We start from the raw sequence: 56,230 nt of genomic DNA on the forward strand, positions 1-56,230 counted from the left end.
GCATCCCGCAGGACAAATAGCTTCCCTGAATAAGCTTTGCACGAAGGAAATGCGATAGCATTTTCGAGGAGTCGGTGCCCTCCGTTCCAATCAACATAAAAGTTACGTATTTTAATCATAAACCAGCTCTTATAGTGAAGAACCTAGCCTGATAAAAATCCAAGATTTGGGTGATGGAGAATGGATGGAAATGAAAGGCAGCCCTTTCTTTCATATGAATTAAACGAGCTGCTGATGTCAGCAAACCGAACTTTCGAATGCGCCAAAGGCAATTTCCTATTCAGGGAAGGACAGGAAGCGAACGAAGTCTATATTATTCTTTCCGGTAATGTCCAAATAACGAAAATGAACCCTCAAGGACAGGAGCTCCTTTTAAGGCTGTGCGGGGCCAATGATATAGTCGGGGAACTGACTCTCTTCACAATCGACCCCAAATATATTTTCAGCGCCAAGGTTGTAGAGGACTCAAGGATTGCCGCCCTGAATATTGGCGATCTCGAACATGCTTTTTTTAAAAACAGCAAGCTTGCCTATGAGTTTTTAAAATGGATGAATGACCACATGCGAAAAACGATGACTAAATTCAAGGATCTCGTACTTTATGGAAAAAAAGGCGCCCTATATTCGACCTTAATCAGGCTGAGCAACAGCTACGGGGTAAAGGGAGAAGATGGCATTTATATTAACGTCTCCTTGACCACGCAGGATTTGGCTAATTTTTGCGGCACGGCACGCGAAATCGTCAGCAGGATGCTCTCAGACTTGAAACAACGGAACATAATCAGCGTTCGGTCGAGAAAGATTATTATTCATGACCTTGACTATTTAAAAAGGGAAAACAATTGCGATAACTGCCCGATTGAATATTGCAATGTTGAATAAGCAAGGCGGAGTGAAAAATTCGGTTTTTATTCTTGTTCACAAATTATCCATATGCATTTAGGGGAAACTTCATTATCTTTGGTAAAGGGAGGGAATTTCTCATGAAAAAAGTGATTATTATATGCGCGGTTGCTATTGCGATTGGAATTGCGGGGGGAATCAGCTTTTTTAAAGTCAGGGATGCCATGGCGCAGATTCCTGAAAAAGTCGAGCTGGTTAACCAGGAGAACAAACCTTATCGTTTTGGTGACGATAAAACCAAAGTAAAATTAATAGAATTTATATACACCCACTGCCCTGATGTTTGCCCAACCACTACGCAGAAAATGGCCGCCTTGAAAAAGGACCTGGAAAAAAAGGGGGTTTTCGGCGATGAAGTCGAATTTATTTCCATTACCATCGACCCTTTTAGAGATACGCCAGACGTTTTGCGCAATTACATGGAAATGTTTGATATTGAAAACGATGGCAAGTGGATTTTCCTTACGGGGGACCAGAACGACCTGGAAAAAAGCCATGAACAAATAAGGCAGGTCGCAGCGCCTTTCCAATTTCAATACAAGGATCCCGGCAACGGATTTTTTATCCATACAACCTTTACCTATTTGGTGGATGAAAATAATAAATATATTGATAAATTCCCTATGGGAAAAGAATTCAATAAAAACGAAGTCTTAAAAACAATCATGGATGAAATTGAATAACGGTTAATAAAAGAAAAGCGGATACCCCGGAAACAAGGGTATCCGCTTTTCATATCATCTTAAACAATTAACCGAAGAAGGAGTGCTGTTCAAACGCTGCAAATTTGATAGATAATCAGCTTTCGGTTTAGTAATGCTCGCTTTGATCCCCGATTTCCTCAACTTTTTGACCAGTTCGGTTATTTTTTGCTTAGCCATACGGTTCACCTTCTCTTCTCGGCATTTCCATAAGTCAATTTTACACCAAAATTATGAATAAAGTGTGAAAATCTCAAAAAAAATTATAGAAAAATTTCGAAAGCTACACATCCGCAATTTGATTATTCGATTCCTTTTACCCCCTAGGATCCCAACAAAAACACGGACTTCTCTATTCTCTTATTTTAATTTATTCGCTCCTTGTCAATAATCATGTTATAATTTCATGGATTATGTGTATTTGGAGGATGCTATGATAACAGTCAGTAATGTAAGCTTAAGGTACGGAGACCGCAAATTATTTGAAGATGTTAATATAAAATTCACCCCCGGGAACTGCTACGGATTGATTGGCGCCAATGGAGCCGGTAAATCAACATTCCTCAAGATTCTCTCTGGGGAAATTGAATCCCAAACAGGCACTGTCCATCTTGGCCCTGGCGAAAGGATGGCTGTCTTAAAACAGAACCACTTCGAATACGAGGAGCATGAAGTCCTGAAGACGGTCATTATGGGCCATACTCGCCTATATGAAGTCATGCAGGAGAAAGATGCCATTTATATGAAAGAAAATTTCAGCGATGAAGACGGCATGCGCGCAGCTGAACTCGAAGGCGAATTCGCGGAACTGAACGGCTGGGAGGCTGAATCTGAAGCGGCAATTCTCTTGAAAGGCCTTGGCATTGATGAAACTCTTCATGAGAAAAAAATGGCTGAGCTTTCCGGTTCGGAAAAAGTGAAGGTCCTGCTTGCCCAAGCTTTATTTGGCAAGCCCGAAGTCCTTCTTCTTGACGAGCCGACGAACCACCTCGACATTAAAGCAATTCAATGGCTCGAGGAGTTCCTGATCAATTTTGAGAACACAGTCATCGTCGTTTCCCACGACAGGTATTTCTTGAATAAGGTTTGTACCCATATCGCCGACCTCGATTTCGGTAAAATCCAAATCTATGTAGGAAACTATGATTTCTGGTACGAATCCAGCCAGCTAGCAAGCAGGATGGCGCACGATCAAAACAAGAAGAAGGAAGAAAAAATCAAGGAATTGCAAGCCTTCATTGCGCGCTTTAGCGCAAACGCCTCAAAATCAAAGCAGGCGACTTCAAGGAAAAAATTGCTTGATAAAATTTCTCTGGATGACATTAAGCCTTCTTCACGCAAATACCCATATGTTGGTTTTACTCCTGAAAGGGAAATCGGGAACGACCTCCTTATGGTTGAGGGGCTCACAAAAACGATAGATGGCGTGAAAGTCCTTGATAATATTAACTTTACGATGAACAAGGATGACAAAATCGCTTTGGTCGGTACAAATGAACTCGCTAAAACTACCCTTTTCAAAATATTGATGGGTGAAATGGAGCCGGATTCCGGAACCTTCAAATGGGGAATCACTACTTCACAGGCTTATTTCCCGAAGGATAACTCAATCTTTTTCGAGAACAGCGAACTAAATCTTGTCGATTGGCTCCGTCAATTCTCCCCTAAGGATGAAAGTGAAAGCTTCCTGCGAGGTTTCCTTGGAAGGATGCTCTTCTCCGGCGAAGAAGTATTGAAGAAGGCAAGCGTTCTATCCGGAGGCGAAAAGGTCCGCTGCATGCTCTCCAAAATGATGCTCTCAGGCGCGAACGTTCTGATTCTTGATGAACCGACAAACCACCTTGATTTGGAGTCGATTACCGCTCTAAACAATGGGCTGATCAACTTTAAGGGTTCGATGCTTTTCGCATCCCATGACCATCAGTTTATCCAGACAATCGCAAACCGGATTTTCGAATTGACACCGGCCGGCCTTGTCGATAAGCAAATGACATACGACGAATACCTGGAAAACAAAGAACTCCAGGAACAAGTTGCAAAAATGTATTAATTTAAAAAAACAGGGGCTAAATGCTCCTGTTTTTTTCCTATTTAAATTTCAGTGAGTATAACCTCCCTCTCGTGTTGCCTTCCTGGTGTAAATCCATTTCTGTAAGGAGTTTATTTGCCAATTTGGCTGAATCTATTCCAAGAATTCTGCGGCATTCCCTATTTGTAATTTCATTTCCCGTAACGAGTAAGTGATCGGTTATTACGGCTACATGCGCATCTCTTGTCTTTGAAAAACAGTTTTTACAGTACCAAAAGGCCCTTAATCTCCCCATCGGGCGGAAACCGCAATAAGGACAAGGGATTTTCGTAAGGAGTTCTTCATGTTTTAGTTTATAAAACCCCAATATATTAATAGGCTGCGGGGAATGTCCTTTTTTGAGTGTTTTCGCTGTCCTTTTTAGTTCTTTTTCGCTAAGCAGTTCAGCTTTGTATCGTTTGGATAGCTCCATGACTTTCAGCGGCAGGCTCTTCTCTGTGCCAACATGCCTTGCAATTTCCCGATTGCTGCACCTAATGACTGATTGCTGGTTGCTTATAATGGCCAAGTGTTCGATCGGCATCTGTTTCAGTTTATGGGCATCGAGCCACCCCTTTAGCTGAATGCAGTGATTTAACGCTTGGACAAGGGGATTATCCGCACCAGTAATGGTTTCATGTCGGGATACAGTGAGTTGACCAGTGTCCCCATTGAAGTAGAGTTCCCCACTCAAGCTTTTGATTTCAATTATGATAAAGAATTTGGTGGTGAGAATGAGAGTGTCGATTTGAAAGTGGAGTTTATTGTGGACAAGGGTTAAATCATGTAGGATTAGAAAGTTTTTTTGATCAAGAAGCTTTACGTAGTAATCGGAATTTTTTTCACCACTATAACCTTTTCGGCGGTTTTTCAGGTTTTGGCGAATTTCGGGGACTCGCCGGTGGTTTGGGGGCAGCAATCGGAGGAGTGCTTCGAGGCATTGAATCCAAATTGGAACCCCGCGAGCTTTTATTAGCAAAAAAACAGCTCCTTTCATATGTTTCTGCGTTATTTCTTCTCCAACCTAGTGTTGTTTTCCTTCAAATAAGGAAAATTGTTGAAAAACGGACATATAATTAACATTAAATGTAAAAAATGGACTGTTTTTAATAGGTGGATTCAGTATAATAGCGGAATTTATTTTATTCGCCCTGAAATTTTTACTTTTCACCCTGTATTTCCATTGATTCGCCCCATTATTTTACACATTCGCCCTTATCTCAATTTTCAGAAAAATACTCGGGCAACTTTCCAACCCAAACACCTTGTTTAAGGGCTTTTTTCCCCCCAAAAAAAACGGAACTCCCCGCCAGAGAGCTCCGCCTATCCATAAAGTTTACGACCGCTTTTGTTTATTTCTTGAAGAAGGGGCCTTTACATTCCCGGTTTCCTTGTTCGTTGTTCCCTGGCCTTCAACCTGGGACGAGTTCAACCCAATAGTGGATGGGTCCTGTTTCCGTTTTCCCATATCAACACACCTCCCATTCTTTAGGGTAATCCCTTCCAGCCCATTTATTCAAAAAAGGAATAAATTCCGGTCCCTAAGGCATTATATGGACGAAGGAGGTGTGCTTTATGGCAAAAGTAGGAGTGGAACAATCCCTGGCCAATGTACAGCAGGCTTTGAGGGAACGTGGACATGAAGTGGTTGAACTGAAACAGGAATCGGATGCAGCGGACTGCGCCTGCTGTGTAGTAACCGGCCTGGACTCGAATATTATGGGAATGCATGATACGGTAACGAAGGCTTCGGTAATTGAAGCAAATGGCCTTTCGGCAGATGAAGTATGCAATCTTGTTGAAAACAGGCTCGGTTGATAAAAAATGTCCAGATTACTCCTGGACATTTTTCTTTTTCTGGTGACAGGACCGGTTTTCTTTGTTAAATTAAGACTGTCTTTCCATACCTGTCCCAAGGATGGAAAGACAAGTCGCCCTTTGGCGGAATTACTTTGTGACTGGATGGGTTTTTGTGTTACAAGCAGATATTGCCACCCCTATTATTCTCTCAATTCAAACCGCTGCCATCGCTCTCTGCCTTGCTTTTCCGCTTGGCATTTTCTTCGCGAAGGCAATGGCTGGAAAAAAATTTCCTGGCCAAACTGTTGTGGAAACTTTCTTTATGCTTCCGGTTGTTCTCCCGCCAACAGTTGTCGGCTTTTTGCTGATTATTCTTTTTGGCAAGCATAGCCCGATAGGCTCGTTCGTCGAGAGTGTGTTTGGGGCTTCAATCATGTTTACCCCTTGGGCCGCGGCCCTCGCATCGACCGTTGTTGCTTTTCCTTTAATGTATCAATCTGCTAAGGCGGGCTTTGAATCGATTGATCCGGGAATTGAAGAAGCAGCCCATATGGACGGGGCGGGAACGTGGAAAACGTTTTTTTATATCACAATTCCACTTTCGGCAAAAGCCCTAATAACGGGTGCTATCTTGAGTTTTGCCAGAGCACTTGGAGAATTTGGCGCAACGCTAATGTTTGCCGGCAATATCCCAGGCAAAACACAGACGGCGCCGATCGCGATCTATATTTCCATGGAATCGGGCCGGATGGACAGGGCATGGATTCTCGTCGCTATTATCATATTGATATCTTTTGTTATGCTCTATATTTCTTCCTTGTTAAAAAGCAAATAGCATTCTGCATATTTCCTTCCACGGATGGAAAACTACACCCGCCATTATAAACAAGGGAAGTGCTTTTGTGGAAGAAGTATTTTCGTCCATTATAAGGACTGCTGTGTCATTTATTTTATTGCTGATAATTCTTGCACTGTTCGGCAGGCAGATCAATGCCCATAAGAATCATTTCAATATGGCGATGGCCATTACAATTGGGTCGCTGATTGCAAATATGGGATTCAATATCAACCTGGATTATTGGCCTATGGTTTGCTCCTTTTTAACACTAGTTGTACTTTATTATCTTGCTGTTATTAGCACGTATCGCCTGCCTTTTTTTCAAAAAATCCTATCCGGGCCCTCCTCCCTGTTAATTGAAGAAGGAAAAATCATTGAAAAAAACATGGCCGAAGCAAAATACACAAAAGAAGGATTGCACCAGCAATTAAGAGAAAAGGGTATATTTTCTTTATCTGAAGTGAGAAAGGCTATACTTGAGCCGAATGGGACTCTTTCGATTGAAGAAAAAGCTCCCCAAGAGAAGGGGAGCTTTGCCAGCCCGGTTCCGGATGCTATATATGCCAACTTACATTTGCCAGCAGAAATGATCCTGAATGGCGTCTGCCAGTATCATCACTTTCCTGAACAGTTCGTCTCCTGGTTCGAGGGCTATTTATACGGCAAAGAACTAAAAACTGAAAAAATCAAATACGCTGTCATTTCCTCCGACAGAGTCCTTTTCATCGTTCCTTTTCCGAAAAATTAACTATCACGAATCCTGAGCCCAGTTAAAAAAGTAAGGAAGGTATAAACACCCGTTTTTACGGTTGCCTGGGCAGGGGTATCCTTTGTAGGATCGAGGCAAACAATATCCATTGCCGCAACCTTCTGTGACAAGCCTGCTTCGTAAACAGCTTCAAATAATTCGTATGATGCCATCCCTCCTGGGGTCGAGGCAGGAACCCCCTGGGCAAAAGCGATGTCAAGGACATCCATGTCTACAGTTACGTAAATATAGTCCACCCTGGCTGAAAGTTCGGCAACTGCTTCCCTTACCGTTTCAGCTATCCCCTTTTTCCGCGCTTCCCTAAGTGTAATGCAGTTAACCCCATGTTCTTTCGCATAACTCAAAAGAGACTGGCCGTTAAAAAAGCCATGTAATCCGATATTAAAAACATTTTTCCCCTGAATGGCCCCATTTTCAATCAAAAACCGGATCGGTGTCCCGTTTGTTGGCCCGTGATCGGCAAGATCCCGCAAGTCAAGATGGGTATCAAACTGCAATATGCCGATTTCTTTTCCCGGATGGACGGCCTTCAAGCCGGACACAAGCCTGGCTGTGACGGAATGGTCCCCTCCTATCGATACCGGAAAGGCATTAGGAAACGCCTCCCTAACAGAGGCCATCGCCTGCGTGATGTTTTCGTGCGATTTTGGGATATCGGTGAAGTGCATTTTCACGTTTCCAAGATCAAGTACCTTCATACCGCCAAGTTCTGTTTGATAATCAAGGTTGTAGGTGGAATAACCACCCCATGCCCTCCTGAATGCATCAGGAAACTCCGATGCACCTGATACAGAAATCGATGAACGCGAAAGCGGGACCCCAAGGACAACCACATCCCAACTGTCCCCGCCAGCAGAACCAGGCGTTTCCTGGCAAATCCAATCCTTCACTTTTGGATCTTTCGCCTCGTTGTCCCTCCTCCAGGTAAACTGGGCGGGTTCAAAAAATTCACTTAACACAATACCCCATCCCTTACGACAATCTTCCCTTTTTTAATAACAGTATCTGTATGGTTCATCCCGTAGTTGTACTGGAGCCGTTTGTAATTAGGGACGTTTGCGATCAGAATATCCGCCTGTTTACCTGGTTCAATGCTCCCAATCTTTCCTGCCCTTCCAATTGCATGCGCGGCGTTAATGGTCGCTGCCGTAATCACTTCCTCCATTGACATGCCCATCTTCAGGCAGGCAAGGTTCATGATCAATGGCATGGATACGGTTGGCGAGGACCCCGGGTTGCAGTCTGTCGACAAAGCAACAGGTACACCTGAATCAATCATTTTCCTTCCATTTGCGCTTTCGGCCATTAGAAAAAATGCTGTTCCAGGGAGAAGAACCCCAATGACTCCCTTTTCAGCCATTTTATCGATTCCGCGCTGGGAAGCTTTCAATAGATGATCCGCCGAAATTGCGCCGACTTCCGCAGCAAGCTCCGCGCCTTCGTAAGGCTCAATTTCGTCGGCATGGATTTTCGGAATCAGCCCATACTGTTTTCCCGCTTCCAAAAGCCGTCTTGATTGTTCAGGAGTAAAAACGCCTCTCTCGCAAAAAACATCATTAAATTCAGCAAGGCCTTCTGCCGCGACCTTTGGCAGCATTTCATCGATAATAAGGTCGATAAACCGGTCCGGATCTGCCTTGTACTCCGCCGGAACCGCATGCGCGCCCATGAAGGTGCTGACAATGTCGATTTCATGGGTTTCGTTCAGCTTTTTTGCAACGAGAAGCTGCTTATACTCGGTTTCCCAGTCGAGGCCATAGCCGCTTTTTGCCTCAACAGTCGTTACGCCATGCAAAAGGAAAGCGTCAAGCCTCTTTGACCCCTCTCGGAAAAGCTCTTCCTCGGAAGCGGACCTTGTCCTTGAGGTTGTCGCATGAATTCCGCCGCCGTTTTCCATGATTTCCATATACGTTGCGCCTTTTAGCCTCATTCCAAATTCATCTTCACGGCTCCCGGCATGGACAAGATGCGTATGGGGGTCGACAAGGCCGGGAAGGATAATCTTCCCGGTCGCATCGATGATCTCCGCTCCCTTCAGCATGGCGCCAGCTTCCGCTTCTACTTCCGCATTTGTGCCAACCGATACAATTTTCCCATCGGAAAGGAGGACTGCACCATTCTCGATTACAGAAAGGATGCCCATTTCCTCCCCGGTGGCAGGGCTGTGCGAAAAACCTTTTACTGTCACTACCTGTGAGGCATTTTTTATTAAAATCGTTCCAGACATATTTCTTTCTCCCCTTTCTCCAAAGTTGCCGTCATTGATGTTAGGGGCTAGTCAAGCATTGGAATGTTAAGCCCGTTCTTCCTGGCTGCGTCGACTGCCAAATCATAGCCCGCATCGACATGGCGCACGATTCCCATTCCCGGGTCGGACGTCAGGACGCGCTCCAGCCTGCGCTCTGCTTCCTTGGTCCCGTCCGCTACGATGACCATGCCAGCATGGAGAGAGTACCCCATCCCCACTCCGCCGCCATGATGCACGGATACCCAGCTCGCGCCGCCAACCGCATTAATCATTGCGTTCAAAATTGGCCAGTCCGCGACAGCATCACTTCCATCTGCCATCGCTTCCGTTTCTCTGTTCGGTGAAGCGACTGACCCGGAGTCAAGGTGGTCTCGGCCGATTACAATTGGAGCCTTTAATTGACCGCTGGCAACCATATCGTTAATGATTTTGCCAAAACGTGCCCTTTCACCATAACCAAGCCAGCAAATCCTTGAAGGCAGGCCTTGGAACTGGATTTTTTCCCTGGCCATCCGGATCCAATTGCATAGATGCTCATTATCGGCAAATTCACGCAAAATGACCTCATCTGTTTTGTAAATATCCTCGGGATCCCCGGAAAGCGCGACCCAACGGAACGGACCCTTTCCTTCGCAGAACAGCGGGCGGATGTATGCAGGCACAAATCCCGGGAAATCAAATGCATTTTCAACTCCAGTGTCCTTTGCTACCTGCCTGATGTTGTTTCCGTAATCAAAGGTTATCGCGCCTTTTTTCTGCATATCAAGCATTGCCCTTACATGAACCGCCATGCTCTCACACGACTTTTTTACATAGCCATCCGGATCGTTTTTCCGGAAATCAGCCGCTTCTGCCAGCGAGTAGCCCTCTGGGATATAGCCATTGAGTGGATCGTGCGCTGATGTCTGGTCGGTGAGGACATCAGGAATAAAGCCCAACTCAAGCATTTTTGGTAAAATCTCTGCCGCATTTCCTTCCAGCCCGATTGAAAGCGCCTGCCCCTGATGTTTCGCTTCTTTCGCTTTTGAAAGCGCGTCTTCAAGCGATTCGGCGACAACGTCCAGGTACCTTGTTTCAATTCTGCGCTGAATATGATGGATATCGGTATCAATTGCCAAACAAACCCCGCCGTTTAATGTAACTGCCAATGGCTGGGCACCACCCATACCACCCAGTCCAGCGGTTAACGTAATTGTATGTTTCAGGCTGCCCGAAAAGTGTTGCCTGGCAAGCTCGGCAAATGTCTCATATGTTCCTTGGACAATTCCCTGGCTTCCTATGTATATCCAGCTGCCCGCTGTCATTTGACCGTACATCATGAGTCCCTTTTTATCGAGTTCATGGAAGGTATCCCAATTCGCCCAGGCCGGAACAAGATTTGAGTTGGCGATCAGAACCCTTGGTGCGTCCGCATGGGATTTGAAAACCGCAACCGGCTTTCCGGATTGGATAAGCAATGTTTCGTCATTCTCAAGCTTTTTCAAAGAAGAAACGATTGCTTTAAAGCTGTCCCAATTCCTGGCGGCTTTCCCAATCCCTCCGTATACCACCAATTCATCCGGATTTTCGGCAACTTCCTCGTCCAGATTATTCATTAACATCCTGAGGGCAGCTTCCTGAATCCAACCTTTCGTATTCAGTTTGTCACCCCTGTACTTAACGACCATACTTTTTGTTTCCGCTTTCATTTTTGCTTCCTCCTCCCGAATGGCTGAACATCATTCTTTGTCATGGGGGTTAAGCGTTAGATGCGTTTTCTTGAGGCCATTAACCACTCCCCTATTTATTATAAAGGAAGTTTCAGAAAAAATAGACAAGTTTACTCACCCTCCAAGCATAAATTAATAATAGGACATGTTTGGGAGGGATATTATGCAAATTTGGACAATTAGAAAAGGAACGGCCATCCTCATTCTTGCCGCAGTGTTTGCGCTTGTTGCCGGGGTAGGATGGTGGCTGTTAAAAGCGGGAGATGATGTTGTTTTTAACGAAACGGCTGGTAAGCCCATCAGGGAAATCCACATGGTGACCGGAGAGTTTGCGGCAACACTTCCCGATGGGAAAAAAATTGAGGCATACAGATGGGACCCAGGGACAATTTTTATGGAAAAAGGCGAGAAGGTACAGTTGATTATTTACGGTGTAAATGGGAAGGAACATCCTTTCCACATCGAAAATACCACTATTAAAGGTATTGTTAAAAAAGGGGAAGAAACCGTAGTGGACCTTTCTTTTAAAAAAGAAGGAATCTATAGGTTGATTTGCGAAGTTCACCCCGATAAGGAACGAAATGGTCCGATGATTGCCTATATTGTCGTTGATTGACAGGTTGGACTCCTCCATTAAATGCTGTGCGCTATACTAGCGTGCGGCTTTTTGTTTACCTTCAAGAGACTCGTTGTTTCCACTTATTCCAAGGTGGGAATGTTGGATTAACTAGAAACCTCTTATATAACAGTTTACCCATTTGAATAAAAACCACTAGTACAGACTCCCCTTTTCTGAAAAGTCAAATTTTTATTAAACAACAGATTATTACGAGAAACCAAGTTTCACAATATAGTAACAATTAGACCTGTTTAAGGGTGATTTTTCTCACTTCCTATCTGTTATACTCAAGATAAGATAATAGCAATGAAACTGTTATATAGTTTTGAAAATAGATGAAGAGGTGAACCACAATGGCACAAACCACTCAGGTTAAAACCATTAAGGAAAAATCACAGGTTGAACAATGGAATGGCTTTAAATTTGGGAAATGGGCTTCCGAAGTAGATGTCCGGGATTTCATCATGAACAACTTCACGTTATTTGAAGGCAATGATTCTTTTTTGGCTGGAGCTACACCCGCAACAGACGTCTTATGGAAACAAGTAATGGAGCTGACTTCCCAGGAGCGTGAAAAAGGCGGAGTCCTCGACATGGATACCGAAACGGTTTCCACAATTACATCCCATGGCCCAGGATACCTTAATGAAGAACTCGAAAAAGTAGTAGGTTTTCAGACCGACAAGCCTTTCAACCGATCCATGCAGCCATTCGGCGGAATCCGCATGGCCAAGGCCGCTTGTGAAGCATACGGCTATACGCTGAATGAGGAAGTTGAACGGATTTTCACCGACTTCCGCAAAACGCATAATCAAGGAGTTTTTGACGCTTACACAGATGAAATGATGCTAGCTCGTAAAGTCGGCATCATCACAGGGCTTCCTGATGCCTATGGACGCGGCCGCATCATCGGCGACTATCGCAGAGTTTCCCTCTACGGTGTGGACTTCCTTATCGAGGAAAAGAAAAAGGATTTAAAATCAACCAGCGGAGTAATGTCCGAAAATAACATCCGCCACCGTGAAGAGCTTGCGGAGCAAATCCGCGCGCTTGTCGAATTGAAGGAACTGGCTAAGAGCTATGGATATGATATCTCATCCCCTGCCTCAAATGCGGCGGATGCCTTCCAATGGCTATATTTTGGCTACCTCGCGGCAATCAAGGAACAAAACGGTGCGGCGATGAGCCTTGGCCGTGTATCGACCTTCCTGGATATTTACATTGAACGCGACCTAAAGAATGGCACGTTGACCGAAATAGAAGCGCAGGAGCTTGTCGACCACTTTGTCATGAAACTTCGCCTAGTAAAATTCGCTCGCACGCCTGACTATAATGAATTGTTCAGCGGCGACCCGACTTGGGTAACCGAATCAATCGGCGGAATGGCCTTGGACGGACGCCCTCTTGTTACAAAGAGCTCGTTCCGCTTCCTGCATACTCTTGATAATCTAGGCCCGGCACCCGAGCCAAACCTGACTGTCCTATGGTCCACAAAGCTGCCGTCGAATTTCAAGAAATATTGCGCGAAGATGTCCATCCAAACAAGCTCGATCCAATATGAAAATGATGATATTATGCTTCCGGAATGGGGCGATGATTATGGAATCGCCTGCTGTGTATCCGCCATGGCGATCGGAAAGCAGATGCAATTCTTCGGTGCGCGTGCCAACCTTGCAAAAGTACTGCTTTACGCAATAAACGGCGGCGTTGACGAAAAGCTGAAAATCCAGGCCGGGCCTGATTATGCGCCAATTACTTCCGATGTCCTCGACTACGAAGAAGTTATGCAGAAGTTTGACAATATGATGGAATGGCTGGCGGGGCTTTACATCAATACCCTGAATGTCATCCACTACATGCACGATAAGTACAGCTATGAGCGAATTGAAATGGCTCTCCATGATTCAGAAATTCTCCGGACAATGGCAACCGGGATTGCAGGCCTGAGTGTGGTCGCCGACTCGCTGAGCGCGATTAAATATGGTGAAGTGAAGGTCATCCGGGATGAAAACGGCCTGGCGGTTGATTTTGAAGTGAATGGCGACTATCCAAAATACGGAAACAACGATGACCGGGTGGACAGCATTGCCGTCGAAATTGTAAAAACCTTTATGAACAAGCTTCGGAAGCATGAAACATATAGGAATTCCATGACAACGATGTCGGTCCTGACGATTACTTCAAACGTTGTATATGGAAAGAAAACAGGAAATACACCGGACGGCCGCCGCACTGGAGAACCATTTGCACCTGGCGCGAATCCAATGCACGGACGGGATACAAAAGGAACACTTGCATCCCTCGCTTCTGTCGCGAAGCTTCCTTATGAATATTCTCTTGACGGAATTTCAAATACGTTCTCAATCGTCCCAAAAGCTTTGGGAAAAGAAGACGAGAGCCGTATCAATAACCTCGTTTCCATCCTGGATGGATATTCAATTAAGCAGGGGCACCATTTGAATGTAAACGTCTTTAACCGGGAAACGTTAATGGATGCAATGGAGCACCCTGAGCTCTATCCGCAACTGACAATCCGTGTATCCGGATATGCGGTAAACTTTATTAAGCTGACAAGGGAACAGCAAATGGATGTCATTAATCGTACATTCCATGAATCCCTTTAGGCTATAAGGGGCTGGCAGTACTGCTGCCCTCCCCTTTTTATTTGAAAGGAGATACAAGTATGAACGGAAACATTCATTCAATTGAAACATTTGGAACGGTAGATGGGCCTGGGATCCGCTATGTCCTTTTTACACAGGGATGCCTGCTCCGCTGCCAGTTTTGCCACAACCCCGATACATGGGAAATAGGGGCAGGCAGGCAGATGGCCATTTCAGAAATCATGGAGGATCTCCGTTCATATCTCCCTTTCATTGAATCTTCGGGTGGAGGGATTACGGTCAGCGGCGGAGAACCTCTTCTCCAGGTCCCTTTCCTGCTCGAATTGTTCAAGGAATGCAAAAAGGCGGGAATCCATACAACCATTGATTCATCGGGAGGCTGCTTTTCGAGCTCCAGGAATTTTCTCGACCAGCTTGATGAGCTGATGGACTATACCGACCTTGTTTTGCTTGACCTGAAACATATTGACCGAAAAAAACACATCAATCTTACAGGTATGGCGAATGATCATATTTTGGAATTCGCGAAATACCTGTCTGATAAAAATGTCCCAGTATGGGTCCGGCATGTCCTTGTTCCCGGCGTAACAGATGCTCCTGAAGATCTAGGTAGATTGGGAGAGTTCATTGGAACACTCAGCAACGTGCACAAAGTTGAAATATTGCCGTACCATAAGCTTGGCGTATATAAATGGGAGGCCTTAGGCCGTGAGTACCCGCTGCAGAATGTAGAACCCCCGGGCGAGGAAACGGTCAAGGAAGCCTATGAGCTTATAACAAAATGCTGGAACGCCCCTTTCCTTTTATAAAAAGAAAAATGCTGTCCAGCCTGGCAGCATTTTTTTTATTTTCTTACTAAACTATCCGTTTTTGTCACTAACCGTTTCGGCGGCCGGTATTTTCTGCATGGATTCTCCATATATTTCTGTTATTCTACTAAATGATTTTATGATAGTTAGGGGTAATGATTTATGTACCAGGTTCTATCCGACATTAGCAATTTCCTGAGCACTCCATTTCTCTCCATGCTGAATTCCTCAGGCCAGCTTCCTCTTCTGGCAGCGTTTTTACTAGGCATTGTGGGAGCTTTGGCGCCATGCCAGCTGACAGGCAATATAACCGCGATCACTTTTTACGGAAATAATAGTATCCAGGAAAAGGGACATGCGGCAAATGCGGCTTTTTTTATACTAGGGAAAATTTTTGTCTTCTCGCTGCTTGGATTTATTGTCTGGACGATTGGCCAGGAATTCCAGAATACGCTGACAGTCTTTTTTGCCGCTTCCAGGAAAGCCATTGGACCTCTCATTATTCTTTTGGGGCTTTTTTTGGCGGGAGTGGTCAAATTGGGCTTTCTGAACAAACTGTTGTCATTTGACCGTACCGGGCAGCCACGCGGAAAATTCGGTTCATTCCTAATGGGGGCAGCATTTTCGGTATCATTTTGCCCCACGATGTTCATCCTGTTTTTTATTACATTAATGCCGATTGTGTTGAGTTCATCGTATGGTTTTGTTTTACCATCTGTTTTCGCAATAGGAACATCTCTCCCACTAATCGTATTTTTAGGAATCGTTTGGTTTCTCGGCATTGATGGCGCGCTTCTTCGCAAAAGCCGAAAAATTGGCTACATTGTACAGAAAATAGCAGGAGTTTTCCTTATTCTGATTGGCTTGCTGGATACTCTAACCTATTGGTAATCGAATTATTTATTGACAAATCCTTTCTTCCCATACTAAAGTATTTAGTGTCAACCAATATATACATATGGTTAACATAACAAAGGGGAGAATAAAATGACGTACGAACAATTAAGATTAAGAAGGATGATCCTTGCGGCATTATTTGCAGCTATAACTGGTGTACTGGCGCAGATGACCATTCCTTTGCCGCTCGTCCCAATCACCGGCCAAACACTGGCAATCGGCCTAGCCGCGACGATTCTAGGCTCCAGATATGGAACCATGTCCATTCTCGTATATCTTGCTTTGGGCGCGGTGGGCGTACCTGTTTTTGCTGAAATGAAATCTGGCATATCTATTCTATTTGGACCTACCGGGGGCTACCTCGTCGGTTTCATCCCAAGCGCCTTTATAATCGGCTGGTATATGGAAAAGACCTCTTTCACTATGAAAAATGCGATGATTGCCAATACGATTGGGATGATTGTCACACTTGCGTTCGGAACTGTTTGGCTAAAAATGTCCGCGGGACTGCCATGGGCAGGAGCTCTTAAAGGAGGATTCTATCCCTTCATACCGGTAGGGATCATTAAGGCCTTTCTTGCCGCCTCTATAGGAACCGGAGTCAGGAAGCGGCTTGTTTCAGCCAACCTCCTAGCCACCCTGGATAAAAGCATGAAACATAGCGCATAAAAAAATGGGAAGCGGCTGCTTCCCATTTTGTTTTTTATCCCTAGATATAACTCGGTTCCACAACAAATATTTCCATTCATTCACATTGCCTGTTTTCCCGTTCTGCTATATACTTTTATTTATCTGCAAGAAGGAGGTGATTCCATGATAGACTTGCTTGCGGAGCTGTATGACATGAATGCCTGGACCGCGATTTATACCGGTATCTATCTTGGGATTGCTCTGAAACTCTTGATCGATTTGGGAACAGAAATATCCTTCGCGGAGTTTGAAAAACAGGAAACAGGCTTATCCGCTTTGCACCTTTCGACCATCCAGGATAAGAACTTAAGACAGAACGTTAATTCCATTCTCTTCTGGATTGGAAAATATATACGAATAAAATACGGTTCAAATGACGATTCGGAAGACCAGCATTTCCTCCCTGCTAGTTAATTCAAACTAACTATCACCAGGAGGAAATATGAAACGTAAAAATAGTCTTTTATTGTCATCTATTCTTTTTATTGCAGTTATGGCCATGACTGGCTGCTCATCAGCTTCAAATGGGGACTCGGGCTTTTTCACACGCTTTTTCGTCCATCCATTCGGTTCGGCCATTCATTTTCTTGGCGAACTGTTTGGCGGAAATTACGGCCTCGCGATTATCCTGATTACTTTTATCATTAGACTCGTGCTTATGCCACTTATGCTTGGCCAGTATAAAAAACAAATGATCATGAAGGGGAAAATGGATACCCTAAAGCCGGACCTAGACGAGCTGCAAAAGAAAATCAAAGCCGAAAAGGACCCCGGCAAGAAAAAAGAGTTGCAAAGCCAGACGTTTGCCCTCTACCAAAAGCATGGCGTAAACCCATTGAATATGGGGTGCCTACCTATCCTGATCCAGATGCCCATCCTTACGGGCTTTTACTACGCAATCCGGAATTCGGCGGAAATTGCTTCCCACACCTTCCTATGGTTCAACCTCGGAAGCCCGAATATCGGAATTACCTTGATTGCGGGACTTATCTATTATCTTCAATTCAAGGTGTCCCAATCAAGCATGCCCGCCCAGCAGCAGGAGCAAATGAAGTTCATGGGGCTGCTTTCGCCAATCATGATTGTGATGTTTTCCTTGAAGGCACCTGCCGCACTTCCACTTTACTGGACAGTCGGCGGAGCGTTCCTCATTTTGCAAACACTGATCAGCAGGCGCCTTTATCAAGCCCCAAAGGCAGAGGTAAAAGTTTCTCTTCAAAAATAAGAAAAGCGCAAGCGCCCGTTTTGCGCCGTATGGACTGGAGGGCCCCGATGGAGATAAAGGAAACACGATGAGCGCAAAGCGAATCGATGTTGACTTATCGTAGCGAGGGGACCGAAGTACACTAGGCGCTGGGCGCTCCTCGGAAAAGAAGAACACTTTTCCTTCGTGCGATGCTATGCTGCCGAAGCGTTACTTGTGGAGCTAGACAAAGAAAACCTTCCCGGCGATAAATTCCGGGAAGGTTTTTTGTTTATTTTTCCAAAAGAGCGATTGCCGATAGGACCATCAATTCAACGCCAATCTTCATTGCTTCCTCATCAACCATGAATTTCGGGTGGTGCCATATTTCTTTAATCCCTTTTTCTTCATTGCCGGATCCGAGCCAAACATAGCAGCCTGGAACTTCCTGCTGGTAAAAGGAAAAGTCCTCTCCGCCCATCGTTGGCTCGGCTACAACCGTCTTCTCCTTGCCGACAACCGTTTCGGAAACTTCGCGGACAATCCTAGTGACCTCTGCGTCATTGAATACGGCCGGCAAAAGGAATTGGTAATCAATTTCCGCTTCCCCGCCAAGTGCGGCGGCTGTATTGGACACAACCTGTTTGAAGGCTTCGGCTATCTTTCGCCTCACCAGTTCATTCGAGGTCCGAACCGTTCCCTTTAGCTTCGCCGTATCCGGAATGACATTATTTGTTGCGCCTGCCTGGAACGAACCAACAGTTACGACTGCGGATTCTTTTGCGGAAATTGTTCTGCTTGCAATTGTCTGGAGCTGCCCGACAATCGCGCTTCCTATTACAATCGGGTCAATTGTTTTTTCCGGAAGGGCCGCGTGCCCACCTTTGCCTTTAATCGTAATCCAAAAATCGTCGACACTAGCCATTAAAAATCCATCTTTAACCCCCACCGTACCAGTTGGCAATTCCGGGCTGTTATGAAGGCCGATAATCGACTTGACTCCATGAAGCAAACCTTCCTGGATCATGCCTTCCGCGCCTCCCTCCGCTTCCTCGGCAGGCTGGAATAGTATTCTGACATTTCCAGGAAGATCTCCGGCCAATCCCTGAAGGACAATGGCAGCACCCAGGGCAATGACAGTATGGACATCATGGCCGCACATATGGCTTATCCCGTCTATTTTCGAACGGAACGGAAGATCGGATTCTTCCTGGATTGGCAGAGCATCGATATCTGCCCGTATTGCAACCGTTGAACCTGCTTCCCTTCCCTTTATCTCAACTGCAGCGCCTGTTGGCAGGCTCAAAGGGATTGTCTTTATCCCGTTTTCCTCAAGCCACTTTATAATTTGGCTTGTCGTTTTGAATTCCTGGTTGCTCAGCTCCGGATACATATGAAGCTGCCTTCGCATCTCAACCAGCTTTGGATACAATTGTTCAACTTTTTCTTTAATTACAGAGGCCAATTCATTGTTTACCACTGCCATCTATTTTTCCTCCTAATAAAAAACGTGGAAACTCATCTTTCTCTGACAACAACGAGTTCTCCCGGAGGGCTTGCAAAACAAAAACCCATTATCATTTAAAATTACCCTATTCCCTGGCACTTTGGCAAATGGCATATCATGGGCCACCCTGCTATTGAGCAGGCCACGATAATTTTCGTACTGTTATTCGTACACGCTTACCCGTCGTTCAATTTTTCCAACCATGGCTGTCATGAGAGTTGTAAGCAATAAATAAATAGCCCCCACCATTATAAAAATCTCCATATACCGATACGTGCTACTTATGATTTGCTGCCCGGTACGGAGCAGATCATAGAGCGCAATCGTGGAAACCAATGATGACTCCTTGATTAGGGCGATGAACTCATTCCCTAACGGCGGGACCATACGACGGAAGGCTTGCGGGATAATGACATGCCGCATTGCCTGGTGGTTACTGAGCCCAAGAGACCTTGCAGCTTCCATCTGCCCTTTGTCAATTGACTGGATGGCTCCCCGTGCAATTTCGGCGATATAAGCGCCGGCGTTCAGCGACAGGGCAATGCAAGCAGAGACGAACGGCGGCATCGTCAGAGCGCTGAACATCGAAGGAATCGCGAAATGGATAACAAATAATTGCAGCAATAGCGGCGTTCCACGGACCGCCCATACGTAAAAGCCGCTAATTTTTGAAAAAAACCTAACCTTGGACACCCTCCCTAGTCCTAAAAACAGTCCGATTATACTGCCTGCGGCAATCCCAATGACCGCTATTTCAACCGTCACAAGGGCCCCTTTCAGCAAATAGGGAAGATACGTAAGCGCAAATGTGAAAAATTCCATTGTTTTCTCTCCTTACTCTTCATCACACCCACCCAATAATTCCTAGTTGGTTAATGCTTTGTTATTTTAGTGCTAATTACCTCGTAACAACTAACCCAGTTTTCTCTCTTTTATCCCAATCTTGCTTAAAGCGTCTACTGTTTGGTTACATCCTCCCCAAACCATTTATCGCTAATTTCCGTGAACGTGCCATTCTCTTTTAGTTTTTCGACAGCATCGTTTAATGCTTTTTCGAGTGAATCATCCTGTTTACGGACTGCGATTCCCACTGGCATCTTCAAAAATGGATCTCCCGCCACATCGAAAACTTCAGGTTTAAGTGTTTCATAGTATCTGCCGACAGCCTCTGCGACGATTACGCCTTCAACCCGGCCGAGCGCAAGGTCATTAAAGACATCCGTGTATCCGTTATATGCCTTCAATTCTTTTACTCCCTCAATTTCTCTCGCCGCACTTTCACTTGTCGAACCCATTTGGACCCCGACTATTTTCCCTGACAGATCCTCTTTTGTTTGAATATTGAGCGGGTTGCCGCTTTGTACGGCCAGAATTTGTCCCAATCTTAAATATTCGACAAAATCAACTTTTTGTTTCCGCTCTTCGGTAATGCCCATTGAGGACATAATGATGTCATACCGTTTTGCGTCAAGCCCAGGCAGGATTCCGTCCCATGCGGTAGGGATAAAATTAGCCTTTACGCCAAGCTCGTCAGAAACTGCTTTGGCCAGGTCAACATCAAAACCAACCAATTCATTTTTGTCGTTTCTGTAATTCATAGGCGGGAACGTATCATCAACAGCAATGGTAATCTCGCCTTTCTTCATTATTTCATCCAACGTGTTCCCATTTGAAGCTGAGGTTTCCGCAGCTTTCCCGGCTGCATTTGGAATGTCGGGCTTTCCCCCGCAGGCGGTCGCCATTAATGTCACTGCAAGAATAAGTACAAACCAGATAGCTTTTTTCATGATGCTTCCTCCTCTAATTCTTTAGTTCTCTAATTCTCTAATTCTTTAGCGAGATAAAGTTATGTTGTTTATTTTAGCGGGGAAGTTTTTATTTTGCAAGAATTTTTTTATGGTAGAGTCATTTTCACAACTTTTAGGAAAAGCGTTCAAGCAAAAAAAAAAATAAGCCCCCTTTCATATTAAAAGAGAAGCTTTCCCAGTCATATCAAGGAAATATGGAAGGGTTTTTAATTTATGGCCTTAAGCAGGTTTTAAATATTTAATAACAAATTAGGGGAGAATACGTGAAAATTATTATTCTAGGAGGGTTTTTGATTATTACTCAATCCTTAATACTTTCCGGACTTTTGTTATTTGCAGTACATTCTGAAGAAGCGTCTCAAAGGGCAAATGAAATTTTTTCAAAAGAAACGGTTACAGAACTTAAATTTACGGATGAAATTATCGAGAAGGGTACGGAAATAGAAGTAAAAGAACATGCCACAAAAATGTTTATTTATGCGTTGTTAAACCCTTGGTTAGTGCACGATGCTTCGGATGTTTACTTTAAACAATACAAAGCAAAAAAAAGTGTTGAATTGGATGGACCGAGACCAGAAAACATCCGCCTCTGGATTAAAGATATTAAAACAGGTGATAGGAAGTATACACATATCATTACAGTCCTTTTACCTTATGAAAGTGTTACGATCGACGGTACGAAAAAACTAAAGGCATCGGATAGAATTATTTATGCAGTCAATGCCAATCAACTTTCGTTTTGCCATGGTTCAGAGGGGAGGAGAAATTGCGTCAAGCTATTACACTCTTATCATAAAGCAATTAATGATTAGCTTATTTCCAGTTTCAGATCAAATCCAAAACAAATGCAAAAACGCTAAGGCATTTTCCAGGACCTAAGCGTGTTTTTTTTTATGAATTTTTTTGTTAAGCCCCTTTCCAATAAAGGATAAACCCAAGTACAAATAGGATTGGGAACATAATCATAAGGACTCCAACCATTGCAAATCCACTGCCTTCACTTATAGCATAAAGCCTACCAACCAGCCACGAAAAAAATGGCGCAATAATAAGCATTGTGGTTTTTCCCCAGACCCTTAACTTTTTGTCTTTGGATTTTTTGTTACTTTGAAGAACAGCAAATACGATCCCGGCCATCAGGATGGCTGTCGCGATTCCTTCATATACCAATTCCATCTTCCCCTCCGTCCAAGTCAACTGAAGATAAAGGCTGATACTCATTTAAAATGTATCATGCTTACTCCCTCAAACGATATGCCCATAAATGTTTAATCACTTATCAAGCTGTGGCTTCCTTCCAATGTTTTTGTGGCTTTAAAGTATTGGTCGTGTTTATCTCCATAATCTACTTCCCCTTCACCTGGCCCAGTATATGGAACATCAATTAAATGGTTGGATAAATCCTGTAAAATTCGTTTAGCATCGATAATTTTAAGGACGTTTCTCTCCTCCACGCCTTCTTTGCAAAGTTTCATAACAGTATTTAGATCATCCTGCAGCGGAGGATATAAAACGAGCTTTGCAACTTTGTTCAATTTTTCGGGAACCTGGTAGCATTCCGAACCCTCCAACACACTCCATTTCTTATCCTTTTGATCTATAAGATTTCTATATAAATCATCCGCGACAAGCCCTGTTAACAATTGTGAAGAAGTAACAATCTGTTCATTGACAGTCGCGATTTCATCCTGGGTAAGGTTTTTGTATATTTGCTGCCTTAGTTGGTATCTTTCTTCGGCAGTCATGGCCGGCTTTAGCGCATACGGATTAATCGATTCAACTATTTCAATGATTTGGCCGCGGCTTAATTTTTCCAGTTGCCGTACCCTGTTTTTATCTTCTTTTAAATAGCCCAGCACCCTGCCTTCGATGGCTGAAATGTCCAATGGGCCAAAGTCTTGGCTGCCAGTTCCTCGGAACCAGTCGTCGCTTAGAACAAAGATGGCCGAATCCGGGATTTTGATTGAAGGCATATCTTCCTTAAAGTCTTCTTCGTTAATATAAGAATGTGGAAGTTTCTTAGCAAGATAGGCTGCCATATCCAGCCCACCCCTTCTTTTCTTTGCGTAAAAGGCCTCTAGCTTCTTGCTGTCTATATATACCTGGCCGTCTATAATTTCGACTGTCTCCCCTGGAAGTCCCACGACCCTTCCCATGTAATAGTCAGGTGGGTTAACTAAAATATTGTCACCTGGATACTTATAATAAACAATTGTTCCCCTTTGAAATTGATTTGTTCGTTCTATAACTGTTTTCCGAAGTCCATCAATAGATTGAAAATCATGGTTTCCTCTGTCCATATTGTCGGAACCATACTCAATAATGAATGTATTGCTTCCTTCTTTAACCAAATCGATTTCCGGTTTTGTTATGTTATCTTGAATAGTCTCCTCCGCCCCATGATTTGGGCCGCCAAAAAAAGATTTATTGATATCCTGATAAAAAAGCAGTAAAAACAGGGAAGCAGCCAAAGCAGTGATCAAGTAAGGGTGAAGCGAAGGTTTAATGTTGGCATTTTTTACTTCTTGGCGAAGCGAGTTCCTGATTTTCTCTTTCTGGAGTTCTGAAAAATGTACCCCTTTGAGGGTGGAAGAGTTCATCGCTTTTCGCAGGTTTCTAAGGTCCTTTTCCATTTTACCTCCTCCTTTCCATCAATATTTTTAATTTAAGCCTTGCCCTTTTTAGCCTTGTTTTTATCGTGTTTCTATTTATTTTTAAAATTTCACTTATTTCTTCAATCGATAGCTCATCGTAATAATGGAGGGTTATAACTTCCCTGTATTTAATGGGCAGCACCAGAACACATTCAGACAATATTGCCTCTTCACAATTCTTCACGGTGACCATTTCAGGAGATAGTTCAGGAGATTTAGTAAGTGCAAGCAAACTTGAATTCATGAAAACCCGTTTGAAAAATGAACTTTTTAGCAAATCCTTGCATTTGTTAATTGTGATCCTGAATATCCAGGCTTGAAAGGAGACGATGCTATCTAAGGTTTCATATTCTTTGTAACAAGTAATGAAGACTTCTTGGACAATATCCTCGGCCAGATTCCAATCCTTTGTGTAGTTATAGGAAAGCTTGGTCAATCGGTCTCCATATTGATCCATAATCCCCTCGAACCACGCATCTTTATCATCAGGATTTTTATTTACCTCGCCATTCAATCTGTTCAACCCGCCATCACCCCATTTCCGCTTACTGCTAAGACGACTGAGCCAGGATTTGGTTTCATTATTTTTTACTAAAAAAAGAAGCGCCGACTCCAGCACTTCTTTTAAAACACCCCGCCAATAAGGAGGCCAATATAAACCAATAAAATACCGCCGGCCAAGCTTGCGGCCATGTATTTCAGGCGGGAATTTCTCCCGGGCGCCTTAACAAGTTCAATCATGAACGTGGAAAACGTCGTAAGGGCGCCGGTAAAGCCGATACCGAATAAGGCGTACACGTTTCCGCTTGCCGCCTTCCCCGCCAAAAACCCCAGCAGCAGACAGCCGATAAAATTCGCAAGCATGGTGCCGATCGGAATTCCTTCCCCTTTATTCATCCGGCGCGCAAGGAACATCCGGCAGGCCGCTCCAATGAACCCGCCGGCGGCAATCATTAGCAGCTTCATCACTCCACACCCCCTCTTTTCACGAAAGCCGTCCTGTATCCTAACCACGCAAGAACTATCCCGCCTGCGAAGCTGATTACTAAATAAGCTAATGTGTAAAAGTAGTGCCCTGTTTCGAGCAGCTTTACCAATTCAAGGCAAAAGGTTGAAAAAGTTGTGTATGAGCCGAGTAGCCCTGTTGAAAAAGCGGCTGATAGATGAGGGTGGAGCTTTTTGAAAGTGCCGAACCTTGCGGTGAACCAGCCAAGCAAGAAGGAACCTGACAGGTTTACCAACAAGGTCCCATAGGGCATCACCGATTCTGGAGCATGCAGGTACGAAAGGTAATAGCGGAGTATGCTGCCAATTGCACCGCCGAGGCCGACAAATAAGTATGTCAGTTTAACCACATTCTTTCTATGTAAAAATCAAGGCGAAAAGCCTAATAAGCATTATTCCCGTGAGAGCTTTTTAAGCAAATTCTCTTTTACCAAAGGCCACTCGCATGCGAGGATGCTATAAACGACTGTATCTCTCAAATACCCGTCCTGAAGCTTCCTCTCTTGCCGAAGGAGGCCTTCCTTCACCGCGCCAATCCGTTCAATTGCCTTTTGGGAAACCTGATTCCTGCCGTCCGTTTTAAGCTGTACCCTGTTGAACCCAAGTTCCTCGAACGCTGTTTTTAAAAGCAGATATTTGCACTCAGTATTTACGGCCGTTTTCCAAGCTGATGGATTCAGCCATGTCCAGCCGATTTCAAGGCTCATGTTTTGTGGGGAAATATCAAGATATCGTGTGCTCCCAATTATTTTCCCATCCGTTTTTCTTCGAATGATGAAAGGGAATTGGACCCCTTTTATTTTCTCCTCCAAAGCTGTTTTGACAGCATGCTCCATTTCGTCTCGGCTGTCTATTTTTGTTACCATAAACCGCCATATCTCCTTTGGCATGGCAGCCTCCCACAGCGCATCAACATGGCTTGTGTCCATTGGATCAATTATTACGCTAAGTCCTTCTATAGATCCTTGAATATGCATGTCCACTCTCATCCCCTAACAAATACAAAAAGCCGCCGGAAAAGCGGCAGCCCTTTTGTTAAATATCCTGGAAATACTCCTTGTAATACCCGCCAACTTTACCAGTTTTGTCGACGACAAAAATAAATTCATCCGTTTCATTTTTAACATCATAAACCTTACCTGGAGTTAGGACGTTATTTACGATATATTTTTTTGCGTCGGAGTGGACACATTTGACTTGCTTCAGTGTCTCTTTTTCATGCCAGTTCAAATGCAGCATTTTATAGCCCCCTTTAAAGTATCTGTTCTCAGTATAATGAATTGGAGGCTGTATCTGCAAGGGGTTCTGTGTGTGAAGTCCATGCCAATTCAATCTTCGGGGTTTCCTCAAGCAACTTAATCTTATCCATTTCAAATGTAAATACATCACCATTTAATGGATTTTTGAAAGTCATATAGGATGTATCGCAAATGGTATCTTTTCGGATAAATTGCATATTCGTATAATAGGAGTTTCCGTATTCGAGATAATATAACTCATTTTCTTTTTTCATTTCTCCATACCTCTTTTCTATATAGGGTGGCACTATTCTTTACCACGAGAAGAAATTGTCCTAAACATCTCTGAAAATTCGTTGAATGGAGAATAGCAACCAACCGATTAGTAGGAAAGTTGGAGTGCAAGTCCTTTTGAACTGTTTTTTAAATATTTTCGAAAAAAAGCTTCCCAAAAGCTAAGTTAAGCTTTACAATGTTAGAAACTGAATATTCAATCTACGTTTCAAAGGAGGGCATTACAAACCAATGAAAATTATGAGCAATGAGCAGCTTGTCGTTTCGTATCGTGATGCAATGAAGTCTGGAACGGAAAAAGAATGGATTAAGGTTCTGAAGGATGAAATTCAGCGCAGGGGGCTCAGGCCCTTCAAGAAGTAACGAACCATCGCCATGTGAACTCAGCCGCCGGCAAAATGCCGGCGGCTGTTTGAATTTTTTTAAGCAGGAGACGTATCTACTCTTGGATTGGCAAGCAAAAAAGCATCAAAAAGGATGCTTTTACAATTAGCCTTTAACAGAATTATGCGTAACAGGACCTAATGACATTTCCTTCAAATATTCTTCGATTTTTGCCGCGGCTTCTTCAAAGCTCTTCGCATAGATGTTTTTGAATTCACCAAAGTATTCAAGCTGTTTATGTTCATACATCGGGTCGTAATAGGATTCAAGCAGAACTTGAATCATGGCTGAATAATTTTTTTGGGTTAAATACTCCGCAAGCATCGCCTTTGCTTCCTGCGATTTAATGCGTTTCATAATCCGTTCCAGTGCCGATTGCACTTTTTCGTGATACCATGGCTCATCTTTGTAAGGGGTAATGTATTCCTGTTCAATATGGGTGATCCGTACCTCGATGGGCAAATGGATTTGAATATGGATGCCATTTGTCTTCACATCCATTAGTTCATCTGGCTGGACAATTCGGCCGATCCGCTTGCTTTCGGCTTCCATAATCGTATATGGAGCTTTGTCCAATTCGGAAAGCCGCTCATATAAAAGTGCGTCAAACATCTTTTGTGAGTGCCCTTCTCCAAGGCCGATTGCGCCGAATATTGATCCACGGTGCCCGGCCATCCCTTCAAGGTCCACAACAGGATAGCCCTTTTGCGAGAGCATATGTAGGACCACTGTCTTCCCTGTACCTGTCATCCCATGGATAACGACTGCTTTATCGGGCAGGAGTTCAGGAGTTCGCTTTAAAATATATTGCCTGTATGCCTTATAGCCGCCCTGCAGCCTGCGTGCAGTTATTCCTGAAAACTCAAGGAATGAAGTAACCGACTTGCTCCGATTTCCGCCGCGCCAGCATTGCACGACAGGCATTCCGGTTGGACCCGCATGATCACGGATTGTCTTCAGCATGTTTGGTATCTTTGGCGACACTATCTCCATCGCAAGCCATTTAGCTGCATCGGAGCCTTCTTTTTTGTATAGGGTCCCTATCTCGGCCCGCTCATCATCCGTAAAAAGAGGAACGTTCAAAGCGCCGGGAATGGCCCCTTCCTTAAATTCTATTGGTGAACGAACATCGATCACGACTGGGTTTTTTGCATTAAATAATTCTTCTATTGTAATTTCTCTCAAAATTTGATTGGCACCTCTGTGTTTTATACTTTATCTTTTTATTTTATAGGATTTGCGCTTATTTGCAAATGCCCCGACTTAATTCAGCTAATCGTTTATTGATTTGGCGCCACAAATCCTTTATTACCCATTGAAAAAAATGTCTGATTTTTGACAGTTCTGGATATATTGAAAAATTCCTGGATATATCTTAAAAAGTTACGGATATACTGAAAAATCCTTCGATATATTCAAAAAAGTTACCGATAAACTCATCTATTCATGTTCAAGACAAAAAATATCTCCCTTTAACAAAAAAAGGCTCATCCAAAAGGATAGCCTGTCAATTCTCTGATTCCTCTGCAAAGAATGTTCCATTTAGCGGGATATTTATTTGTACCGCTGCATGTGTAAATTCCCGTTACTGTTTTCATATTAACTGTCCAGTTGAATCCATCGAGAACAATTCCTTCCCCCGGAAGATAATGTTTATCCCAGTTCCAAATTGCCGACCGGTATACACGAGTTTTAAAAAACGCCATATCTCCCGGTGTTTTTGGCTCGGTATTGGAAGGAAATCTCGGATTATCTATATCACGCCATTCAATAGCCGTAAAATACCCTTTAATAAAATCTACCCTGAGCTGATAGGCTCCGATTCCGGGCATTTCGGCATAGACGGATAGGTATACCGGCTGTTTGCTCGGTTGAATAGAAATAAGCCCTTTATTTATCCAAAATAATTCTTGTTTTTTATTAACTGCCGAGTAAATATCAGACTGGTTTGGCTCAATTCCTGCATTAACGAAAAGCTTGCTTGCTTCATTGTATAGGGAGGAGATTGGAAGCGGCCCTTTCTCGTCCAGGATTCTAATGATTCCTTCATACAGCCACATATCCCCCCAACCTTCCTTCCTTAATTTTCTCAATTCAGACTCTTCTTCTAGTATAATAAATTCCCTTGAAATCCTCTGTAACAAATCGCACGTTTCAAGCCTAATTCGAATTTTTGAATGCCGTTAATTTGGGTAAACACCTTCCAAGGAGGGTGTTATGTTAAACAATTTTGCGAAACAATTCAGGGTGCCTAAAGGCCTTTTGGGAAAAATTGCAGGAAAAATTATGTTTTTAGAAAACAAGAAACTAAACGATTGGACGATACACCAGCTTTCCATTACAAACGGGCAAACGGTTCTAGAAATCGGATTTGGGCCAGGATACGCAATAGATAAAATTTCAGAAGGTTTTATAGATGTACGGATTGAAGGCATCGACCTTTCTGAAAAAATGAAAGAAGCAGCAACCAAAAAACACGAACACTTATTAGAAACCGGAAAACTGAAATTATGGTGTGGGGCAGTTTCCGATTTTAATGTGGAACCTGAGAAGTATGACCGGGTCTTCTCGGTCAACAATTACCCACTCTGGGACAATCCGCAGGGAACTTTGGAATTGATTGCACGTTCACTAAAAAAAGGCGGCAAAATGGCTATTACCGTCCAGCCAAGAGAGAAAGGTGACACCGATAACACAGCCAAGGAACTCGCGAAACAGCTCGAACATGATTTTTATAAAGCAGGGTTGATCAACATACACACTTCTCTTAAAAAAGTACGCCCCACCCTTGCAGTTTGCGTGACTGGGGAAAAACCACATTGATCGGATGTGGTTTTTCCTTTCTCACAAACAGGCCATTATTGTGCACGCAGGCCCTCTTTTTTAAAACAAGAGACCAGCTCCTCCAGTTCATCCATTTTCCCCTCATGGAGAAGTTGGACAACTTTGCTGCCGGCAATCACTCCATCACAGTGGGCAGCGAGTTCACGTGCCTGTTCCCCGCTTGAAACGCCAAATCCGGCGAAAACGGGAATCCTGCTGGCCCTTTTTACCTCGGCAAGAAAAGCGCCCAGCCCTTTCTGGAAATTGGTTCTCCCCCCGGTAACTCCTTTTACAGTAACCGCATATAAGAAACCATTCCCTTTTTCCGAAATTGCCTTTATCCTTTCAATTGGAGTTGTCAGCGTGACCAGCCGGATCAACTCCACTCCTGCCTGTGAGATAAAGGGGGCGAGCAGATCCTCCTCCTCTATGGGAAGGTCGGGTATAATCAATCCGGCAATCCCGGCTTCCTTGCTGTCACGGCAAAAATCAGCAATTCCATATGCGAGAATAGGATTTAAATAGGTCATGACGATAATCGGGATTGAAATTGAAGCCCGGACGCCTGCTATCTGTTCAATGGTTCCCTTTAAAGTCGTTCCGCTGGCAAGCGCCCTTAACCCGGCCTCCTGGATTACCGGACCATCCGCTACCGGATCGGAAAAGGGAATTCCGACTTCGATTGCGGATGCGCCCAGCCTTTCAAGCAGGACAAGCCTTTCTGCCAGGCATTCCAGCCCGCCATCACCCGCCATAATGTACGGCACAAAAGCTTTTTCATTGCGATTTTTTAATCGCTTAAGGTTTTCAGCCAATTTACTCATGCGCTTCCCCTCCTTCAATTTTCGACCTAACCGTTTCGACATCCTTGTCTCCTCTCCCGGACAAGCAGACAACGACCGATTCATCCGGTTCCATTTTTGCGGCAAGCTTTACCGCAAAGGCAACAGCATGCGCGCTTTCGAGGGCAGGGATGATTCCCTCCTTGACGGCCAGCAGCTTGAATGCGGACAGCGCCTCTTCGTCCGTAATCGAATCATATTCGACGCTTCCCCTATCCTTTAGGTAGCTGTGCTCCGGCCCTACGCCAGGATAGTCAAGTCCGGCCGAAATTGAATGTGCCTCCTGAATTTGGCCGTTCCGGTCCTGGAGAAGATACATGAAAGCTCCATGGAGGACGCCTGGTTTTCCTTTTGTTAATGAAGCGGCGTGGTATGGCGTCCCGATTCCGCTCCCCGCAGCTTCAACGCCGAAAAGCTTTACGTCGTAATCTTCAATAAAATCGTAAAACATTCCTATCGCATTGCTCCCGCCGCCGATACAGGCAACCAGGGCATTCGGAAGGCAACCTTCTTTTTCGGCAAATTGCCTTTTCGTTTCCTTGCCAATTACACTCTGGAAATCCCGGACGACCATCGGGAATGGGTGCGGGCCCATGACAGAACCCAATAAATAATGCGTGTCATCCACATTGGCGACCCAGTAGCGGAGCGCCTCGTTCACAGCATCCTTCAAAGTCGAGCTTCCTGAATGAACACTCACAACTTTTGCTCCCAAGAGCTCCATCCTGAAAACGTTCAATGCCTGCCGTTTGACATCCTCCGCCCCCATAAATACGATGCATTCGAGGTTCAGCAAAGCACAAACCGTGGCTGTTGCAACGCCATGCTGCCCAGCTCCAGTTTCCGCAACAATTTTCCGTTTTCCCATCCTTAATGCCAGCAGCGCCTGCCCAATCGTATTGTTGATTTTATGGGCGCCGGTATGGTTCAAATCCTCCCGCTTCAAATAAATCTTTGCTCCCCCCGCATGGCTTGTTAGATTTTCAGCAAAATATAGCGGGGTTTCCCTTCCGACATACTCCTTTAAAAGCCTTTCCAGCTCGAGTTGAAATAAAGAATCGGTTTTCGCCTCTTTGTATGCTTCTTCCATTTGTAAGATGGCCTGCATCAATGTTTCCGGAACATATCTTCCCCCGAAAGTACCGAAATGGCCCTTCTCGTCCGGCATCGTGTATGTTTTCATCATGCTTCTCCTCCTTATTGCTTTGCAGCAAGAATGAAATTTTTCATTTTATTCAAATCCTTCTTTCCATCCGTTTCAACTCCGCTGCTGACGTCCACCATAAATGGATTGGCGGTACGTATGGCTGTGACGACATTTTCACTGTTCAATCCTCCAGCAAGAATGAATCTTTTGCCGTCCAACACCGCTCTTTGTAGCATCGACCAGTCAAATGGAATTCCTGTTCCTCCTCTATAGACGCCTTTTGGGCTGTCGAGCAAAAAGCCAACGCACGCATATTGCGTAACCTGCTCAAGATCTGAAGGGCTTCCGATATTGAATGCTTTTATAACCGGAAGAGAAATTCCTTTACAAAAATCAGGGCTTTCCTCCCCATGGAGCTGGATATGGGTAAGGCCGCAATATTCAGCAATTTCTTCAATTCTTTGTTTTGGTTCATTTACAAAAACGCCCACCTTATAAATTTGAGATGGCAGTTGAGCGATAATCTCCCTTGCAAGCCTGGGGGATATCCTTCTTTTGCTATCGGCAAAGACAAAACCAAGTGCGTCCACCCCGAACTCTACTGCTTTTATAGCAGTCCCGGCATCCATAATCCCGCATATTTTCACCTTCATCGCTGTGCCACCTCCATCTTTGGTACAATGAATTCCCGAAGGCTTGCCTTAAGGCTTCCGCTCTCCATCAGCGTCTGGCCAATCAGCAGGCCTTGTGCACCCGCCCTGGCTGCCAGCTTTGCATCCTCAGCCGTTTTCATGCCGCTCTCGCTGATCAGGCACGCTCCGGAAGCGCGCACCCTTGGCCCCAAAGCTGAAGTTGTTCCCAATGAAACATTGAAAGTCCGTAAATCACGGTTATTGATACCGATTATTTTCGCCTCGGCACTTTGAGCTTTTAGAAGGTCCTCTTCATTATGAATCTCAACAAGGACCTCAAGCCCAAGCGATTTCGCATAAGTATAGAGAGACTGTAATCTGGTTTTTTCCAGTGCCGCCGCAATCAACAGGATGATATCGGCGCCAGCTCGAAATGCATGGTTGATCTGGGATTCATCAATAATAAAGTCCTTGCATAGAAGCGGCAAATCCACTGCATTCCGCACCTCCCTCAGGTCATCGAATGATCCTTTAAAAAATTTCTGGTCTGTTAGCACCGAAATAGCCGCTGCTCCTGCCTGCTCATATATTTTCGCCTGCTCCCCCGGCAGAATATTGCCGCTGATCAATCCTCTGGATGGGGATGCCCGTTTATATTCGGCAATAATGGCAAGATCCCTTGCCTGCTTCAGTGTTTGGATGAATGGCTTTCTTTTCGGCAGGTTCCTGGAAAGGTAAACGCCTTTTCCTTTTAAAAGGGCAACTTCCTTTTCTTTTTCCGCTAGAATTTTATGTAAAATTGTCTCCACTTAGATTGCCTCCTTTCGTATCCGAGCGGAAAAGTCCTTCAATCCTTCAAGTTTTTTGTAGGCTGCTCCCGAATCAATGCTCCGCCTCGCTAGTTCAATTCCTTCGATAATGCTTTCCGAGCTCCTCGCCGCGAAAATTCCCAATCCGGCGTTCAACAGGACTGTCTCCCTGAACGGCCCTTTTTTTCCATGCAAGACGTCCAAAAGTATTTTTGCGTTTTCTCCGGCCGAACCTCCTTTTATTTCGGAATTGCTAAACGACTCAAGCCCTGCTTCTTCGGAAGTAAACTTTAAATACTTGATATCTCCATCCTCAATGATTGCGAGATTGTTTTCTCCTTCAAGGGAAGCCTCATCCAGGGAGCCTTTCCCATTGATGACAATTGCCCGCTTTCGGCCGAGTACTTTAAGCGTTTTTGCAAATAACGGTATGAACTCCGGTTTGTAAACCCCTACAAGCTGGTAATCCAAATCAACTGGATTTGATAAGGGGCCAATCAGGTTGAACGCTGTCGGAATCTTCATCTGTTTCCTAACAGCCATGATTTTTTTCAATTTGGGATGGACATGAGGTGCAAACAGAAATGAGATTCCCAGTTCCTCAAGGATTTCCTCGGAAACAGCGGGAGGTATATCAAGGTGAACGCCGAGATGCTCCAGCACATCTGCGCTCCCGGTTTTACTGGTAATACTCCTGTTTCCGTGCTTGGCTACCTTTACTCCCGCACCCGCGATTACAAACGCGGAAGTGGTGCTCACATTGAAGGTGGATGCTCCGTCGCCTCCAGTTCCGCAGTTATCCATAGCATTGCGCACCTTTTTGCCAAACCCAAACGCATTTTCCTTTAACGCTTTTGCGATGCCCGCCAGTTCATCCGGTGCCTCGCCTTTCATTTTCAAAGCCATCAGGAAAGCAGCGATTTCTGTTTCTTCTACTTCCCCGTTCAGCATCTTTCCTATTGCATCCTTCATTTCCTCTTCAGTAAGGGAAATCCTTTCAGACAGTTGGAGCAAGTATTCTCTCATCTCTATCCTTCCTTTCAATCCTTTTCAGGAAATTTTCGATAATTTGTTTGCCCGATGAAGTTCCGATCGACTCGGGATGAAACTGGATTCCATATACTGGAAAGTCCCGATGATGGACCGCCATGACCTCCCCGTCATCATCCGCAACCGCATCAAGTACCAAGGGCTTTGGGAGTTTAGATTTTTCTGCTGCGAGTGAATGATAGCGCATCACATTGATCTTCCCAGGCAGGTTCCAAAAAAGGCCGCTTCCGTTATGGGTAACCTGGGAAACCTTCCCGTGTCGGATTGACAGCGATTTTCTGACGGTCCCCCCAAACGCTTCAACGATTACTTGATGGCCGAGACATATGCCGAGGATGGGGAAATCCCTGTAAAGTTCCCGGACAATTTCCATGCAAATCCCGGAGTCCTTCGGCTTTCCCGGCCCTGGTGACAGGACTATTGCCGATGGGTTTACTTTCCGAATGTCTTGAATGTTAATTTTGTCATTTCTCGAGACCATGATGGTTTTCCCAAGCTCGCCTATATACTGATATAGATTAAAAGTAAAAGAATCGTAGTTATCAATAAGCAGGATCATGTCAGCCCTCCCAAAAATGCTTTTAGTTTGTGGATTGTTTCCTCGTATTCAAGATCAGGTATTGAATCGTACACAATCCCGGCACCCGCCTGGATAAAAGCTGTATCATCCTTAATGATCATAGTCCGGATTGCAAGCGCAAAATCCATCTCCCCGCCAGCCGACAGGTAGCCTATGGCCCCTGAATAAAGGCCCCGTTTCGTCCCTTCAAGCTCATTGATAATCTGCATCGCCCTTATTTTCGGGGCCCCGGAAACCGTCCCGGCTGGAAGGCAGGCAGCCAAAGCATCAATGGATGAAAATTCGGGCCGGAGCTTTCCCTTCAATTCGGAAACGAGATGCATCACATGGCGGTATTTCTCAATTTCCAGGTATTTGCTGACCTGTATTGTTCCAAATTCGCAAATCCGGCCAAGATCGTTCCTCCCTAGGTCGACGAGCATCCGGTGTTCTGCCAGTTCCTTCTCGTCATGCTTCAGTTCATTAGAAAGTGCCAAATCTGATTCTTGGCTTTTCCCCCTTGGCCTAGTTCCGGCGATTGGATTTGAGTAAACCGTCCTTCCGCTCACTTTTACAAGGCTCTCTGGAGAAGCGCCAATCACGTTGTATGCACCGAACTCAAAATAAAACATGTACGGCGACGGATTATGCGTCCTAAGCATCCGGTAGCAGGAAAAGGGATCACCGTTGAACTTTGCGCCCATCCTTTGTGAAAGGACCGCCTGGAAAATATCTCCCTCTTCTATATGCCGCTTGACTGCTTTAACTTTATCCATGAACACCTGTTTCGTTATCGTCCCGGTGAACGCTCCGAGTGAAAACGGCGCCGGATTCACTTCATAATGTGGCTTGGCCAGTTCAAGCGCCATGTTTTTAAGCTTTGCTGCAAGGCTCGCTGCAGATGTTGTGTCAAGGAGCGGTACGCCTGCTATGTAGACCTTTTGCTTCAGATGGTCATAAACGATGACGATTTCAAAAAACATGAAATGGCAATCCGGCATCCCAAGCCCCCCGTCAGGTTCAATGCCTATATCTTCATAAAGCCTGATTACATCGTAGCCCGCATAGCCCGCCGCTCCCCCAAAGAACGGGAATGGCACATCTGCTTCAATGATTGGCAACAGATTTTCGATAACCTTAAGCGGATTCCCCTCGATTGCCGTTTCCTCCCCGGCTTCCCCAATCAACCTGTTTTTTGTTCCTTCGCAAATCAATTCAAAAGCTGGAACCGCGCCAATGAAGGAATACCGGCCAGCATCCGTATGCTTTAATGAGCTCTCCAGGAGGAACTTTTTGTTTCCTTTCAGTTTTTGAAAAATGGACACTGGCGTCAGGGTATCTCCCTGCATTTCAATGTACTGGACCTTCAATGTTGTCCCGGTTGTTTCTGGCAACGCAATCACTCCTTGCCTCTCACGTTTTTTTTAAAATAAAAAAGTCCCCTATACACATAGGAATAATGTGTATAGAGGACGATTTTGTGACCGCGGTGCCACCTCAATTGGAATACCAAAACTGGCATTCCCTCTTTCAGGTACGAGAAATGTATCCGATACCCTATCCTTTTAACGGCGGAATCCGTGCAGCCCTACTTTTTCCATTCAGGCAACCTCTCGCAAGCCCATTCAACTTTCCTCCCTGTACCGGTTCGCACCCTTCCCGGTTCTCTGTGACAGTTAATGAAAGCCTACTCCCCTTGCTCAACGATTTGCTCTATTCAGTTTAATAAATCGTAGTCTTTTTTGAAGTTATTTAGTCTTAACAAAGCTCCAGAAAAATTTCCTGAAAAACAAAAAGGGCCCCTGTCCAAAAAAGGACGGGAGACCCGTGGTGCCACCTTCATTGGCTGTAAAAACAGCCCGCTTCGACCGTATCAAGCCAAATTGGCTAATACGCGCCTAATGTAACGATTAGGCAATTCGCCTGGGCCTACACCTTTTATAGGTTCGGTCAGGAAGCTCGGAAGTCCATTCACACAGGCATCGACACTGATTCGCACCAACCATCAGCTCTCTATAGTTTCTGCCTTTGCTACTCCTCTTCGTCATTGCTTTTGGTATTGTTTCTTATAATAATCCCGAATTTTCTGAATGTCAACAATTAAACTTTAATTTTGTTCGTCAATAAAGGTGTCGCTCAAATCCAGATGAGCGACAAAGATTTGCCCAAATTACTTTTCAACCTTCATTCGCCACTCTTCAGCAAGCTCTGGAATGGCAGCAAGCTTATGAAAAAACTCCTCGCCACCATTCCTATGCAGGACTGCCGAAGCAGCAGAAAGTACAGTTATCCCATGCTTGTTCCGTTCTATGAGGCGAATTTCTGATTTAGGCGTTATCATTCCTTCTTCCAGGACCCTAAAAAAATACCCGGTTAAACAGGTTTCATGAACCCTTTTTAGAAAAGGGTCAATTGAATTGAATGCTGAGATGGTGGAGCATGGGACTCTCCCCTGTGTAATTTGAACAGTTGTTTCGCCAATTTTAAAGATATCTCCAATGTAAACTTCTGACTCCTGCATCCCCGTTGCCGTAATGTTTTCTCCAAAAACAGGCGGTACAAGCTTCCTTCCGAATTCTTTTTCCCACAAAGAATAATGCTCGTAAGGATACAGGCATAGCGCCCTGTCCGGACCGCCGTGGAATTTTGTATTGGCAATCCCGTCCCCGATAAATCCGTCCTTAGTAAGATAGGCTTCTGCTACCGGATCTTTCCCAATTGCAGATACAAATTCACTTCCGTTCCTCTTGAAGCTTTTAGCTTTTCCGATTGATAGTTGTATGATTTTTGTTGTGACCATTATTTTTATCAGCCCGCTTTTCAAATAAAAGGATATATTCTTTTTACTACAATAAAGTGAAATGGTAAATAGTAAAGATACAGCCAGTTCATGTGTTCGTTTCCTGAAGGTTAGCTGCAGGAAATTCTTTTTATGTAAATATGTCGAAAAGGCGGTTCGGCTTACAATGGATTACAGCGAGAAGCTATGCCAGGAAACAGGCAAAAATAAATCAAAAAAATCTGCGGCTGTTACAAAGCAAAAGTGGGCAATCCTATCTTTATCATCGATTCCCCTTGTGATGACTTTGGGGAACTCAATGCTGATTCCGGTCCTCCCTGCCATGGAGGCGGAGTTATCGATTACTCCTTTCAAAACCAGTATGATTATTACTGTTTATTCCATTGTCGCGATTTTTTTAATCCCCGTCGCCGGCTACCTATCCGACCATATCGGCAGGAAAAAGGTCATTATTCCAAGCTTAATTATTACAGCACTTGGAGGGGCAATTTCTGCCTGGGCATCATGGAAGATGGATGATGCCTACTGGGTTATCCTGGCTGGAAGGGCATTGCAGGGAGTAGGGGCTGCAGGCGCGGCGCCGATTGTCCTGCCATTGGTTGGCGATATGTTCAAAAAAGAGGACGATGTTAGCAGCACGCTTGGCGCCATTGAAACATCGAACACGTTCGGAAAAGTCCTTAGCCCGGTTTTAGGCTCATTCCTGGCGGGAATTGTCTGGTTTTTACCCTTTGTTTTGATTCCAGTCTTTTGCGCCATTTCAATACTGATGATGATCTTTTTGGTAAAATGCCCAAAGAGCGATACAAAGCCAGTCCCATTTAAAACATTTTTCTCGAATATTAAAGACACGTTTACTAAAAAGGGACGTTGGCTCTATTCCATTTTCTTTATTGGCGGCATACTGATGTTTGTTCTCTTCGGAATTCTCTTTTACCTCTCAGAGGTTTTTGAGAAAGAGCTTGGCATTAAAGATATTAAAAAAGGATTATTCCTGGCACTTCCTTTAGGGGCACTTTGCTTGTCATCCTTCATTGCCGGAAAAGCCATTAAAAAGAATAAGGTCTTAATGAAGTGGCTGATCCTGGGCGGAATTTTAATGGCCGGGGTTTCAATCGCGGCACTCTATTTCTCGGAAAAACTCTGGTTTCTGCTGGTAATGTTTACGATATGCGGGGTTGGAATCGGGGTTTGCCTTCCTTCTCTCGACGCATTGATAACCGAGGGGGTTGAGAAAAAGGAACGCGGAACAATTACGTCGATTTATAGTTCCATGCGTTTTATCGGAGTAGCGGCAGGGCCCCCGCTAGTCGCCCTCCTGTTGAAAAAATCAGATGTCTGGATTTTCGTCTTACTAAGCGGGGCGTGTCTCTTATCCGCCTTGGTTGCCCTATTAAAAATCCGTCCTGGCAGAAAAGAACATCCCAAAAACGCGTAGGAGCAGCCGCATTTTTCGGCTGCTCTAAACTTTTCTATACAGGCCCAATGAAAATATGTTAAAGTATAAAAGTAATTTATTTGCGGGTGTGGCGGAATCGGCAGACGCGCTAGATTCAGGTTCTAGTGGGGGCAACCCCGTGGAGGTTCAAGTCCTCTCATCCGCATAAATAGTTCGACTGAGTGTAAAAACCAATAATGGTTTTGCACTCTTTTTTATTTGAACACTGGTTTGTGCCCGAACCAAACGTGTTGCCGTTCATGAAGACACTTTTATACGATCTTCTTCCTCGAAACTGTCTTCATCCAGGTTATAAAGACACTTTCATACAATTTCCCTCCTCGGAACTGTCTTCATCGAGGTTATGAAGACACTTTTATACGATTTCCCTCCTCGAAACTGTCTTCATCGAGGAATTTCTTGTTCAACCAACGGGCAGTTTATATTAGCAATCCATAAGAAACAACTCAAACTGAAATGTGCTAAAATGGTTAATGTAAATATCCCTTATGAACAAAACCAAGGAGAACTGAAAATGAGAAAACTCGTTCTATTTCTGCACGCATCGCTTGACGGTTTTGTAGAAGGGCCGAATGGTGAAATGGACATTGGCTGGGTTTCCTACGATGCTGATTTGGAGAAACACGCGAAAGAAATTCTGAGTACTGCCGACACTGTCATTTGGGGACGTGGGACTTATCAGATGATGCACAGTTACTGGCCATCTGTGCCTTCGAACCCATCAGCTTCGCAGCATGAACGGAATCATGCCGAGTGGATCGAAAAGACTGCCAAAATCGTTTTTTCCACGACGCTGGAGAAAGTAGAGTGGAACAATTCCAGACTGGTGAAAGAAGATGTAGAGGAAGAGATCAAGAACCTCAAACAGCAGCCAGGCAAGGATATGGTCATCCTCGGCAGTCCTAGGTTCGCACACCACCTTATGCAGCTTGATTTAATCGATGAGTATAGAATTACGGTTTCTCCCGTCCTGATCGGCAGCGGGTTACCGTTATTCCGAGGTCTCAAAGAGAAGATCAATCTTAAACTTATCGAAAACAAGACCTTTGATTCTGGAGCAATAGGTCTCATTTACCAGACGGTTAGATGACCTTGTCTCCCTAAAGTAGATTACGCTATTGGGTACTCTAGTTTAACAAGCCAATAACAATAAAACGGAACTTCCTAATTTGTGGAAGTTCCGTTTTTATACCTAATATCAACATGAAACTTTATCAGAGCCTAAAATAAAAGGACTGTAGGCAATCCGGTGGAAGTTTGGCTACAGTCTAAATGGCTCAGAATGAATTCAGCCAAGCAGTTACTTTGCCTTTGTGTTAAAATAGACAGCTAAAACCAATGCCACAATTACTGGAACACCATACGTTACACCTGTTGTTATCAAATGAGCTGAAAAAGGTGCTGACCATTCAGGATGTTTAATATAATTCTGATAATCAAAATAAATTTTAAATAACATTGTTACTATCAATAAAATTAAAAGAGCGAAAAATGAATTCGAGGCGATTTTGAACTTACTCATCAATTTGATTCCCCTTCATTTTACGAAGTAACATTCAATTTTTATTTTATCATAAAGTTATCAGAATTCTTCGTTTACGTAAAAACTATCTTTTTACAGCATGCCTATGCGGAGTGATCACCAAATTCGGATTGGTGATTGCCGCGCTTGGCATTCCTTTTACTTCATTGACGGTTCCGTATTTTTTCCGGAGTTCTTCTATTGGGCCAAACTCAATTGCTCTCATGAGGCATGTAGAGACGCAAACCGGATCCTCGCCCTTTGCCTGCAGATCGAGGCAGAAATCGCATTTATTTGTTTTAAATAATTTCTCGTTGTATTGCGGTGCTCCATACGGGCATGCCGAGACACAAAATTTTGTTCCGGCGCATTTATCCTGATCGATGACAGTAATCCCGTCTTTCTTCCTTTTTACGATTGCCCCCGTCGGGCATATTGGGACACACGCCGGCTTTGTACAATGGTTGCAAGAAATTGAAAAGTAAAACGCTTTAATATTGGGGACAATGGCCGTCCCTTTTTGAATATACGCCCCTTCTTCAAAGCCATACACCCTCCGGAAATTCATCCCGACTTCAAGATTTTTTTTATCCTTGCATGCTACTGTGCATGCCTTACAGCCTGAGCAAAGGCTTTGATTAATATAAAAACCCATTTGTGCCATCGTCGGCCACTCCCCCCTATGCTTTCTGGACCTCGACAAGATTGGTTTGCTGTGGGTTTGCTTTTGCAAGCGGAGTCGGCCTTTGAGCGGTCAGCACATTAATGGAGCCCCGCTGGTCGATTCCATCCTTGTCCGGAGAATACCATGCACCCTGTGGAATCGCGGCGACTCCCGGTGCTATACGGCTTGTGACTTTAACCGGTATGGCCAGAATGCCCCGGTCATTGAATACCCTTGCCCGGTCCCCGTCCTTTAAGCCTCTTGCCGCGGCATCTACCGGATTAAGCCACATTTCCTGCCGTGCTGCTTCCTCAAGCCATGGGTTGTTGTCATGGGTTGAGTGGCAGCGGCGTTTGTAATGCCAGCTGATCAATTGCAACGGGTATTTCTCCTTCAGCGGATCGGCCGGCCCTTCCCAGGCGGGAACGTATTTGGCAAAAGGCGGGATGACATCATGCTTGTTCATATCCCAGAGCGCTTTTGAAAAGAGCTCGATTTTTCCTGAAGGTGTTTCGAACGGATGATTTGCCGGGTCTTCAATCTGTTTTTTGAAGCCGACGAGCGTTTCGTCAAACGTAAAATGATGGATTCCTTTTTCCTTGAATTCCTCAAAAGTCGGGAATCCAGGATCTAGCTCCGCCCTCGTTCTCTCAATGCTGACCTTCACCCAATCAAGCATTGTCCTTCCTTCGGTAAATGCTTCCCTTAGCCCGAAATGCTCGGCAACATCAGCGAACACATCATACTCATTCCGGCACTCATATAGGGGTTCGATCGCCTTTTCGCCTAAAATCACATAGTCGCCAAAGCACCATGGGACGCCAATGTCCCACCTTTCAAAAAACGATGTTCCAGGTAAGAGAAGATCGGCATACTTCGCGCTGGATGTCATAAACAAATCGCTCACCATGATGAACTCGACCTTGCTTTCATCCTCAAGCAGCTTGATTGTTTTGTTGATATCGGAATGCTGGTTTACGAGCATATTGCCGCCTATATTGAAGATCAGTTTAATATTCGTGGTAAGTTTATCAGTTCCTTGAAGGCCGTCCTCCGCGGTTAGTTCCGTTCCTCTTTCGACCGCATCTGCCCAAAGGAAGCATGGAATGGACGCTTTTACTGGATTCTCGTGCTGGATTGGATAAACGATATCCGACCTCGACCAGTAGCCCGTACCAGCTGCCCACCCGCCAAGCTTGCCAACGTTTCCAGTCAGGCAGGCGAGCTGCGCCCCGCCGCGCATGATTTGTTCCCCGTATGCATGGCGCTGCGGCCCCCAGCCCTGCAAGAGTGCAGCCGGTTTAATGGTCGCGTAATCCCGCGCTATTTCCCTTATTTTAAATGCAGGTACCTTGCAAATTTTTTCTGCCCATTCGGGGGTTTTCGGAATGCCATCCGTTTTTCCAAGCAGGTAGTTTTTTAGATTTTCCTCTTTTGGCACTCCATCTGGCATATGCGATTCATCAAAGCCGATGCAATATTTATCGACAAACTCTTTGTCATAAAGATTTTCAGTAATCATGACATACGCCATTGCATCCATCATTGCATTATCAGTTGTTGGCAGGATTGGAATCCACTCATCCGCAAATGCGATTGCTGTGTCCGTGTAGCGGGGGTCAATTACTATTATCTTTGCGCCATTTTTCTTTGCTTCCCGCAAGTAGGACGTGTAGGGAGTGGAAAAGATATTTTCAGAAGGGTTGTGCCCCCAAAGAATGATGTATTTGGAATGAAGGAACGAATCGAAACTAGATCCAGATTCATTTGTTCCGTATGTGTAGGGCGTTGCCACATTTCCGGCTCCCGAGCTATAGTCGTTCCTATATCCGAGATATCCCCCCGTCATCGCCAGCAACTTCCTGGCCATATTCCTGCCCCCAAATAGTCCCCAAGACTGCCCAGAAGCATAATTCACGTATCTGGACTCCGGCCCGTACGTATCTCCGATTCTCTTCATCTCTTTGGCTATGATTTCAGTTGCCTCATCCCAGGAGATTCGTTCAAATTTTCCTTCTCCCCGTTTGCCGACCCTTTTCATTGGATATTTCAAGCGGTCGGGGTGATAGAGCATTTTTTTGTATCCTCTTCCTCGGATGCACGCTCGCATTTGCGGCGAAAGAACTGTATCTTCATTCGTATCCGTACTGATCCTTACGACTTGGCCGTCCTTTACATGGGCTTTAATAACGCAGCGGCCGCCGCAATTGTTGATGCTGCACGTCGAAATAATTTTTTCAGGAGTTTCCGCTTTTAACCCCTTTTCTGGCTGTTTCTTATTGATTAGCTGCATCGCGCCGAACCCTCCAAGCACGAGCGGGATGCCAATTCCACCTGACCATTTTAAAAAAGTCCGCCTTTTAAATTGCTTATCCAATACACCGTTAATCTGTTCTTTATCCGGCATGCGACATTCCCTCCAATACTTCGTTCAGGCATTCAATATCTTGGGCGATAAAATCGGCTGCCAATAATGCGGCCCCCTTATAAAGCTTACTGGAGGTGCTATTAGCGAGAGCTTTCCCGAACTTACCTATCCACTTTCCGAGATGTTGTTTCAGAAAGTAAAGCTCCTTCTTTAGGCAGCGGTTCAGCACCGTGGAGTCACGCGCGCCTATCCCTTTTTCGATTAAGCGGATCATAAATTCGAGCTCAAGCACCAAGTGGTCATCCGGTTCATTGTTTTCTTTTGCAAACTTGAGGCCCACACTATGGTATTGCTGCCTGACTGCAAATGCCGATTCGTCAAACAGCATTTGCTCCCTGCTTGTATAAAACGATTCCCATGGCGGCGCGGGCAAGGTACCTGGACCAATAAACAACCTCGAGTATTCTTTAGCTTCCCTTTCAAGGTCGTGATTTTCTTTAAAAAACTCGTACAGTTCCGTACCGCCTACTCCAAGGTCTTGTAGGCCATCTACATCACCATTAACAAGAAAAGATTCGACCCACTCTTTATCAAGCGGCGCAAAAAACAAACCATGCAGAATCAGGTATAAATTGTGCCGGGCCTCCAACAACGGGATAAGCCCATTCGTCTCTAAATTTGTCGCCAATTGTTCCACCTCTTTAATGTGAACATTTTCGCATATGGTTTTAAAGTACTAGCCCCCACTTCTTCATTTTTGTTTTATCTGTTATAAACTACTATACAACCTAATTTTAGCAATTTTATTTTGTAGGTAAGTTGATTTGCTCAACAATTCACATATTGTTCGGAATTTGTCTTTCCTTACTGCCTTGAATTTGACTTATATCTTCCGTTCCTTTAAAAAGAAATTGGTTTATGGTATTTTAAAAGTGGTGAGGATAGCCGCCAGAAGCTTTTAGGAGGAAAATGCAATGGAAATTACAGGCCATACAGTAGAATACCTTGAAGATCCATTCGGTCTTTTGGCAGGAGAACGTTATGAGTTTCTGCTTGATATACGTGTCGATGAGGAAGATGAACTTTATACAGAATTAGGTACCGGATTAAAGGTGATTTTTTCAGTGGAAGGTGAAGAACATAAAATCGCCCAATACAATTTTTTTGAAAAAGAATCCGGAAAAGTATTTGACTTTGAATTAGAGGAAGACGAAGAAGAAATGGTCTTGCATTATTGCAGCCAAAATTTCGTGTAAAAATTAAATGTGGAAGCGCCTTCGCGACAGGCAAAAATCGCCTGTCCCTGCGATGATTATTCCAGGGAGCTTTCCTTAGTGGTCAGCCCCGACCAGCATAAGACGGGGCCCGCAGGACACTGAATTGTCATCCCCAAATTCGCCCACGCACGAAGGAAATGCGAGCATTTCCGAGGACGGGCCTGCCCTCCGGAGGGAACCGGCTTATGACCTCGAGCTGTAACAAATCATCGCTTTATCAAGCCATGATTTGTTACAAGATACTCAAAGATGCTTTTCAGGATGAAAACTGGCTAGGCGCTCCTCGAAAATCCTCAATTATGCTAACGCATAATTTCGTGCGATGTAATTTCAGGGAAGCTTTCCTTGTGCTATCGCTTTTTCTTCGTGCGAGGCTTATGCTTCCGAAGCTTATTCTGGTGGAGCTGGACAAAGAAAAAGGTATCCTCGCATGCGGGCGTAGGATACCTTTTTTATATAAAATAAATATAGGAAACAAAGCATTCATCCGTTTCAAAGCCTTCACTTACATACAAGCGGACGGCCTGTTCGTTTTCCGCATTCACACTCAGGATTGCCTCATCCAAACCAAATGTCCTGCCTGCAGCGAGGCCCGCTCTAAGCAGCTGGCGGCCCAGCCCCTTCTTTTGATACTCCGGGAGCAGAGCGATTGGTCCGATTAACGCATAATGGTTGCCGTTATAGTATTCCCTTGCGACACGAACAATGCCAACCGGGCTTCCTGCATGATAAAGAAACAAGATTCCACCCGGCAAATAGTCGGGGCGTGCGTAAATCTTTTTTACTTCTTCAATGGTGAGGGGAGTTTCAGAACCAGCAAGAGCTGAAAAAGCCGCATTCCGGATTTGGCAATAGGCCTTTTCATCAGTGCCAGGTACAAATTCCGTTAAGGAATAGCCTACTGGAAGGGCGACTTTAGGCGTCATTTGGGCTTTCCTAATCAATAAATAGGCATACCTCTCAAGGGTAAATCCAAGCTCTACAAGCTGACTCCTTAGGTCGGCACCCTTTTCCGGCACGAAAATAAATACTTTTTCTACTCGTTCCATTTCTGGCTTAATGGCCGAAAATAAGCGCCGATACACTTCCGTTGATCCGGAATTACTATGGAAAATTCGAAACCTTGCCCTCTTTCCCCTAAGCAAATACGCGTCCATTTTTAAAGAAACAGCTCCGATGGTCCTACCGGCGTCAATTGCCATAAAGGAAGGGTCATCGCTATCAAGCATTAATTTATCCAGTTCCTCGTCAATTAGGAACGTATCATCAAGGCTATCCCTGTTCTCCTTGCAATACTTCACAAATTTGCTGATATTGCGACCGTTCACCCGGACAATTTCCATTCAAATCCATCCCTGATTAAATGTATCGTTTGCTTGTGTTGGCTACAACCTGGATTTCCCTTGTAGTCTTTTGCATTGCACTATTGCAGATAGGGCACGAAGGTTCATCGGTGCTTTTAAAATTATCCCTGATCCAAGCTTTGCATCCTTCCGCCGTGCACTCCCATATTTCCGTTTCTTCCAGAATCACTTCTTCAGTATTCCTTCTTCCAAACGCCATTCCCAGGCACCTCCATGATTTGTTTTAAATTCGGCCATGCAACAACCCGCATCGGGCTTACATCTGACCCAACCGGATGTCCCTGAACTAAAAATCACCGATCTATAAAAAGGACTCCTGGCCACTCTTTATAAACGGTGAACTTAAATGAGTTAAATAATTTCTACTAACGATTATACCTTACTTTCCTGATTTGGTCTAATCCAAAATGCCTGGCAACTTACTTTCAAAAAAGACATGCCTTGCCAGCAGTTCCTCACCTGCTTCGATGATTCCGTATGAATACCTATTATGGCGCCGTTTGTCAGTGGCAGAACCGGGATTAAAGAGGAGAATGTCTCCGGAATACTTATTTACAGGAATATGGGAATGGCCAAAGATAATACAGTCCACGGTTTCACCGCTGAACGCTTCAACGGCACGTTTTTCTGTTGTTTTTCCCAAACCGTGGCCATGGATGATGCCCATCTTGAACTTTCCGGCCCGGATTATTTTCTTTTCTGGAAAAAGGCTTTTCACTTCCGGATTATCAACATTCCCATGAACGCCTTCTACCCCCGCAAAAACTGAAAGCATTGTATAAACCTCCGGAACCTGCCAATCACCCGCATGGAGGATCAAGTCTGCTGTTTCCAACTCGGCTAAAAGGGCAATTGGAAGTACTTTCGCTTTTTTAGGAATATGGGTATCTGAAAGTACAACAATTTTCATAGGTGATGATTCCCTTCCTTTATTTTCTGCCTTTTTTCATAGTAGAGGAAAAGGATAATGCAAATCGTCAGCCATGCGCCCCCTGCTGAAAATCCGCCTATAATATCACTTGGAAAATGGACCCCGAGGTAAACTCTGCTGATTCCGATTAGGAAGATGAACAGCAGGAACATCCCTGGCAAGATCATTTTTGTTCTGCTTTTCTTTGCATAGTGAAAAGTTAGAAAGGCGGCTGCTCCATAAAAGATCATTGAACCCATTGAATGCCCACTTGGAAAACTAAAACCCTGTTCTATGATTAGAGGCTCAATATCTGGCCTCTGCCTCTTGAATAAGGTTTTTAGGAATAAATTAAATATGGAGCCAAATCCAGAGGATAATCCTATAAACAGTCCTACCCTCCATTGCTTTTTAAGGAAGGCAGCCGCCATAAAAGCAATGACAGCGGAAGTAATCCATGCAACCGAACCAATCATGGTGATGAAAAGCATCAGTTCTGTCAAGTTAGGAGATACCGTTCCCTGGACAAAACCAATGATGGTTCTATCAAACTTTTCTAGTTCGTTTTCCCTTAATTCCTCCGCAACCTTCACAAATACATACAAAAATCCCAGCAGTACGACTGATGCCAGTCCCATAAATGAAAATGCCAACTTCATTAATCTATTTACCATTAAAGCCACCTTCACGCTAAGTTTTTCGTGGGCCGATCCTTAGTTGGACCGGCCCTATTGCTATGCCTGCTTTTTTCGGGCTGCAGCTTTTTTCTTTGGTGCTGCCGCTTTTGTTTTCGGTTTCGTCCTGTCGATGGATGCCTGCAGGGCCGCCATGAGATCTGTAACGTTTGATGGAGCTTCTTTCGCTGCAGGGGCGACAACTTCCCGGCCCGCCCGTTTAGCTTCAATTAAATCGAGCAAAGCGGTCCGGTAGTCATCTTTGTATTTTTCCGGAACGAAATCTGTTGTCAGCTGATCAATTAGAAGAATGGCGGTTGCAAGTTCCCTTTCTGTTACTTTATCGGCATCCGGAACATTCGGAACATCGTTTGCTTTTCGGACCTCATCAGGATAGTGAATTGTTTCCATGACCAGTGTATTTTCATATACTCTGATGACGGCAAGCTGTTCCTTGGAACGGATGGCAATTTTTGCGAGGCCAACCTTCCCTGAATCCTCTAACGCCTTCCTCAAGAGGGAATACGCTTTGCTTCCCCCCTCATGAGGCGACATGAAATAACTTCGGTCATAATAGATAGGATCAATTTCTTCCATTTTTACAAAATCAATAATTTCAACCGCTTTATCTTCATTTTCTTTCTTCAATTTCTCAAGGTCTTCGTTATCTAATACCACAAACTTTCCCTTTGTATACTCATATGCCCTCACTATTTCCTCATTTTTCACTTCCCGGTCGCAAACAGGGCAAACCTTTTCATATTTGATTGGCGAATTGCATTCCTTATGCAGTGTCCTGAGTTTTACATCCCTGTCCTCGGTTGCGGCATGAAGCTTAATGGGGATGTTGACAAGCCCAAAACTGATGCTTCCTTTCCAAATTGTATGCATAACGATTCTCCATTCATTTTTGGTATTAGTTTGCGTCCTTTTCGCTGTGGCAATCTGTTAAAGTTTTGGAAAACATGATACTGTGTGGGACATTGTCACAAACTAACTGAAAAGTGTAGGGGTGGAATACCAATGAAGCCAATGCTGCCTGTATTGCAATTTGACCCGCCTAATCGTAAAGGCTGGTTTTACGAGGTAAAATACGATGGGTTCAGGGCCATTCTCGATTGGGATGCGGATGGCCCTCGCCTTACCAGCCGAAACGAAAAGCCACTCTTGCCCCAATTCCCGGAAATAAAAGATTTTCTTCTTGAGCACTTTGAAAAATTCCGGCATTTTCTCCCTTTACGTCTGGATTGCGAACTGGTGATTCTTGACAATGAATACAAGGCCAATTTTTCGGCGATTCAGATTAGAGGCCGAATGAAAGCTGAAAAAAGGATTACGGAAGCAGCCAGGAAAAACCCAGCACGTCTGATGGCCTTTGACCTGCTGCTCGAATCAGGAGAGTATACCCAATCACTTTCCTACATTGAGCGAAAAAGACGGCTAATGGATTTATTTTTAAAAACAGGAATGCCGCTAGAGCCAAATGCAAATGGAAATGAGCTTCTCCAGCTTGTGGTACCCCACAAGGATTTTGAAAAAGTTTGGGAGGAGGTTGTCCTCCACGACGGGGAAGGCATTGTTGCAAAGGATCCCAGAGGCCTTTGGGAAGCGGGAAAGCGTACCACTCAGTGGATCAAGTATAAGAATTGGAAATTGGTGGATTGCTTCCTAACGGCTTATGAGAAATCGAATGGATATTACTACTGTGGAGTGTATAAGGATGGAGAGATTATTCAGGTCGGGCATATCCTGTTTGGCCTGAAACCCGAGGAAAAACAGGCATTGTTTACTGTGATCAAACAAAACAGCAAGGAAGAAGACAACAGGTTTTTGTATGTGGAGCCTGCAATATGCTTCGAAGTTAAATACCTCGAACTGTATGATGATCAGCTTAGAGAGCCCCATTTTAGCCGCTTCCGTTTTGATTTGCAGCCAGAGGACTGCACTTTTGACAAATTTCGCTTCAATCAAAAGAATGTTCCTGGTGATATAGAACTGACACATCCAGATAAACCGGTGTGGAAAACTCCCTCTGTTCGCAAACTGGATCTCGTCCATTATTTGATGGAAATAGCGCCATCCATGCTGCCCTTTTTGCAAAAAAGAACATTAACCGTGATTCGCTATCCCCATGGCATGTTTGGCGAAGCCTTTTATCAGAAAAACTGTCCGGATTACGCCCCAGAATTCATTGAAACCCACATGGATGAAGGAATAAAATATATCGTTTGCAACGATTTGAAAACACTAGTATGGCTAGGGAACCAGCTTGCCATCGAATACCATATCCCTTTCCATACGATCGATACTGATAGAGCTTCGGAAATCGTCCTTGATCTCGATCCCCCTTCCAGGGATGATTTCAAATTGGCCGTCAAGGCGGCGATTCATATTAAAGAAGTGATTGACGGACTTAGCCTGATCGGTTTTATAAAAACATCAGGCAATAAAGGGCTCCAGGTGTATCTCCCGCTTCCCGCGGATTCCTTCACCTTCGACGATACACGATTGTTTACTGAATTTATCGCTAACTACCTTGTCTCGAAGGAACCCGGCTTTTTCACGACCGAACGACTCAAAAAAAACCGAGGCGGCAGGCTGTATGTCGACTATGTCCAGCATGCCCCCGGGAAAACGATCATTGCCCCCTATTCTCCCAGGGGCAACAGCTATGCAGGCGTGGCTGCCCCGCTTTTTTGGGAAGAAGTTGGCGAAAATCTGAACCCAAAGGATTTTAATTTGCAAACAATTCTTAATCGGTACAGAAGCGAAGGAGATCCATTCAGGGATTACTTTAAGGCGGGCGATTCTCAGCCGTTTGGACCGGTATTGGAATTTTTAAAAACACAGAAAAAATAAATGGGGAGCCGAAAAGAGCTCCCTAATGCTTATTTGTGTTCAGCAAGAAACTGCTGTGCCTTATTCTGCAAAAACGAATATCTTTCCTGCTCCCCGTAATTTTCCACCTCGTCAAACCTGCTGCTTCCAGAGGAAACATCCACATTTGCACGGGCTCGGTATAGGAACGTCGCGTTTCCAATCAACTCAATTTTGTAGCTGCCTTCTATGCTTCTGACGATACATTGTACCATGCCGCCATCATTGTAAACAGAAATAGGCCGATCAATTTCATTCAATCCATTCAAGCAGGTTACCAGCGACGATGCCGACATTGCCGTCCCGCACGCGTTAGTAAAGCCGACTCCCCGCTCAAATGTCCTCACATAGATATGGCCTTCCGCCAATGGTTTAACAAAGCTTACATTTACTCCATCGGAAAACAGCTCATTCGGCCCATTCACATTTTCGCTAAGCTCCTTTTGAAGAGCTCCCCTTAGGTCGCTTTCCTCAACGATCGCTATTAAGTGCGGATTGGGAACCGCCATGGCAGTAAAACGGAGATCTTCTGACAATTCGGCAATTTCACCATTCAAAAGTGACTCCTGTTTAAGATTTAGCGGCAAATCCTTTAGTTTGAATGAGACCGGTGATATTTCGACATTAAAGGTCGCTACCCCTTCACTAATCTCCGGGAATTTTTGAACAGTTAGATTTGCCTTCATTGTTTCAATTATTGCCGAATCCCGTCCGAGCTTTTCACAAACATACCTCCCTGCGCAGCGAAGCCCATTGCCGCACATCGATGCCTCGGAGCCATCTGCATTGAACACCCTCATCCTGGCATCGGCATGTTCACTTTTCTGGATAAACAAAATCCCGTCAGCGCCTGGTCCATTCTCCCTATCGCATAAGAGGCGGGCTGCCTTGGTCCTTTCCTCTTCCGGAAACAATTCTTTATTAAAAAGTTCATCAATTAGCAAAAAATCATTTCCCGAACCGTGTACTTTAATAAATTCAAATTCCAAAACTTTAACCTCCCGCATCTCTCGTCAGTTAAAGAATCGCACAGTGATGGGGAAATTTCTATATTAGCGGTAAATAAAAAATTCCCTTATCAGTAAAGCTGAATGAAGAATCCTTGCCTCACAATTCATATTAGCTGGAATGGTAAAAACAGGTGCATTTGGGACATAGGAATAAAGATTCCATTCCACCGGCATCCAACCTCTCCTTAGCCTGCTTGTCCCTTCTATACCCTCTCCGGCAATTTTAACATCCATAAAGAATCTTGAACTCTCAATTGAGGCAAGCTTGTCCCCGTTTTCTGAAAGTATGGCCCAGCCATCGGGTGCTTTGCAGAGCATGCCAAGCTCGCGCCGTTCATGGTCGAAAATCCGAATTCCGTCCTGGCTAACACTGTAAATAGCAAGCAGCATAGCCTGTCCATCTACTAATACATACTCTTTATCAAAAGATGAAACAGACTGACTCTGTCTTTTCATTTCACCGATTTTCGTTCCATTTGGCGAAAAAAGTAGTAACCCCGGCTTTAATTTATTTTCAAAAAAAAGAATAAAATGCCTGGCCTCCATATATGTATCGGATTTATCTTCCATCTTGGCGGCGGATTCCTCGGCACTCTTCATTGTGTATAGATGAGTTTGAAAGTAACACAGACTGATAAAAAGAAACGGCAGACATAGAAGGATAACGGGCTTGTTACTCAAAAAAACTATATTGACTGCGATGAGAATAATAGCTGGAAACAGAAATGCCAAACTGGAATGTAAGGATGCTATTGATGATTGATAGTAATAATCAGTGATTTTCATTTTTGCCCCTCATTGCCTTTTTCTACATTCTATTTCCAGCACTTCCTTTTCATTCCCATACCACCCGTTGGTTTCCTAAATTCTGGCCGAATTTCGATTTCATACGCCAGAAATCAAAAGTTATATGCAGCATATATTAATTTAAAAGATCTTGGGAGGAGCAGGATGTTCATGACGGCTGTTTATTATAGAGGCAATGGGGTATGAAAATGGAAAGAATTTTAATAAGAAATGCGCGTGTCACGCCAATTACAGCAATGCCATTGGATCATTGCGATATCCTTGTAGAACACGGGAAAATAAAGAGAATTGGCAGGAATATAAAAGAAGAGGAGACGATTCATCGGATTGAATGCGGCAATCTCTATTTGCTTCCTGGATTCATAGACGTCCATACACATTTAGGCCTCTATGATGAAGGGATGGGGTGGGCAGGCAATGATGCAAACGACACAATTGAACCTATTACTCCCCATATACGCGCAATGGACGGGGTGTATCCGCTTGATTCGTCGTTTAAGGATGCAATCCAGGCTGGAATCACTACTGTCCATATCATGCCGGGGAGCGCCAATGTTATCGGAGGGACAACATCTGTTATAAAAACAGCCGGCACAAATGTCATGGATATGATTATTAAGCCAGTGGCCGGTCTGAAAATTGCACTTGGCGAAAATCCAAAGCGTGTCCATAGCAACGGAAAGAACCAATCGCTGACCCGGATGGGAATAATGGGCATGCTCAGGGAAGCTTTTAACCAGGCGCTATATGAGGAAAAAGAAGATTTAAGGACACTTCCGTTACTAATGGCTTTAAGAAGGGAAATCCCGGTCAGAATCCATGCCCACAGAGCAGACGATATTATGGCAGCCTTGCGTTTCGCTGGGGAATTCGGCCTCGATTTGCGAATTGAGCATTGTACGGAGGGACACTTGATCGCGAGAGAGCTTGCTGGCTTGGGATTAATGGTTTCGGTCGGGCCGACTTTGACCAGAAGAGCGAAGGTGGAATTAAAAAATAAAAGCTGGACCACCTATCAGGAGCTTACAAAACACGGAATTGAAGTTTCGATTACCACCGATCATCCATATACCCCCATTCAATACTTAAATGTGTGCGCGGCAATTGCTGTAAGGGAAGGGTTAGCGGAACAAAAAGCGCTTGAAGGAATAACCATTCTCCCAGCGAGGAACCTTGGAATAGAGCAGCGCGTTGGCAGCATTGAAGAAGGCAAGGATGCCGATCTTGTGCTTTGGAGCCACCACCCATTCCATTTTTTAGCCAAGCCCGTCTGGACAATAATCAATGGAAGGCTGGAATATGTGAACCATTGTTGAAATTTAGCGAAAAACAATTTAAAATTCCGCCAAAAAACCTATTTATTTTTCAAGAAAATTCTTGTATGATACTTTAGTAAAAACTCTTTAAACTGTGTTTAACTACATTGTCCTGCCGTACTGGCAGATCATCATTTTAATATTGTGCATTGGGAAGGCAAATGGTGCGCCACCAGTTTAACTGGTCCTAGTGGGTTCGATTCCCACCCCGAAATTTTTTTCGCAACTCAAAAAAATTTCGAGGGTGGAATGTTCCTTTCCCAGGGGACCGGTCTGCCCTGACTGGAGGGCTTTCCCTATGTTGAAAAAACGTGATCTCAATGATTGCCATGCATTATACGACCTTATCACCCATCCGGATGTATTCCCATTTGTTCGGCACAAAGCCCATTCTTATGATGAATTTCTCTTTTTAACAAAACAAACAATCGAAGCCGAAGAGCGCGGCGAGGTCATATCCCGTACCATCCTCGATGAGTGGGGAACGCCGATTGGCACTATATCCTTGTTCGATATTGAATCAAATGCAGGATTTCTAGGAACATGGCTTGGCAAGCCTTTCCATGGACGCGGCTTTAATAGCCTCGCCAAGGAAGCATTCTTTCAAGAAGCATTTTATGAGCTTGGCATTGAAACCGTCTTTATGAGAATCAGGAAAGCTAATCTGCGTTCGCTTAAAGCCGCGGAAAAGTTGCCATACACAGTAAAGGCAAATGAAACCAGGCCTAATCTCTATAGCCAATTGAATTCTACAGAACATATTTTCGACTTATATGAAGTCCCAAAAGACCAATATTCCTTCCATTTAATGAGGAACCAAGCCTTTACCCAGGAGGAAAGCAAGCTTCTGGAAGCATAAAAAAACCAAACCGCCGGAAATGGGCGGTTTGGTTTTTTGTTAACGGTTTACATAATAATGTTATGGTAAGACTCGTTTGAAGAATATGACCCTTTACCAAATCATATTCTGTTAATTTTACCCAAAACATCCAGCCCACCCGTAACCGGAATAATGCTTCCTGTTATGAAATCAGATTTTTCGTCGGCCAGGAATCCGATCACACGGGCGATATCTTCACCAGTACCCGGTCTTCCGACAGGGGCATTTAATTCTGTGTTCCCCACTGCTTCCTCTATTTTTTGTTCTTTCCAATCGGCAACGATATCACCTGGGCACACCATATTGGCAGTTATTCCGTTTGCTGCCTCCTCCAGCGCGATTGTTCTTGTCAGCGAGGCAAGCCCGGTTTTTGCGGCGGCGAATGCAGAACGGTAAATCCAGCCCGGCGCATTTTCGACTCTGTCAAACCCAAGGGTGATAATCCTGCCCCAGCCTCGAGCCCGCATATGAGGCAAAAGCAATTTTGAAAGATAAAAGGCAGATGAAAGATTCCCATTCAGAATTGAGTTCCATTCCTCGAATGTATAGTCTGTCACCCCTTTCCTATCATGTATGTATGGACCTGCATTATGGATGAATATATCGAGGGATGGATAATGCTCGAGCGCAGTGGAAACAATGCTACTGCAATCTTCCTCTCTTGACACATCCCCCTGGGCGAGAATACATTTTACAGCATATTCGGTAGCAATGAAGTCAGCAAGCGATTCAGCTGCTTGCCGACTAGAACGGTAATTAATTACAAGGTCGTATCCTTTTTCCGCCAAATGAAGAGCGGTCATTTTTCCAATCCCGGCAGCACCCCCGGTAATTAGCGCTGTCCTTTTTACCATCGGCTCCCCCCCTAATAATCCCTTTGAGTTTTTTAAGAATTCGATTTGGAAAATAGCAAATAAGGAAACTGAACCTTTAGGCGTTTTCATCATAGAATGGTATAGCTAAGCACGCCTGAATGGCCATGGACTAAGAAAGGATGGTTCATATGTTCCCTTGGGGATCGTTTCCATTCAATAAAGATATGTCATCGATGATGAAGGACATGAAACCTGATTCAATCGAAAAATATGTACGCGAGGCGATTGAAGCCTACCTCCCCAAAGGGTCGGTAGATTCCTTCCAAGTATCAGATGAAGCCCAATCCAGACACGTGCCGCACGCCCAGGCGCAAGTTTTTTTAACCCATGATTATGTTTATGCGAGAATTCCGATTTCAGAAGATTCGATGGAAAGTATCCGCCTTTTCCATACCTCTAATCAGCTGTTTATTGAGAATATCCCTGAGCAGGGCCAGAAACAGGCATACGAACTGCCTGCTGTTGTAAAGAAAAAAGGAGCAACGGCAAGTGTCCGAGACGGCATCCTCGAAATAAAGCTTATTAGGGCCTTTGACGTGCAGATGTCTGAAATCAATCTTATGTAATACGTTCTGCCCTATCCATCCCAATTCGGTTCTAAAACTTATTACAAAGGCTCATCCTAATTCCTCTATGATGATGGCATGAAGCTCGATAAGTTCCATCTTTGCTTCTTTTTCTAATCCAGAGTCCAAGATTCTTTTTACCGCATAATAAAATTTAAAATGGATTGGCTTCCTTACCCGGGGATGGGAGTTTTCATCCCTTAATTCCCTTTTTATCGTTTCTTTAAGTATTACTTCATCGTTACGCCCCT

62 protein-coding genes, 1 tRNA gene and 2 other annotated features (1 of these 65 only partly in view) are annotated in these 56,230 nt (G+C 44.4%); of the genes, 24 read left to right on the forward strand and 39 right to left on the reverse strand.

Annotation, left to right across the window (positions count from 1 at the left end; genetic code table 11):
- Nucleotides 1-180 precede the first annotated feature (180 nt).
- From AR337_RS04165 to AR337_RS04175, 3 genes are all read left to right on the forward strand, one after another.
- The gene (locus tag AR337_RS04165) at nt 181-882 is read left to right on the forward strand and encodes a Crp/Fnr family transcriptional regulator (RefSeq protein ID WP_059170726.1); all 702 of its coding nucleotides are present in this window, start codon (nt 181-183) and stop codon (nt 880-882) included.
- Nucleotides 883-983: 101 nt separating this feature from the next.
- On the forward strand, nt 984-1,586 hold the full coding sequence (locus tag AR337_RS04170; RefSeq protein ID WP_059170727.1) for an SCO family protein: 603 nt from the start codon (nt 984-986) through the stop codon (nt 1,584-1,586).
- Between the two features lie 451 nt (nt 1,587-2,037).
- A complete protein-coding gene (locus tag AR337_RS04175) occupies nt 2,038-3,654 on the forward strand; it encodes an ABC-F family ATP-binding cassette domain-containing protein (RefSeq protein WP_059170728.1) in 1,617 nt (538 codons plus the stop codon).
- Between the two features lie 37 nt (nt 3,655-3,691).
- Here AR337_RS04175 and AR337_RS04180 read toward each other — a convergent pair whose 3' ends face one another.
- Nucleotides 3,692-4,651: a nuclease-related domain-containing protein gene (locus AR337_RS04180; protein WP_059170729.1), complete on the reverse strand. Its 960-nt coding sequence runs from the start codon at nt 4,649-4,651 to the stop codon at nt 3,692-3,694.
- Nucleotides 4,652-5,008: 357 nt separating this feature from the next.
- Nucleotides 5,009-5,140 carry a YuzL family protein gene (locus AR337_RS22580; RefSeq protein ID WP_082686823.1) on the reverse strand — a complete coding sequence of 44 codons (132 nt, stop codon included), beginning with the start codon at nt 5,138-5,140 and terminating at the stop codon, nt 5,009-5,011.
- 107 nt (nt 5,141-5,247) lie between these two features.
- On the opposite strand from AR337_RS22580, the gene AR337_RS04185 reads away from it, so the two are divergent.
- The 3 genes from AR337_RS04185 (at nt 5,248) to AR337_RS04195 (ending at nt 7,058) form a co-directional block, all read left to right on the forward strand.
- Complete coding sequence (locus AR337_RS04185) at nt 5,248-5,490, forward strand: YkuS family protein (RefSeq protein WP_059170730.1); 243 nt, start codon at nt 5,248-5,250, stop codon at nt 5,488-5,490.
- A gap of 154 nt (nt 5,491-5,644) precedes the next feature.
- On the forward strand, nt 5,645-6,307 hold the full coding sequence (gene modB / locus AR337_RS04190; protein ID WP_059170731.1) for a molybdate ABC transporter permease subunit: 663 nt from the start codon (nt 5,645-5,647) through the stop codon (nt 6,305-6,307).
- Nucleotides 6,308-6,374: 67 nt separating this feature from the next.
- Nucleotides 6,375-7,058 carry a DUF421 domain-containing protein gene (locus AR337_RS04195; protein WP_059170732.1) on the forward strand — a complete coding sequence of 228 codons (684 nt, stop codon included), beginning with the start codon at nt 6,375-6,377 and terminating at the stop codon, nt 7,056-7,058.
- Here AR337_RS04195 and AR337_RS04200 read toward each other — a convergent pair.
- From AR337_RS04200 to hutU, 3 genes are read right to left on the reverse strand one after another with little or no spacing between them, the layout of a single operon-like run.
- Nucleotides 7,055-8,038, reverse strand: coding sequence for an agmatinase family protein (locus AR337_RS04200; protein WP_059170733.1), 984 nt, complete (start codon nt 8,036-8,038; stop codon nt 7,055-7,057). The two genes, AR337_RS04195 and AR337_RS04200, sit on opposite strands and share 4 nt — an antisense overlap.
- A complete protein-coding gene (gene hutI, locus AR337_RS04205; RefSeq protein WP_059170734.1) occupies nt 8,032-9,306 on the reverse strand; it encodes an imidazolonepropionase in 1,275 nt (424 codons plus the stop codon). The genes AR337_RS04200 and hutI overlap by 7 nt, the downstream gene beginning before the upstream one ends.
- A gap of 47 nt (nt 9,307-9,353) precedes the next feature.
- The gene (gene hutU, locus AR337_RS04210; protein ID WP_059170735.1) at nt 9,354-11,015 is read right to left on the reverse strand and encodes a urocanate hydratase; all 1,662 of its coding nucleotides are present in this window, start codon (nt 11,013-11,015) and stop codon (nt 9,354-9,356) included.
- 184 nt (nt 11,016-11,199) lie between these two features.
- On the opposite strand from hutU, the gene AR337_RS04215 reads away from it, so the two are divergent.
- The 7 genes from AR337_RS04215 (at nt 11,200) to yidC (ending at nt 17,900) form a co-directional block, all read left to right on the forward strand.
- The gene (locus AR337_RS04215; protein WP_059170736.1) at nt 11,200-11,652 is read left to right on the forward strand and encodes a cupredoxin domain-containing protein; all 453 of its coding nucleotides are present in this window, start codon (nt 11,200-11,202) and stop codon (nt 11,650-11,652) included.
- Between the two features lie 356 nt (nt 11,653-12,008).
- Nucleotides 12,009-14,279 (forward strand): formate C-acetyltransferase, encoded by a 2,271-nt coding sequence (gene pflB, locus AR337_RS04220; RefSeq protein WP_059170737.1) that lies wholly within the window; start codon nt 12,009-12,011, stop codon nt 14,277-14,279.
- Between the two features lie 59 nt (nt 14,280-14,338).
- Nucleotides 14,339-15,088, forward strand: a complete 750-nt coding sequence (gene pflA / locus AR337_RS04225) for a pyruvate formate-lyase-activating protein (RefSeq protein WP_059170738.1) — start codon at nt 14,339-14,341, stop codon at nt 15,086-15,088.
- 162 nt (nt 15,089-15,250) lie between these two features.
- Nucleotides 15,251-15,979, forward strand: coding sequence for a sulfite exporter TauE/SafE family protein (locus AR337_RS04230; RefSeq protein ID WP_059170739.1), 729 nt, complete (start codon nt 15,251-15,253; stop codon nt 15,977-15,979).
- A gap of 96 nt (nt 15,980-16,075) precedes the next feature.
- Entirely contained in the window at nt 16,076-16,654 is a 579-nt protein-coding gene (locus tag AR337_RS04235) for a biotin transporter BioY (protein WP_059170740.1), read from the forward strand.
- Between the two features lie 144 nt (nt 16,655-16,798).
- A complete protein-coding gene (locus AR337_RS04240) occupies nt 16,799-17,089 on the forward strand; it encodes a hypothetical protein (protein WP_059170741.1) in 291 nt (96 codons plus the stop codon).
- Between the two features lie 28 nt (nt 17,090-17,117).
- Nucleotides 17,118-17,900, forward strand: coding sequence for a membrane protein insertase YidC (gene yidC / locus AR337_RS04245; RefSeq protein ID WP_059170742.1), 783 nt, complete (start codon nt 17,118-17,120; stop codon nt 17,898-17,900).
- 250 nt (nt 17,901-18,150) lie between these two features.
- Here yidC and AR337_RS04250 read toward each other — a convergent pair whose 3' ends face one another.
- The 3 genes from AR337_RS04250 to AR337_RS04260 form a co-directional block, all read right to left on the reverse strand.
- Nucleotides 18,151-19,344 (reverse strand): M20 family metallopeptidase, encoded by a 1,194-nt coding sequence (locus AR337_RS04250; RefSeq protein ID WP_059170743.1) that lies wholly within the window; start codon nt 19,342-19,344, stop codon nt 18,151-18,153.
- Between the two features lie 183 nt (nt 19,345-19,527).
- Nucleotides 19,528-20,187: an amino acid ABC transporter permease gene (locus AR337_RS04255; protein ID WP_059170744.1), complete on the reverse strand. Its 660-nt coding sequence runs from the start codon at nt 20,185-20,187 to the stop codon at nt 19,528-19,530.
- Between the two features lie 134 nt (nt 20,188-20,321).
- Complete coding sequence (locus AR337_RS04260) at nt 20,322-21,152, reverse strand: ABC transporter substrate-binding protein (protein ID WP_059170745.1); 831 nt, start codon at nt 21,150-21,152, stop codon at nt 20,322-20,324.
- A gap of 284 nt (nt 21,153-21,436) precedes the next feature.
- Between AR337_RS04260 and AR337_RS04265 the strand changes: the two genes are divergently transcribed.
- Entirely contained in the window at nt 21,437-21,985 is a 549-nt protein-coding gene (locus tag AR337_RS04265) for a hypothetical protein (protein ID WP_059170746.1), read from the forward strand.
- A gap of 94 nt (nt 21,986-22,079) precedes the next feature.
- Here the strand turns inward: AR337_RS04265 and AR337_RS04270 are convergent, their stop codons facing one another.
- From AR337_RS04270 to AR337_RS04305, 8 genes are all read right to left on the reverse strand, one after another.
- On the reverse strand, nt 22,080-22,349 hold the full coding sequence (locus AR337_RS04270) for a hypothetical protein (protein ID WP_059170747.1): 270 nt from the start codon (nt 22,347-22,349) through the stop codon (nt 22,080-22,082).
- A gap of 92 nt (nt 22,350-22,441) precedes the next feature.
- The gene (gene lepB / locus AR337_RS04275; protein ID WP_059170748.1) at nt 22,442-23,806 is read right to left on the reverse strand and encodes a signal peptidase I; all 1,365 of its coding nucleotides are present in this window, start codon (nt 23,804-23,806) and stop codon (nt 22,442-22,444) included.
- A 1-nt stretch (nt 23,807) separates the two neighbouring features.
- Nucleotides 23,808-24,350, reverse strand: coding sequence for a sigma-70 family RNA polymerase sigma factor (locus tag AR337_RS04280; protein WP_253701472.1), 543 nt, complete (start codon nt 24,348-24,350; stop codon nt 23,808-23,810).
- A 101-nt stretch (nt 24,351-24,451) separates the two neighbouring features.
- Entirely contained in the window at nt 24,452-24,793 is a 342-nt protein-coding gene (locus AR337_RS04285; protein ID WP_059170749.1) for a CrcB family protein, read from the reverse strand.
- Entirely contained in the window at nt 24,793-25,182 is a 390-nt protein-coding gene (gene crcB / locus AR337_RS04290) for a fluoride efflux transporter CrcB (RefSeq protein ID WP_059170750.1), read from the reverse strand. The genes AR337_RS04285 and crcB overlap by 1 nt, the downstream gene beginning before the upstream one ends.
- A gap of 42 nt (nt 25,183-25,224) precedes the next feature.
- A complete protein-coding gene (locus tag AR337_RS04295; RefSeq protein WP_253701503.1) occupies nt 25,225-25,809 on the reverse strand; it encodes a GNAT family N-acetyltransferase in 585 nt (194 codons plus the stop codon).
- A gap of 58 nt (nt 25,810-25,867) precedes the next feature.
- Nucleotides 25,868-26,071 carry a DUF6501 family protein gene (locus AR337_RS04300; protein ID WP_059170751.1) on the reverse strand — a complete coding sequence of 68 codons (204 nt, stop codon included), beginning with the start codon at nt 26,069-26,071 and terminating at the stop codon, nt 25,868-25,870.
- A gap of 28 nt (nt 26,072-26,099) precedes the next feature.
- Nucleotides 26,100-26,345 carry a hypothetical protein gene (locus AR337_RS04305; protein WP_059170752.1) on the reverse strand — a complete coding sequence of 82 codons (246 nt, stop codon included), beginning with the start codon at nt 26,343-26,345 and terminating at the stop codon, nt 26,100-26,102.
- Nucleotides 26,346-26,595: 250 nt separating this feature from the next.
- Between AR337_RS04305 and sda the strand changes: the two genes are divergently transcribed.
- A complete protein-coding gene (sda, locus tag AR337_RS04310) occupies nt 26,596-26,727 on the forward strand; it encodes a sporulation histidine kinase inhibitor Sda (RefSeq protein ID WP_059170753.1) in 132 nt (43 codons plus the stop codon).
- A gap of 126 nt (nt 26,728-26,853) precedes the next feature.
- On the opposite strand, the gene mnmH is transcribed toward sda, so the two are convergent.
- Both mnmH and AR337_RS04320 read right to left on the reverse strand, forming a co-directional pair.
- Nucleotides 26,854-27,933 carry a tRNA 2-selenouridine(34) synthase MnmH gene (gene mnmH / locus AR337_RS04315; RefSeq protein ID WP_059170754.1) on the reverse strand — a complete coding sequence of 360 codons (1,080 nt, stop codon included), beginning with the start codon at nt 27,931-27,933 and terminating at the stop codon, nt 26,854-26,856.
- Nucleotides 27,934-28,235: 302 nt separating this feature from the next.
- Nucleotides 28,236-28,841: a hypothetical protein gene (locus AR337_RS04320; RefSeq protein WP_059170755.1), complete on the reverse strand. Its 606-nt coding sequence runs from the start codon at nt 28,839-28,841 to the stop codon at nt 28,236-28,238.
- Between the two features lie 124 nt (nt 28,842-28,965).
- Between AR337_RS04320 and AR337_RS04325 the strand changes: the two genes are divergently transcribed.
- Nucleotides 28,966-29,571, forward strand: coding sequence for a class I SAM-dependent methyltransferase (locus AR337_RS04325; protein ID WP_059170756.1), 606 nt, complete (start codon nt 28,966-28,968; stop codon nt 29,569-29,571).
- A 35-nt stretch (nt 29,572-29,606) separates the two neighbouring features.
- On the opposite strand, the gene trpA is transcribed toward AR337_RS04325, so the two are convergent.
- From trpA to AR337_RS04365, 8 genes are all read right to left on the reverse strand, one after another.
- Nucleotides 29,607-30,395: a tryptophan synthase subunit alpha gene (trpA, locus tag AR337_RS04330; RefSeq protein ID WP_059170757.1), complete on the reverse strand. Its 789-nt coding sequence runs from the start codon at nt 30,393-30,395 to the stop codon at nt 29,607-29,609.
- Nucleotides 30,388-31,596: a tryptophan synthase subunit beta gene (gene trpB, locus AR337_RS04335; protein ID WP_172797509.1), complete on the reverse strand. Its 1,209-nt coding sequence runs from the start codon at nt 31,594-31,596 to the stop codon at nt 30,388-30,390. Before trpB ends, trpA begins: the two co-directional genes overlap by 8 nt.
- Before the next feature lie 14 nt (nt 31,597-31,610).
- Complete coding sequence (locus AR337_RS04340; RefSeq protein ID WP_059170759.1) at nt 31,611-32,213, reverse strand: phosphoribosylanthranilate isomerase; 603 nt, start codon at nt 32,211-32,213, stop codon at nt 31,611-31,613.
- On the reverse strand, nt 32,210-33,001 hold the full coding sequence (gene trpC, locus AR337_RS04345) for an indole-3-glycerol phosphate synthase TrpC (protein WP_059170760.1): 792 nt from the start codon (nt 32,999-33,001) through the stop codon (nt 32,210-32,212). Before trpC ends, AR337_RS04340 begins: the two co-directional genes overlap by 4 nt.
- Nucleotides 33,002-34,027 (reverse strand): anthranilate phosphoribosyltransferase, encoded by a 1,026-nt coding sequence (gene trpD / locus AR337_RS04350; protein ID WP_059170761.1) that lies wholly within the window; start codon nt 34,025-34,027, stop codon nt 33,002-33,004.
- The gene (locus AR337_RS04355; protein WP_059170762.1) at nt 33,999-34,610 is read right to left on the reverse strand and encodes an aminodeoxychorismate/anthranilate synthase component II; all 612 of its coding nucleotides are present in this window, start codon (nt 34,608-34,610) and stop codon (nt 33,999-34,001) included. The genes trpD and AR337_RS04355 overlap by 29 nt, the downstream gene beginning before the upstream one ends.
- On the reverse strand, nt 34,607-35,959 hold the full coding sequence (gene trpE, locus AR337_RS04360) for an anthranilate synthase component I (RefSeq protein WP_059170857.1): 1,353 nt from the start codon (nt 35,957-35,959) through the stop codon (nt 34,607-34,609). The genes AR337_RS04355 and trpE overlap by 4 nt, the downstream gene beginning before the upstream one ends.
- A gap of 116 nt (nt 35,960-36,075) precedes the next feature.
- Nucleotides 36,076-36,323 (reverse strand) — a binding site (T-box leader).
- Nucleotides 36,324-36,419: 96 nt separating this feature from the next.
- Nucleotides 36,420-36,667: a binding site (T-box leader), on the reverse strand.
- A 113-nt stretch (nt 36,668-36,780) separates the two neighbouring features.
- Nucleotides 36,781-37,410, reverse strand: a complete 630-nt coding sequence (locus AR337_RS04365; protein WP_059170763.1) for an MOSC domain-containing protein — start codon at nt 37,408-37,410, stop codon at nt 36,781-36,783.
- Nucleotides 37,411-37,576: 166 nt separating this feature from the next.
- Between AR337_RS04365 and AR337_RS04370 the strand changes: the two genes are divergently transcribed.
- The 3 genes from AR337_RS04370 to AR337_RS04380 all read left to right on the forward strand — a co-directional run bounded on the left by AR337_RS04370 (nt 37,577) and on the right by AR337_RS04380 (nt 39,959).
- Nucleotides 37,577-38,848: an MFS transporter gene (locus AR337_RS04370; RefSeq protein ID WP_059170764.1), complete on the forward strand. Its 1,272-nt coding sequence runs from the start codon at nt 37,577-37,579 to the stop codon at nt 38,846-38,848.
- Between the two features lie 82 nt (nt 38,849-38,930).
- Nucleotides 38,931-39,014: transfer RNA gene (locus AR337_RS04375), tRNA-Leu, on the forward strand.
- A 369-nt stretch (nt 39,015-39,383) separates the two neighbouring features.
- Nucleotides 39,384-39,959, forward strand: a complete 576-nt coding sequence (locus tag AR337_RS04380) for a dihydrofolate reductase family protein (RefSeq protein ID WP_059170765.1) — start codon at nt 39,384-39,386, stop codon at nt 39,957-39,959.
- A gap of 210 nt (nt 39,960-40,169) precedes the next feature.
- On the opposite strand, the gene AR337_RS04385 is transcribed toward AR337_RS04380, so the two are convergent.
- The 4 genes from AR337_RS04385 to AR337_RS04400 all read right to left on the reverse strand — a co-directional run bounded on the left by AR337_RS04385 (nt 40,170) and on the right by AR337_RS04400 (nt 44,111).
- Nucleotides 40,170-40,391, reverse strand: coding sequence for a hypothetical protein (locus tag AR337_RS04385; RefSeq protein WP_059170766.1), 222 nt, complete (start codon nt 40,389-40,391; stop codon nt 40,170-40,172).
- 85 nt (nt 40,392-40,476) lie between these two features.
- Nucleotides 40,477-41,055, reverse strand: a complete 579-nt coding sequence (locus AR337_RS04390; protein ID WP_059170767.1) for a DMSO/selenate family reductase complex B subunit — start codon at nt 41,053-41,055, stop codon at nt 40,477-40,479.
- Between the two features lie 16 nt (nt 41,056-41,071).
- Complete coding sequence (locus AR337_RS04395; RefSeq protein WP_059170768.1) at nt 41,072-43,462, reverse strand: DMSO/selenate family reductase complex A subunit; 2,391 nt, start codon at nt 43,460-43,462, stop codon at nt 41,072-41,074.
- Nucleotides 43,452-44,111, reverse strand: a complete 660-nt coding sequence (locus AR337_RS04400) for a molecular chaperone (RefSeq protein ID WP_059170769.1) — start codon at nt 44,109-44,111, stop codon at nt 43,452-43,454. The genes AR337_RS04395 and AR337_RS04400 overlap by 11 nt, the downstream gene beginning before the upstream one ends.
- 286 nt (nt 44,112-44,397) lie before the next feature.
- Between AR337_RS04400 and AR337_RS04405 the strand changes: the two genes are divergently transcribed.
- Nucleotides 44,398-44,679 (forward strand): DUF6509 family protein, encoded by a 282-nt coding sequence (locus AR337_RS04405; protein ID WP_059170770.1) that lies wholly within the window; start codon nt 44,398-44,400, stop codon nt 44,677-44,679.
- A 473-nt stretch (nt 44,680-45,152) separates the two neighbouring features.
- Here AR337_RS04405 and AR337_RS04410 read toward each other — a convergent pair whose 3' ends face one another.
- The 5 genes from AR337_RS04410 to AR337_RS04430 all read right to left on the reverse strand — a co-directional run bounded on the left by AR337_RS04410 (nt 45,153) and on the right by AR337_RS04430 (nt 48,539).
- Nucleotides 45,153-46,043, reverse strand: a complete 891-nt coding sequence (locus tag AR337_RS04410) for a GNAT family N-acetyltransferase (protein ID WP_059170771.1) — start codon at nt 46,041-46,043, stop codon at nt 45,153-45,155.
- A 16-nt stretch (nt 46,044-46,059) separates the two neighbouring features.
- Nucleotides 46,060-46,263 (reverse strand): cold-shock protein, encoded by a 204-nt coding sequence (locus tag AR337_RS04415; RefSeq protein WP_172797499.1) that lies wholly within the window; start codon nt 46,261-46,263, stop codon nt 46,060-46,062.
- A gap of 198 nt (nt 46,264-46,461) precedes the next feature.
- Complete coding sequence (locus AR337_RS04420; protein WP_059170773.1) at nt 46,462-46,974, reverse strand: metallophosphoesterase; 513 nt, start codon at nt 46,972-46,974, stop codon at nt 46,462-46,464.
- Nucleotides 46,971-47,648 carry a phosphatase PAP2 family protein gene (locus AR337_RS04425; RefSeq protein ID WP_059170774.1) on the reverse strand — a complete coding sequence of 226 codons (678 nt, stop codon included), beginning with the start codon at nt 47,646-47,648 and terminating at the stop codon, nt 46,971-46,973. The genes AR337_RS04420 and AR337_RS04425 overlap by 4 nt, the downstream gene beginning before the upstream one ends.
- Before the next feature lie 60 nt (nt 47,649-47,708).
- Nucleotides 47,709-48,539, reverse strand: a complete 831-nt coding sequence (locus AR337_RS04430) for a Ku protein (RefSeq protein ID WP_059170775.1) — start codon at nt 48,537-48,539, stop codon at nt 47,709-47,711.
- A 132-nt stretch (nt 48,540-48,671) separates the two neighbouring features.
- Here AR337_RS04430 and AR337_RS04435 point away from each other — a divergent pair, with 132 nt between their 5' ends.
- Nucleotides 48,672-50,507 carry a DNA ligase D gene (locus AR337_RS04435; protein WP_059170776.1) on the forward strand — a complete coding sequence of 612 codons (1,836 nt, stop codon included), beginning with the start codon at nt 48,672-48,674 and terminating at the stop codon, nt 50,505-50,507.
- 29 nt (nt 50,508-50,536) lie between these two features.
- Here AR337_RS04435 and dapF read toward each other — a convergent pair whose 3' ends face one another.
- The gene (gene dapF, locus AR337_RS04440; protein ID WP_156424302.1) at nt 50,537-51,514 is read right to left on the reverse strand and encodes a diaminopimelate epimerase; all 978 of its coding nucleotides are present in this window, start codon (nt 51,512-51,514) and stop codon (nt 50,537-50,539) included.
- 63 nt (nt 51,515-51,577) lie between these two features.
- Nucleotides 51,578-52,105, reverse strand: a complete 528-nt coding sequence (locus tag AR337_RS04445; RefSeq protein WP_059170778.1) for a hypothetical protein — start codon at nt 52,103-52,105, stop codon at nt 51,578-51,580.
- 425 nt (nt 52,106-52,530) lie between these two features.
- Between AR337_RS04445 and AR337_RS04450 the strand changes: the two genes are divergently transcribed.
- Nucleotides 52,531-53,658 (forward strand): amidohydrolase, encoded by a 1,128-nt coding sequence (locus AR337_RS04450; RefSeq protein WP_059170858.1) that lies wholly within the window; start codon nt 52,531-52,533, stop codon nt 53,656-53,658.
- A gap of 298 nt (nt 53,659-53,956) precedes the next feature.
- Complete coding sequence (locus tag AR337_RS04455) at nt 53,957-54,517, forward strand: GNAT family N-acetyltransferase (protein ID WP_059170779.1); 561 nt, start codon at nt 53,957-53,959, stop codon at nt 54,515-54,517.
- 101 nt (nt 54,518-54,618) lie between these two features.
- On the opposite strand, the gene AR337_RS04460 is transcribed toward AR337_RS04455, so the two are convergent.
- Nucleotides 54,619-55,392, reverse strand: a complete 774-nt coding sequence (locus tag AR337_RS04460) for an SDR family oxidoreductase (protein ID WP_059170780.1) — start codon at nt 55,390-55,392, stop codon at nt 54,619-54,621.
- A 149-nt stretch (nt 55,393-55,541) separates the two neighbouring features.
- On the opposite strand from AR337_RS04460, the gene AR337_RS04465 reads away from it, so the two are divergent.
- Nucleotides 55,542-55,979 (forward strand): Hsp20/alpha crystallin family protein, encoded by a 438-nt coding sequence (locus tag AR337_RS04465; RefSeq protein WP_059170781.1) that lies wholly within the window; start codon nt 55,542-55,544, stop codon nt 55,977-55,979.
- 51 nt (nt 55,980-56,030) lie between these two features.
- On the opposite strand, the gene AR337_RS04470 is transcribed toward AR337_RS04465, so the two are convergent.
- Nucleotides 56,031-56,230: the 3' portion of a hypothetical protein gene (locus AR337_RS04470; RefSeq protein ID WP_059170782.1), read on the reverse strand. It continues 73 nt past the right edge of the window; 200 of the gene's 273 nt are visible here — the last part of the coding sequence; its start codon lies beyond the right edge, outside the window — the gene reads right to left on this strand; its stop codon occupies nt 56,031-56,033.

It is taken from the genome of Bacillus sp. FJAT-27445 (assembly GCF_001510665.1).
Taxonomy (GTDB): domain Bacteria; phylum Bacillota; class Bacilli; order Bacillales; family Cytobacillaceae; genus Bacillus_D.

Excerpts from the sequence above, each read along its gene's own strand:
- AR337_RS04165 (WP_059170726.1), top strand. The coding sequence starts at position 181 with ATGGATGGAAATGAAAGGCAGCCCTTTCTTTCATATGAATTAAACGAG.
- AR337_RS04170 (WP_059170727.1), top strand. The coding sequence starts at position 984 with ATGAAAAAAGTGATTATTATATGCGCGGTTGCTATTGCGATTGGAATT.
- AR337_RS04175 (WP_059170728.1), top strand. The coding sequence starts at position 2,038 with ATGATAACAGTCAGTAATGTAAGCTTAAGGTACGGAGACCGCAAATTA.
- AR337_RS22580 (WP_082686823.1), bottom strand. The coding sequence starts at position 5,140 with ATGGGAAAACGGAAACAGGACCCATCCACTATTGGGTTGAACTCGTCC.
- AR337_RS04185 (WP_059170730.1), top strand. The coding sequence starts at position 5,248 with ATGGCAAAAGTAGGAGTGGAACAATCCCTGGCCAATGTACAGCAGGCT.
- hutI (WP_059170734.1), bottom strand. The coding sequence starts at position 9,306 with ATGTCTGGAACGATTTTAATAAAAAATGCCTCACAGGTAGTGACAGTA.
- hutU (WP_059170735.1), bottom strand. The coding sequence starts at position 11,015 with ATGAAAGCGGAAACAAAAAGTATGGTCGTTAAGTACAGGGGTGACAAA.
- AR337_RS04215 (WP_059170736.1), top strand. The coding sequence starts at position 11,200 with ATGCAAATTTGGACAATTAGAAAAGGAACGGCCATCCTCATTCTTGCC.
- pflB (WP_059170737.1), top strand. The coding sequence starts at position 12,009 with ATGGCACAAACCACTCAGGTTAAAACCATTAAGGAAAAATCACAGGTT.
- pflA (WP_059170738.1), top strand. The coding sequence starts at position 14,339 with ATGAACGGAAACATTCATTCAATTGAAACATTTGGAACGGTAGATGGG.
- AR337_RS04230 (WP_059170739.1), top strand. The coding sequence starts at position 15,251 with ATGTACCAGGTTCTATCCGACATTAGCAATTTCCTGAGCACTCCATTT.
- AR337_RS04235 (WP_059170740.1), top strand. The coding sequence starts at position 16,076 with ATGACGTACGAACAATTAAGATTAAGAAGGATGATCCTTGCGGCATTA.
- AR337_RS04240 (WP_059170741.1), top strand. The coding sequence starts at position 16,799 with ATGATAGACTTGCTTGCGGAGCTGTATGACATGAATGCCTGGACCGCG.
- yidC (WP_059170742.1), top strand. The coding sequence starts at position 17,118 with ATGAAACGTAAAAATAGTCTTTTATTGTCATCTATTCTTTTTATTGCA.
- AR337_RS04250 (WP_059170743.1), bottom strand. The coding sequence starts at position 19,344 with ATGGCAGTGGTAAACAATGAATTGGCCTCTGTAATTAAAGAAAAAGTT.
- AR337_RS04255 (WP_059170744.1), bottom strand. The coding sequence starts at position 20,187 with ATGGAATTTTTCACATTTGCGCTTACGTATCTTCCCTATTTGCTGAAA.
- AR337_RS04260 (WP_059170745.1), bottom strand. The coding sequence starts at position 21,152 with ATGAAAAAAGCTATCTGGTTTGTACTTATTCTTGCAGTGACATTAATG.
- AR337_RS04270 (WP_059170747.1), bottom strand. The coding sequence starts at position 22,349 with ATGGAATTGGTATATGAAGGAATCGCGACAGCCATCCTGATGGCCGGG.
- lepB (WP_059170748.1), bottom strand. The coding sequence starts at position 23,806 with ATGGAAAAGGACCTTAGAAACCTGCGAAAAGCGATGAACTCTTCCACC.
- AR337_RS04285 (WP_059170749.1), bottom strand. The coding sequence starts at position 24,793 with ATGAAGCTGCTAATGATTGCCGCCGGCGGGTTCATTGGAGCGGCCTGC.
- AR337_RS04295 (WP_253701503.1), bottom strand. The coding sequence starts at position 25,809 with ATGCATATTCAAGGATCTATAGAAGGACTTAGCGTAATAATTGATCCA.
- AR337_RS04300 (WP_059170751.1), bottom strand. The coding sequence starts at position 26,071 with ATGCTGCATTTGAACTGGCATGAAAAAGAGACACTGAAGCAAGTCAAA.
- AR337_RS04305 (WP_059170752.1), bottom strand. The coding sequence starts at position 26,345 with ATGAAAAAAGAAAATGAGTTATATTATCTCGAATACGGAAACTCCTAT.
- sda (WP_059170753.1), top strand. The coding sequence starts at position 26,596 with ATGAAAATTATGAGCAATGAGCAGCTTGTCGTTTCGTATCGTGATGCA.
- AR337_RS04325 (WP_059170756.1), top strand. The coding sequence starts at position 28,966 with ATGTTAAACAATTTTGCGAAACAATTCAGGGTGCCTAAAGGCCTTTTG.
- trpA (WP_059170757.1), bottom strand. The coding sequence starts at position 30,395 with ATGAGTAAATTGGCTGAAAACCTTAAGCGATTAAAAAATCGCAATGAA.
- trpB (WP_172797509.1), bottom strand. The coding sequence starts at position 31,596 with ATGAAAACATACACGATGCCGGACGAGAAGGGCCATTTCGGTACTTTC.
- AR337_RS04340 (WP_059170759.1), bottom strand. The coding sequence starts at position 32,213 with ATGAAGGTGAAAATATGCGGGATTATGGATGCCGGGACTGCTATAAAA.
- trpD (WP_059170761.1), bottom strand. The coding sequence starts at position 34,027 with ATGAGAGAATACTTGCTCCAACTGTCTGAAAGGATTTCCCTTACTGAA.
- AR337_RS04355 (WP_059170762.1), bottom strand. The coding sequence starts at position 34,610 with ATGATCCTGCTTATTGATAACTACGATTCTTTTACTTTTAATCTATAT.
- trpE (WP_059170857.1), bottom strand. The coding sequence starts at position 35,959 with ATGCAGGGAGATACCCTGACGCCAGTGTCCATTTTTCAAAAACTGAAA.
- AR337_RS04365 (WP_059170763.1), bottom strand. The coding sequence starts at position 37,410 with ATGGTCACAACAAAAATCATACAACTATCAATCGGAAAAGCTAAAAGC.
- AR337_RS04370 (WP_059170764.1), top strand. The coding sequence starts at position 37,577 with ATGGATTACAGCGAGAAGCTATGCCAGGAAACAGGCAAAAATAAATCA.
- AR337_RS04380 (WP_059170765.1), top strand. The coding sequence starts at position 39,384 with ATGAGAAAACTCGTTCTATTTCTGCACGCATCGCTTGACGGTTTTGTA.
- AR337_RS04385 (WP_059170766.1), bottom strand. The coding sequence starts at position 40,391 with ATGAGTAAGTTCAAAATCGCCTCGAATTCATTTTTCGCTCTTTTAATT.
- AR337_RS04390 (WP_059170767.1), bottom strand. The coding sequence starts at position 41,055 with ATGGCACAAATGGGTTTTTATATTAATCAAAGCCTTTGCTCAGGCTGT.
- AR337_RS04395 (WP_059170768.1), bottom strand. The coding sequence starts at position 43,462 with ATGCCGGATAAAGAACAGATTAACGGTGTATTGGATAAGCAATTTAAA.
- AR337_RS04405 (WP_059170770.1), top strand. The coding sequence starts at position 44,398 with ATGGAAATTACAGGCCATACAGTAGAATACCTTGAAGATCCATTCGGT.
- AR337_RS04410 (WP_059170771.1), bottom strand. The coding sequence starts at position 46,043 with ATGGAAATTGTCCGGGTGAACGGTCGCAATATCAGCAAATTTGTGAAG.
- AR337_RS04415 (WP_172797499.1), bottom strand. The coding sequence starts at position 46,263 with ATGGCGTTTGGAAGAAGGAATACTGAAGAAGTGATTCTGGAAGAAACG.
- AR337_RS04420 (WP_059170773.1), bottom strand. The coding sequence starts at position 46,974 with ATGAAAATTGTTGTACTTTCAGATACCCATATTCCTAAAAAAGCGAAA.
- AR337_RS04425 (WP_059170774.1), bottom strand. The coding sequence starts at position 47,648 with ATGGTAAATAGATTAATGAAGTTGGCATTTTCATTTATGGGACTGGCA.
- AR337_RS04430 (WP_059170775.1), bottom strand. The coding sequence starts at position 48,539 with ATGCATACAATTTGGAAAGGAAGCATCAGTTTTGGGCTTGTCAACATC.
- AR337_RS04435 (WP_059170776.1), top strand. The coding sequence starts at position 48,672 with ATGAAGCCAATGCTGCCTGTATTGCAATTTGACCCGCCTAATCGTAAA.
- AR337_RS04445 (WP_059170778.1), bottom strand. The coding sequence starts at position 52,105 with ATGGAAGATAAATCCGATACATATATGGAGGCCAGGCATTTTATTCTT.
- AR337_RS04450 (WP_059170858.1), top strand. The coding sequence starts at position 52,531 with ATGGAAAGAATTTTAATAAGAAATGCGCGTGTCACGCCAATTACAGCA.
- AR337_RS04455 (WP_059170779.1), top strand. The coding sequence starts at position 53,957 with ATGTTGAAAAAACGTGATCTCAATGATTGCCATGCATTATACGACCTT.
- AR337_RS04460 (WP_059170780.1), bottom strand. The coding sequence starts at position 55,392 with ATGGTAAAAAGGACAGCGCTAATTACCGGGGGTGCTGCCGGGATTGGA.
- AR337_RS04465 (WP_059170781.1), top strand. The coding sequence starts at position 55,542 with ATGTTCCCTTGGGGATCGTTTCCATTCAATAAAGATATGTCATCGATG.